Consider the following 57,671-nt stretch of genomic DNA (forward strand, 5'->3'; position numbering starts at 1 on the left):
TAACCTGCCGACAAGTTGTGAACAAGCTGCACGTAAGACGTAGTCAGAAGGTAAGCAGCGGAAACGCAAGCCCTCGACCACCGACCGGGAAGAGTGGAACCCCGATGGACATGCAAAGAACCTCGATCGAAACCCCCCGCGGCAGGCAGTTCGAGCTCATGGCGAGCGCCCGCACCGTCGAGCCCCCGTCCCTGCCCGCGGCGGGCGATCCCGGCGGCTTCGGCCCACCGGCCGCCGACGAAGCGAACGGTGTCGAGGACATCAGGGCGGTCCTCCGCGAGGAGATCTGCCTGCTCGACCACGCCCCGGGCAGCGCGCTCAGCGAGAACGCGATGGCGAAGCGGTTCGACACCAGCCGCACGGTGATCAAGCGCGTCTTCTACGGGCTCGAGTACGACGGTCTCGTCGAGAGCATCGCCGGGGTGGGAACTATCGTCACCAGCATCGACCTCGTCTATCTGCAGCAGGTCTACGCCCTGCGCTTCAAGCTGACCGAACTGGTCGCCGACTTCTCGGCCGGTCGAGTGACGGAGGAGCACCTCGAGCGCATGAGGCAACTCGCCAATGCCGCCGAAGCGCTGCGGGGCGCATACGACTACCGGGAACTGGCCCGCCTCTACATGTACTTCGCCCAGGAGTTCGGTCAGGCGATCGGCAACCGTCCCTTCCTCGAGATCATGGACCGACTCTTCTACCAGACGTCACGCGTCTACCTCCAGGTCCTCCCCGACATGGAGTGGGAGCAGGAGGTCGATATCGCCGTGCAGGAGATGCGCGACATCGCGGCTGCGATGGAGGCGAAGGACATGGCTCAGGTCGCGCGGATCCGGCGCTACCACATGGCCTGGAACCTGCGTCGCTTCAACCACTACCTGAGCAGCGCGATATTCGACGTGGACCCCACGCAGGAATTCGAGTTCGAAGCCTAGTCAGTGACGCCTGCGGCCGGTTGGACGGCCCGCAGGAGTAGGGAGAAGAGAGAGTGGCAGACGAGAAGTCCGGACAGAAGGCGCAGCTCAGCAGATCCACCCTTGCCGTCTGGGGCGGCGAGGACCGCTACCTGATGGAGAACGTCACCCAGGTGCCCCTGGTGCACAGCGTGTCGTTCGGCTATCACGATCTCGACCAGTGGCGCGAGGTGGCGATCGGCGAGCGCAAGGGTCACATCTACGGCCGCAACACCAACCCGACCGTCGAGGTGTTCGAGGAGAAGGTGCGGCTCCTCGAGGGCGGAGAGGCGGCGACGAGCTTCTCGACCGGCATGGCTGCTATCAGCAACACCCTCTTCACGCTACTGAATCCCGGAGATCGCACGGTGAGCGTGAAGGACTCGTACGGCGGGACGAACAAGATCTTCACCGAGTTCTTCCCCAGGTTCAACCTCGACGTGACCCTCTGCGAGACCGGCGACTTCGACCAGATCGAAGCCGAGATCGCCAAGGGTTGCAAGCTGCTCTACCTCGAGACGCCTACCAACCCGACCTGCAAGATTTTGGACATCGAACGGTTCGCCCGCAAGGCGCACGAGGTGGGGGCCCTGGTGGTCGTCGACAACACCTTCGCCACGCCGATCAACCAGAATCCGCTCGAGCTGGGCGCCGATCTGGTCATCCACAGCGCGACGAAGTTCCTCGGCGGCCACGCCGATGCCCTCGGCGGAGTCGTCGTCGGACCGGCGGATCTCGTCCACGCCATTTACCACTTCCGGGAGATAAACGGCGCCACCCTCCATCCCGAGGCCGCCTACCTCCTCCTCCGCGGCCTCAAGACTCTCGAGCTCCGCATCGAGCGCCAGAACGCGAACGCCATGAAAGTAGCCCGCTGGCTCGACTCGCACCCGTTCATCTCGAACGTCTTCTACCCGGGCCTGGAGAGCCACAGGTACCACGAGGTGGCGAAGCGGCAGATGCGGGGCTTCGGGGGGATGCTCAGCTTCCAGCTCGCCACCGACGACTTCGGCGCCGTGAAGGAGTTCCTGCCCCGGCTCCAGCGGGTGCACCGGGCCGCCAACCTGGGCGCGGTCGAAACGATCGTTGCCCCACCCCGCACCGGCTCCCATGTAGAGCTCACCCCCGAAGAACGGGCCGCGGCCGGCATCCCCGAAACGCTGGTGCGCTACTCGACGGGGATCGAGCACGCCGACGACCTCATCGCCGACCTCGACCAGGCCCTGACCGCGACGATGGAACGGTTCGGGGTCCCAGCCGGAGCTGCCTGATGGCCGCTGGCCCGGCAACCTGCCGGCTCGCGCTGGTCGGCTTCGGGACGGTGGGCCAGGGCGTGACCGAGATCCTCGCCCAGCGGCGTGAACGCTATGCGCGCGAGTTCGGCCTCGATATGCGGGTCGTGGCGGTGAGCGACCTGAATCGGGGCAGCATCTACGATCCGGCCGGTTTCGAACCGCAGGCCCTCCTGGACAACGCCGGTGACCTGGAACGCCTGGGCGCCCCGCACAAGGGCTGGGACGCGCTACGGACCATCCGCGAGTGCAACGCCGATGCGGTACTGGAGATGGCCTACACCGACCTCGAGACGGGCGAACCGGGCCTCAGCCATGCCCGGGCAGCATTGTCGAACGGCAAGCACATCGTCATGTCGAGCAAGGGGGCGGTCGCTCTGCACTTCCCCGAACTCCTCGCGCTGGCCAACGAGAACGGCGTAAGCATAGGCGTCGAAGGCACGGTGATGAGCGGCACGCCCACCCTTGCGCTGGCCACCGAGATGCTCAAGGGCGCAGGTGTGACACGCATCGAGGGGATCCTCAACGGCACCACCAACTACATCCTCACCAGAATGGGCGAAGGGCTCGCCTATGGGGACGCGCTTGCAGAAGCCCAACAGAAGGGCTACGCCGAGGCCGACCCGACCGGTGACGTGGAAGGGATCGACGCCGCCGGCAAGGTGGCCATCCTCGCCAACCTGGTGATGGACAGACCGCTGGCGTTGAGCGATGTCCGTCGACAGGGGATAAGCCGCCTCACGCCCGCCGATATCGAGGAAGCCAGGGCAGCTGGTCAGGTGTGGAAGCTGATCGGCTATGTCGACGGAGCGAGCGCCCGGGTAGAGCCGCGGCGCATCCCGGCCAGTCACCCGCTGGCCGCGATCAGTGGCGCCACCAACGCCGTCACCTTCACGACCGACTACCTGGGGGAAGTAACGCTGATAGGGCCAGGAGCCGGCAAGCTGGAGACGGGGTACGCGATGATCGGCGACCTGCTCAAGATCGCCCGCCAAGGTGGTTTCGCTGCTGCCTCCCGATCGAACGCAACGGGCCCCCAGGGAGCGACGACGACATGAACATGCCCGTCGACGGCACCCGGCAGACGGCAGCCGAGCTGATCGAAGTACTCAACCCCCAGGACGGGACGCTGGTGGATACGGTTCCGAGCGCGGGCGTCGAGGCGATGCAGAGGGCCATAGACTCGGCCGTTGAGGGGAGCCGGCGCTGGCGCCGCTCCACCACTCGGCAAAGGATGGACCTGCTCTTCGGGGTAGCCGATCTGGTCGAGGAGCGAAGCGAGGCTTTCGCGACCACGATCGCCCTCGAGGGGATCAAGACGATCCGCGAGGCGCGCAAGGAGGTCGCCCGCTGCGTCGAGACGCTGCGGTTGAGCGGCGAGGAGGCGAGGCGGCTGACCGGCGAGACGATCCGTTTCGACCAGGCGCCGGGGGGCGAGCGGCGCAAGGGCTTCTTCACCCGCGAGCCGATCGGGGTCGTGGGGGCGATCACGCCCTTCAACGACCCGCTGAACCTCGTCGCCCACAAGGTGGGTCCGGCGGTCGCGAGCGGCAATGCGGTCATCGTCAAGCCCGACAGTCGCACGCCCCTCTCTGCCCTCGGGCTCGCACGGGCGTTCGAGGAAGCGGGAGCGCCGTACGGGGTCGTACAGGTCGTGACCGGGCCGGGCAGCCGGGTGGGCAGGGAACTGGTCCGCGACCCGCGCGTAAGACTCATCTCCTTCACGGGAGGGCGGGAGACCGGTGAGCGGATCATCAGGGAGGGTGGTTTCAAGCGGTACGCCATGGAGCTGGGGAACAACGCCCCGGTGATCGTCATGGCCGATGCCGATGTAGAGGCCGCCGCCCCTGCGATCGTCAGCGGCGCCTTCTGGGCCGCCGGCCAGAACTGTCTGCACGCCCAACGGATCTTCGTGCACCAGGAGGTGTGGGACAGCCTCGTGCCGCTTCTGGTCGCTGGCGCCGAGCGCTACCGGGTCGGCGACAAGCTGGACGAGGCGACCGACATGGGGCCGATGATCGACGAGGATGCGGCGGTCAGAGTGCAGGAGATGGTGGCGGACGCGCTCGCGAAGGGCGCCCGGCTGCTCACCGGCGGTCGCCGTGAAGGGGCGTTCTTCATGCCCACGCTGCTCGCCGATGTGCCACCGTCGGCCATGATCCACGACGATGAGGTCTACGGCCCGGTGAGCCTGCTGGAGCGGTTCGGCGATCTGGAGGAGGCCATCGCTGCCGCGAACGCGGTCGACTTCGGTCTGCAGGCGGCGATCTTCACGAACGACCTCGAAGCCGCCTTCGAGGCTGGCGAGGCACTCGAGTACGGGGGCGTGATCGTCAACGACAGTACCGACTACCGGTTGGACGCGATGCCGTTCGGTGGGCCCAAGGGATCTGGCCTCGGACGTGAAGGCGTGCGCTTCGCGATGGAGGAGATGACCGAACCGAAGCTGCTGAGCATCAAGCTGAGCGACCGCCCCCGGAAGGCAGTCGACTGAGCGATGAGCGGCCCGGCCGCTCACGGGTTGTCGCTCATCGATGTCTACCGCGCACGTTCGCGCATACGCGGCCTGACTGTCCGCACGCCCCTGGTGCCGTCGGCGGCGCTTAGCCGGAGGGCCGGCTCGCCGGTCCACCTCAAACTCGAGAACCAGCAGTACACCGGAAGCTTCAAGCTTCGCGGCGCCCTCAATGCCCTCCTCGCGCTCTCTCCCGAGGAGCGCGAGCGAGGCGTGGTGACGGTCTCGACCGGCAACCACGGCCGGGCCGTTGCTCACGCCTGCCGGATGACCGGCAGCCGGGCAACGGTCTGCATGTCGAGACTCGTCCCCGCCAACAAGGTCGCGGCCATCGAGGAGCTCGAGGCGCGGATCGTCATCTGCGGCGACGGCCAGGACGACGCTCAGCTCGAGGCAGAGAGGCTGAGGGCAGAGGAGGGCCTTACGTTCATCCCGCCGTTCGATCACCCGGAGGTCATCGCCGGTCAGGCCACGGCGGGTCTCGAGATCGCCGAGCAGCTGGTGGAGGCTCGGCAAGGTCGTGGCGCAACCGATCAACCGTTGCAGATACTCGTTCCCCTCTCCGGCGGCGGACTCATCTCCGGTGTTGCTCTGGCGATCAAGTCCCTCGACCCGAACTCGCGGGTGGTGGGAGTGAGCATGGAGCGCGGCTGCGCCATGTACCAGTGCCAGCAGGCCGGCGGCTACCGGCCGGTCGAAGAGCAGGAGAGCCTGGCCGACTCGTTGGGCGGCGGCATCGGCGCAGACAACCGCTACACCTTCGCCATGGTGCGGGAACTGGTAGACGAGATCCAACTCGTGGGCGAGGAGCAGATCGCCGCCGCCATCGTCCACGCCTACCTGGAAGAGCGTCAGGTGGTGGAGGGGGCGGCCGCGGTAGGGATAGCGGCGCTGCTGCGCGGCCCTACCGCAGGCTCCGACCGAGAAACGGTCGTCCTGGTGAGCGGCGCGAACATCGACATGGAACTCCACCGGCGGCTGGTCGCCCGCGCATCGACGCCCGAGCGAGAGCTGGCCGCGGAAGGAGGCGACTGAGGTGACGGAAGCGATGGTGCTGAACGAGCAGCGGCTCCGCTCGCTGGTGCCCCTCGACCTCCAGGCGGTGGACGCAATCGAAGAGTGCTTCCGCAAACTCGCCATGGAAGCCGTCGTCATGCCGCCCGTCATGCGACTCGACATCGAGGAGCACAACGGCGAAGTGGACGTCAAGAGCGCCTACCTGCCGGGGATGGAGAACTTCGCCATCAAGATCAGTCCCGGCTTCTTCGACAACCCGAAGCTCGGCCTTCCGAGCCTCAACGGGCTGATGGTGTTGCTGAGCGCCCGCACCGGGCTGCTCCAGGCGATGCTGCTGGACAACGGTTACCTGACCGCAGTCCGGACCGCGGCCGCGGGCGCGGTCGCAGCCAGGTGGCTCTCGCGAGAGGACAGCCGTACGGCGGGGATCATCGGTGCAGGCGAGCAGGCTCGGCTCCAGCTCCGGGCGCTCTGCCTGGTGCGGTCCATCGAACGGGCCCTGGTCTGGGCCCGGGATGAGGAGAGGGCCAACGCTTACGCGACCGAGATGAACGACCAGTTGGGCATCCCGGTCGAGGTGGCGGGAGACCGCGAGGCCCTGGTCAGGCAGAGTGACATCGTCGTGACCACCACACCGAGCCGCGACCCGCTCGTCGACGCGGCCTGGCTGGAACCCGGGCTGCACCTGACCGCGATGGGTTCGGACTCCGAGCACAAGAACGAACTCGAACCGCAGGTAGTGACGCGGGCCGACCTCTACGTGTGCGATCGGTCCAGCCAGTGCCGTTCACTGGGCGAGCTGCACCACGCGATCGACAGCGGCCTGCTTGCCGAAGACGACGATTTCCCGGAACTCGGCGAGGTCATCGCCGGGTCCAGGAGCGGGCGCACCGACCCGCAGCAGATCACCGTGTGCGACCTGACAGGCACCGGTGCCCAGGACTCAGCCATTGCCGCCCTTGCCTACGCCAGGGCGGAGGGCATCTCCTCTACGGACGGTCGGGAAGGGGACCGCCCCCAGGGGGACGAGGACAGGGGTCACGGCAGGCGCGTGGCTACACCAGAGGCCGTTTCCAGGCCCGATAAGGAACGAGCATGAACGAGAAGCTCAACTTCAGCCAGGAAGAGTATGCTCAGCGGCTCAACAAGGTCCACCGCGCGATGGGCGAGCAGGGGATAGAGGTGCTGATCATCAGCGACCCCTCCAACATGTCGTGGCTCACCGGTTACGACGGTTGGTCGTTCTACGTCCACCAGGCGGTTCTGGTGCCCCAGGGCGAGCAGCCGATCTGGTTCGGACGGAACCACGACAGGCCGGGCGCCAAGCGCACCTGCTACATGACCGACGACCGTCTCACCGGCTACCCCGACAGCTTCGTCCAATCGTCCGTCTGCCATCCGATGGAGGTGCTCGCCGGTCTCATCCGCCAGAACGGTTGGGACAGACTCTCCGTGGGCGTCGAGATGGACAACTACTACTTCAGCGCGGCCGCTTACACTACCCTGCAGGTCGAGCTGCCCGAGGCCCACTTCAAGAACGCTACCGGCCTGGTCAACTGGCAGCGCGCCATCAAGTCGGAGCAGGAGATCGCCTACATCAGGCAGGCCGCCCGGATCGTCGAACGGGTGCACGAGCGGATCTTCGAGGTGATCGAACCGGGGATGCGGAAGAACGACCTGGTTGCCGAGATCTACGCTACCGCCATCCGCGGGACGGCCACATTCGGGGGCGACTATCCCGCTATCGTGCCGCTGCTCCCCAGTGGCGCCGACGCCGGCGCGCCGCACCTGACATGGGATGACGTGCCGCTGCAGAGCGGCTTCGGCACCTTCTTCGAGGTGGCCGGCTGCTACAAGCGCTACCACTGCCCCCTCTCCCGCACGATCTACCTGGGCACCCCTGAGAAGCGCTACCTCGACGCCGAAGGAGCGTTGGTGGAGGGGATCGAGGCGGCGCTCGAAGTGGCCAGACCGGGCAATACCTGCGAGGAAGTGGAGAGCGCCTTCGCCCGGACCGTCGCCCGCTACGGCATCCACCGGGAGAGCCGAGCCGGTTACCCGATCGGTCTCAGCTACCCGCCCGACTGGGGCGAGCGGACGATGAGCTTCCGGCCGGGGGACACGAGCGTCCTTCAGCCGGGCATGACCTTCCACCTGATGCCCGGCCTCTGGTTCGACGACTGGGGGATGGAGATCACCGAGAGCATCCTCATCACGGAGAACGGGGCGGAGTGCCTCTGCAACGTGCCGAGGCAGCTGTTCGTGAAGGCGTAGCCTGACTGTAACCGCACTCACGATGGCGGCACGCCCGCTCCCCCTAGGCTTGGCTCCTAAGGGGGAGTCGTCATGCTCGGATGGATTATCGGACTGGCAGTGGTTGCGGTGATAGCGGGCGCGCTCGGTTTCGGAGGGGTAGCGAGCGTTGCCGCCGGCATCGCTCGGTTCCTGTTCTTCGCCCTACTGGTGGTCATCGCCCTGGTCGTGATCTTCGCGTTGTTCTGAGCCTCCAACGCACCAGAAGGAAGCGCCGGCAGGTCGATACCCGACCTGCCGGCGCTGCTACTGGCTCTAGCCGTTACTGCATCTGGGACAGCTGATCGAGGAGTATGTCGTTCGACTCCTCGTTCAGGTCGGTGAGCGTCTCCTCGACGTCGTCTCCCGTGAAGATCGCGGCCATCGCTTCGTTGACCAGGTCGCGAACGAAGTCGTAGCCGGGCGTGGCCGGCTCGGCGGTGCCGTACTGGAGCAGTTCGAAGGCGGTCGCGTACTTAGGATTCGCCTCGAAGTAGTCGCCCAGGTTCTCGGCGACGCTCTCCCGAACCGGGAAGTAGTTGGTCACGCGCGCCCACTTCGCCTGCGCCTCTGGCGAGGTGTAGTGCTTGAGGAAGAGCCAGGCCGCGAGCTGGCTCTCCGGGGTCCCGGCCTGGGTGATGCTCACCGAGGGGCCGTAGACGTTCATCGCCGGATCGGGTGTGGTGTGCGGGAAGGCGGTGACGTCGAAGCCGAAGTTGGCGCCCGACTCGACCGCTCGCTCGTAGTAGGGGATGCCTACCGACGACCCGGTGGCGGTGAAGGTGGTGCCGATGCCGAAGTTCGCCTGGGCGCCGTACTGCTCGGTCTCGATCGCCGCGCAGCCGTCCTCGATCAGGCCCTGAAGGAAGTTCATCGCTTCGATGGCCTCGGGACTGTCGTAGGTGTACCGGTTGTTCTCGGCGTCGTAGATGTCTCCACCGAAGGCGAACACCCAGGAGGCGAAGGTGCTGGCGCTGACCGAGATCTCGTAACCTATCGCCGCCTCGCCCTGGGCGTCGCTGAACGGGTTCTCGGCAGCCGCGCAAGCCACTTCACGGAACTCCTCGGGAGTCTGCGGGAACTCGTCGTAACCGAGCTCCTCGAGCCAGCTCTGGTTGTAGAACATCACTTCCATCGAACGGTTCGGCGGCCAGCCCAGTTGGGCGCCGCCGAAGCTCGGGAACACGTCGGCCTTGACGAATCCTTCGAAGAAGTCGCCGAGCTCCTCTTCGGAGTAACCCCACTGCTCGCTTTCGACGAGCGGCCGCATGTCTATCAGCGCGTCGGCGAGCTGGTAGGTGGCCGCCTGGTTCTGGTAGGCGAGCAGCATCTGCGGCATGTCGTCGGTGGCGAGGACCGGCAGCATCTTCTGGAAGAGGTCGCCGTAGTTGCCCTGGTTCTCGGCGACGACGGTGATGCCGTATTCGTTGGTCTCGTTGAACTCCTGGACGATCTCTTCCAGGACCTCGCCGTTAGGGCCGTCGTGCACATGCCAGAAGGTGACTGTCTGGCCGCTCGGGTCCACCCCTTCATAAGGGTTCTCCTGAGCCAACGCCGGCGTGAGGACGAGTCCCGCCAGAAGGCCGAGGAACAAGATTGAACGCCTCATTCGTTCTCCCTTCGATCCGTGAAGTATTTCTCTTTACTTTAACCGTAGACGGGCGGCGCGAAACGCGATAGCGCGTTCACCGTTCCTACATCCGGGCCCGCGGCGCACTGCTACAGGCGGGTCCTCAGCCCTTGAGGCCCGAGGTAGCTATCCCCTCCGTGAACTGCTTCTGAGCCACGAAGTAGAGCACCAGCACCGGAAGGATGGTGATCATCGCGCCGGCCATCAACAGGTGGGTCTCCGGCCCGGCGACGCCCATGAAGTTGTAGAGGCCCACCATCAGCGGCCGCCAGGTCGGGTTGGTCGTCACCAGGATCGGCCACAGGAAAGCGTTCCAGGAGGTGATGAAGGCGAGCAGAGTTACCGTAAGCATCACCGGTTTGCTCATCGGCACGACCACCGAGACGAGGAAGCGGAGGTGGCCGGCGCCGTCCATCCGCGCGGCGTCCCAGAGATCGAACGGGATGCGCGCGAAGAACTGACGAAGGAGGAAGATGCTCACCGCGTTGGCCATGAACGGCACCGTGAGTGCCTGCAAGGTGTTGATCCACGACCCGCCGGGCAGCGGGAAGATATCTCCGCGGATTATCAGGAACTGGGGGATGAAAGTGACCGTTTCGGGGATCATCAGCGTGGCCAGAAGCATGGTGAAGATCAGGTCACGAGCCGGGAACTCGATGCGAGCGAAGGCGTAAGCGGCCAGCGTCGAGGTGACCAGGAGACCTGCGATGGTCGTGCCGGTGATGATCACGCTGTTCATGAAGTATTGGGCGAACTCGGCCTGGTTCCAGGCGCGAACGTAGTTCGACCATTGCGGCGACTGGGGGACCCAGGTGCGGGTGAGCGCCTCGCCCAGCGTCATCAGCGACGTCGAGACCATGTAGAAGAAAGGGGTGACGGCGACGACCGCACCGAACAGGAGCAGGAGGTAGACGGGCACGTACCTGAGGCGGTAGCCGACCGTCCCCCAGTCGGTCGGACGGCGGGCGCTAGCCACCTTCGCGTGCTCCTCGGGTCTTCTCTGCGAGGTTAGCCATAGAACACCTGTTTGCCCATGACGCGCTGCTGAGTGATGGTGACGAAGAGGATGACGAAGAAGAGCAGGAACGATTGCGCTGCCGCAAGGCTGAAGTTGCTCGCCTTGTAGAAGGTGTCGAAGATGAGGATGCTGGCGGTATCGACGGTATCGCGCGCGAAGGGAGTTCGCATCACGTAGAGCTGACTGAAAGCCTGCAGCGAGCCGATGAAACCGAGGAGCGTCAGGTAGTAGGTGACGGGCGACAGCAGCGGGACGGTGATGCTCCAGAACTTCTGCCGGGAGTTGGCCCCGTCGATCTCTGCCGCCTCGTAGAGCTCGCCGGGGATCCCGCCCAACCCGGCGAGGAAGATGACGACGTTGAGCCCGGTATAGGTCCACACGCCGAAGATGATGATGCTCACCAGCGCCAGGCTGGGACCCAACCAGAGGCCGTCGAGCTGCCAGGCTACGCCGAGGCTCGCGAGCCAGCCGTTGAAGGCCGTGATCTGCTCCCCGAAGAGTAGCTCGAGAAGGGGTCGCGGTTCGAAGAGCCACCTCTGCGGCTCGATCCCCAGGAAGGCAAGCACCTGGTTCGCAGGGCTGAGGCTGCCCGGCGCCAGGCTGCTCCCCCGCGGGCTGAACAGCTGCGCGAAGACCACCGCCGCGGCGACCTGCGGAGTGACGTAGGGGAGGAAGTAGATCATCCTGAACCCCTCCTTACCCCGGATCTTCTGGAACAGCAGAGTGGCGAGGACCAGTGCCAGCGCGATCTGAACCGGTATCGTCCCGAGCGCGTAGAAGAGAGTACGCACCAGCGAAGCCAGGAACTCCTCGCTGCCTTCGCGCATCATCGTGCTCCAGCCCAGAGCGATGGCTACTCCGGCTGCGGTCAGGACGAGGGCGACGATGAACCGGCCCCAGCGCCTGAGGCCCTCTCGGCTGAACGCCGAAGTCCAGAGCCAGTGAGCCACGAGCAGGGCCGCGAGGCCGACCGCGAACGCTAGCGCGGCGCCCCAGCTTCCCACCAGGTCGGAGTAGTGCTCGAAACCTATGTAGCCGCCCTTGCGGATGCGCCAACGGAAGAGGCTCATGTAGAAGGCGTAACCGATGGGGAAGAGGCCGAAAACAGCGATCAGGAAGACGGACGGCAGGATGAAGAGGTAGGCGGTCAGCTTCTCGCCGAAGCGGTGTCCGGTCCGACCGACCGCTCGAGTGGCAGGGCGGCTCGCTTTACCCTGCTGCAACTTCTCCATCAGTTCGCTGCCGGCTTGCAGGAGGCGTGGGGACGAGGAGCGGACTGCGGCGGGTCGCTCGGCATGGCTACATCCTACCGTCCCGCTTCAGGGCGCCTTTCCGGCAGGGGACACGGTGCTTCTGGGCCGGAAGCGTGACTGTGACGAGCGAGACGTTGCACGGATGGACCCGACCTAACGTGGAGTTCCAACTGTGTCCGATTTTGGGAGGTACCGATGAAGCACTGGACGCGATGGGCGTTCCTCGCGACTATGTCGCTGCTCCTGGCAGCCTGCAGTTCTACCCTCGATGCTCCGTCGACCACTACTGGGCCCGAAGCGGAGCCGAGTCCGAGCTCCGTGGACGTCGACGAGGCAGACCTAGACGAGGTAACGGCCACCTGGGCGGGGTACGACGTCGAGTTCGTCGGCACGGGCATGGGCAGCCAGTGGGACAGCGAGATCGACCGGGCAGAGCTCGAGTTCGGTCCTGCCGGCGTCGAGAAGGTGATAGCGCGGGCGACCGTGCGATACATAGATGACCCGGACTTCCCCGACTTCAACGGCTTCTCGGAACCCCAGCGGGTACTCTTCACGGCTTACGACGCAACCGGCGACGAGCTCGCGTCCGAGGTCGTGAGCAACGGCGTGCCGCCGGTCCATCCGAACCCGGAGGGCGACGAGGAGGGCGTTGGCGCCGCGCTCATCTACCAGGCCTCGTTCGACGGGGTCATCGACGGTTCAGCCGTCGCTTCGGTAGGGGCGCGGATCGTCGAGGCCGAGGGCGATTCGGATCCGGAGTACGAGAACAGGGCGCTCGAACTCTACGTCCTGCGGCGACCGGCCAACGGGGCGGTCTCGATCGGCGGCACGCCCAACCAGTTCGTCTGGTGGAAGATCGATGCCGAAGTCGGCGAGTTCGAGATCGAACTGCCGACCGGCTTCGCTGGAGGCGAGGTGCCTGTCACCTTCTCCGTCACCGACATGGAGCGCGACGAGCGTGTCGTGGTCCTGCAGGTGCTGTCGAACGGTGGGGCGCTGCTCGCCCAGCGCGTCTTCCAGACACCGGGTTTCTACGCGCCGGGGAGCGCCACGCTCGGCGGGACCTTCCTCCACTTCTGGTCCGAACGGGCCCTCGCGGATCTGGATCCTGGCTTCGACACTCGCGATGAACTGCTCCTGGCTACTCTGCTGGCCGAGGTTCCCGCAGGCACGGAGAGCCTCGTCATGCGCGTCGTCTCACCTAACCCGAACGAGGGTGAACTGTGGGGCGACTCGGTCATCTTCAGCGCCGTGTCGGCGGAGTTCGAGTTGGACTCAGGAGTCGAGCCTGAGCCGGAGCCTGAGCCGGAACCGGAACCGGAGCCGGAACCGGAGCCGGAACCGAGCGGCGGCCACGGTTGCACGCCCGGCTTCTGGAAGAACTGGACCGGGCTCGAGACCCAGCCTGACGCCTGGGCAGCCAGCGGCTTCGAGCACGACCTGCTCTTCGCTCAGGTTTTCGAGGACGCCTTCCCCGGGATGACTCTGCTGGAGGTGGTGTCGCAGGGTGGCGGAGGCCTCAAGGCCTTGGGCAGACACACGGTGGCGGCGCTCCTGAACGCCGCACACCCCGACGTTTCTTACGAGCTGAGCGTTCAGGACGTGATCGAGATGTTCGACGACGCCTACCCGGGCGGCGACTACGGAGCGCTGAAGTCCCTGTTCGAGGAGTTCAACGAACAGGGCTGTCCCCTGAACCGGAACCTCTTCTGAGGTACCGCTAGCGCCACTTCGGTCGGCGAGGGGGAACCGCCGGTGCTTCCCCCTCCCCCCTCTCTCAGACAGGTCGGGCGGAGCTCGTCACGGCCAGCGGGCTGAGAACGGGACGCGCAACTCGCGTCCCAGGCCGTCGGCCAGCAGCAGGTGAGCGTCCTCACGTTCTAACGAGGCGACCTTCGCGAATCCGGGTGGCAACGGTACGACTCCGAAGGCGTAGTCGATGATCGTGGCCGAGCCGGCAGAGAGGCGCACGGACGTCGGTACGCCCAGGCGCTCGAGGCGGTTGGGGCCGGTCGAGGCGACATGGCCATGGTGGAAGAAGCTGGTCACCTCCTCGACCCCAAGCACTCTCGAGTGACGTCCGGAGAAGGGCGGGTAGTAACGACCCGCGTTGCTCAGCCAGAGGAGGGTGCTCCGAAGTACCCGGTTCGGCCGGAGCGCGAACCAGAGCCAGCCGCTCTCGGGAGCCACCGCTGCCGACCAGGCGAACTCCAGTCTCGGATCGCTCGCCAGCAGGAGGATCTCCTCGCTTCCCTCGAGCGTCGGGTAACGCGACAGGTCCACCGTCCCGCCGGCGGCCAGCGCCACCCGTTCGAGCGACTCGAACTCCTGTGGGTACTCGAGCAACGACCTGCCGCGCTCCGGGTCGCTCTCTACGGGGTGAGGGGGTGTGCCGGCCCAGCTGAAGGGTGAGAAGGAGAGCAGCAGCTGCTCCCCCGGCGGCACCCTCAGCATCGTGTGATGTCCCATGGGCAACTCGCCGGCACCGCCTTCGAAGGTGTGCCTCTGGTAGACGACCGGCTGACCGGGCTCCAGCCGGACCTCCTTCAGCACCTTCGCGCCCGCGACCCGGCCCGCCAGCTCGAGGAGGAGGCGCTCCGAGCCGTGCTCGAGCTCGCGCCATCGGCCGTTGGCCGTGAGGCCGTGATCGCGCCCCTCCTCAACCAGCAGGTCGTTGGCTCCGAAGGGCGCGCAGAAGAAGTCGCCGCGGAGGTGCTGGAGCATGGGGATGTCGGCCGCACCCGCTTCGTTCACCCAGGGTGCCTCGTGGAGCGGCTCGAACTGCTCTTCCCCGAACCGGAACCGGGCCGGGCCGATCTGCCCGCCGATCTCGAACACGCCGATCGCGACGACTCCGTTGTCCAGGTGCCAGGTCTTCGGCTCGCTCATAGGTGGACGCCGCAGCGGAGCCGGCGTGGGCTTCGGGCGTCACGGTAGGGGCACAAGCTCCCCTCATCACGAGTCCCTTGTTCGTTCCTCCTCCGCTTCATCTGCCGGGGGCCACCGCCTGAGGGAGGGCCGCGAAGGCGTCGTAGAGGGGCAGAGCCGCCGCGCCGAGTGCCGCCGTGTCGTCGCCCGCCCGGCCTGCTTTGATCATCGCGTAACTGGGACGGTTGGGCATCCTGAGGGGAGCCGTGAGGTCGGCGACCCGCGCCACCAGGTACTCGAGCACCTCCCGGCTGTGGCGCCCCCCGAACACGATGGCGTCGAGGTCGAGCAGGTTGTCGACTCCTGCCACCGCCTCGGCCAGGTAGCCGGCGGCACGCTCGAACCAGGCGACGAGGGCCGGGTCCCGCCGGGCCAGACCGGCCGCGATCGCCTCCGGCTGCGCCTGGCCTTCGCCCAGCTCACGCCGAAGAGCCAGTATCGAGGTGCGGCTCTCGAGAGGGACCGTCCCTTCCTGCAACCGCAGCGGCAGGTGTCCGAACTCCCCGGCGTTCAGGCCGCTTCCTCGGTACACCCGGTTGTTGAAGAAGAGCCCGCCGCCCACGCCGAGGCCTATGTAGACGTAGAGGAAGTTGGAGTGGTGCCGCCCGGCTCCGTACCAGTGCTCGCCTATCGCCGCCGCGGTTGCGTTGTTCTCCAGGATCACCGGCAGCCCGAGCGCGCCGGCGAGCAGGTCGCGAAGGGGCACGTCGTGCCATCCGGGGAAGTTGGGGGGACCCCGCACCGTTCCCCGCTCCAGGTCGAGCGGCCCGACCGTCACGACCCCGGCGCCCAGGATCTTGTCCTCGGACACGTTGCTTCCCGCCAGCAACCGCCCGTAGTTCGTCCGAAGCAGTTCCAGGGCTTCCTCGGGATCGGGCGGGGCGATCTCCTGGCCCACGCTGTGGACGACGGAGCCCTTGAGATCAACGAGCACGGCCGAGATCAGGTCGCGGTCGAGGTGGAGTCCAACGGAGTAGACGGCGGAGGCGGCCAGGTCGAGTTCGACCGGTGGCTGGCCGCGTTCGAGCGGCCGGCGGCCCGTCTCCACCACCCAACCCTCAGCGATCAGCCCACCCACGATATTGCTCACGGCCGCCGGCGTGAGGCCGGTGTCGCGTGCGATCTCGGCGCGGGTGACCGGCGCTCGCAGGCGGATCCGCTCGAGCACGGCGGCGCGGTTGGCATCGCGAACGGTGGTCGCGTTGGAGGCAACGCTCATCGCCGGCATTCTACGTTGACAGGCACGGGCGTCGCCGGTAGATTAAGTCAAACGCTTTAACTTACTCGCTTCGGGGAGGCCGAAGCGGTCTCGGGAAAGCAGAACGCGAGTAGCAACGCGAGGAGGAGAACGTGCAGAAGTACCGGCTCAACCGCTTCCTGGCCGCCGACGGGCGTTGCCTCGACGTGGCCATCGACCACGGCTTCTTCGGGGAAACGAAGTTCCTCAGCGGGATCGAGCGGATGGAGCGAGCGGTGGAAGCCGTGGTCGCGGCCGGTCCCGACGCTGTTCAGCTGACCGTGGGACAGGCGCGTCTTCTGCAAGCGATACCGGGGCCCGACAAGCCGGGACTGGTGCTGCGTACCGATATCGCCAACGTCTACGGCAGCGATCTGCCCGACCGCCTCTTCAGCATCGCCATCGAGGATGCCGTCGAGCAGTCGCTGAGGCTCGACGCCGCCTGCCTCTGCGTCAACCTCTTCCAGCTGGAGGGAGCGCCGGAAGTGCACGAAGCGTGCATCCGCAACATCGTGCGGCTCAAGCCGGAAGCCGACAGGTACGGAATGCCGCTCATGATCGAACCGTTGGCGATGAAGCGAGGCGGCTCCGGATACGGCGTGAACGGCGACAAGGACGCGATCAGGACCCTGGTGAGGCAGGCGGTCGAGTTGGGGGCCGACGTCATCAAGGCCGACCCGACCGACAGGCTCGACGAGTACTTCGAAGTCATCGAGGTGGCCGCGCCGGTCCCGGTGCTGGTTCGGGGCGGTGGCAGGGTTTCCGACGAGGAGGTGCTGCGACGTACCCATGTCGTGCTCGAGCAGGGCGCCAGCGGCATCGTCTACGGCCGCAACATAATCCAGCACGAGAACCCTCCGGCCATGACGCGTGCCCTCATGGCGGTTGTCCACGATGGGGCTCAACCGGAAGAGGCGGCGGAGCTGCTTAGGCAGGGATCGTGAACCGCGGCAGCGCCAGCGAGATCCGCTTCGGCATCATCGGCCTGGGCCTCATGGGGCGGGAGTTCGCATCGGCAGCGGCACGCTGGCTCCACTTGCAGGAGATCGGGGTGCGCCCGGTCATCACCGCGGTCTGCGACCCCATCGAGTCGGCCCGCGACTGGTTCTTGCGAAACGTTCCTACGGTACGGCGCGACTACTCCGACTACCGTGATCTGCTCGAAGACCCTGAGGTGGACGCCGTCTATTGCGCGGTCCCCCACCACCTGCACGAATCGGTCTACTGCGAAATCCTGAGGTCAGGCAAGCACCTGCTGGGAGAGAAGCCGTTCGGCATCGACCTGGAAGCGAACGAGCGGATCAACGAAGAGATACGCCGCCATCCCGAGCTGCTGGTCCGCTGCTCCTCGGAGTTCCCCTTCTACCCCGGCGCCTATCGCATCGCCCGATCGATCGCAGCCGGAGAGTTCGGCCGCATCATCGGCGTCGAGGCAGGCTTCCTCCACTCCTCCGACCTCGATCCCCGCAAGCCCATCAACTGGAAGCGGAGGATCGAGACCAACGGCGCCTACGGCTGCATGGGTGACCTGGGCATGCACGTCCTCCACATCCCCCTGAGGGCCGGCTGGATGCCAGACGACGTGAGCGCCCAACTCTCCAACATCGTTCCCCAGCGGCCCGACGGCCGGGGCGGCACGGCAGCGTGCGATACCTGGGACAACGCCACCATCCTCGGGAGAGTTCCTCAGGAGGACGCCGCCTTCCCGCTGCTGCTGCACACCAAGCGGATCGCGCCCGGCGAGACGAACACCTGGTACCTGAAGGTACACGGCACCGAGCTCTCGATGGAGTACAGCACCAAGTTCCCCAAGACCCTGAGGCGCCTCCAGTACCGCTCCGGAGGCGAGCAGGCCTGGCAGCACCTCGACCTCGGCTACGAGAGCGCCTACCCCGCCATAACCGGAGGGATCTTCGAGTTCGGCTTCCCCGACGCGATCTTGCAGATGTGGGCGGCGTTCTGCGACGAGCTCGCGCACGGGCGAGAAGGGATGAAGCAGCCGTTCACCTGCGTGACGCCCGAGGAGGCAGCGCAGAGCCACATCGTCTTCACCAGGGCACTGGAGAGCGGAGCGGCCTGAGTGATAGTCGTGGCCGGTCACCTGTGCCTCGACCTGATCCCCGCCATCCCGGCCGGCGCCGCCCTCGACCCGGGCAAGCTGGTCGAGGTAGGCACCGTTTCGTTCGCGACCGGCGGAGCTGTCGCCAACGTGGGGCTCGCCCTCTCGCGACTTGGGCTCGAGCCGCAGCTGGTGTCCCGCATCGGCGACGATCCGTTCGGGGAGATACTCGGCTCACTCCTCTCAGCCGGCAGCCACGCCGGCCGCACTACCGAAGGCGTAAGGGCTCTCCCCGGCGAGAGCACCTCCTATTCGATCGTCGTGAACCGCCCTGGGGCGGACCGCACCTTCCTCCACCACCCCGGCTGCAACGACATCTTCAGCGCTGCCGACCTCGAAGGCGAAGACATCAGGAGCGCTGACCTCCTCTACTTCGGTTACCCGCCGCTGATGCAGCGGATCTACGAGGACGGCGGCGAGTCGCTGGCAGAGGTGCTGGCAGGGTTTCGGCGGGCGGGCGTGACGGTCGCGCTCGACATGGCCATGCCCGACCCCGCCGGCAGGTCCGGCCGGGTCGATTGGCGTTCCTTCCTGCGCATCGTGCTGCCCAACGTCGACCTCTTCCTCCCTTCGTACGAGGAGATCTCCTACATGCTCGAGCCCGACTCACCCTCGCCGCCGCCATCGCTCCCCCACCTGAGCGCCGTGGCGGCCCGCCTGCTGGAGCTGGGACCAGCGGTCGTGGGCCTGAAACTGGGCGACGAGGGACTCTACCTGCGTACCGCCGGCACGTCACGGCTCTTCGATGCCGGCCGCCTCTCGCCCCCGGCGTCGTGGGCTCATCGGGAGCTCCTCTCGCCCAACTTCAGAGTAGTGGTCCGGGGTACCACGGGCGCGGGAGACGCAACTATCGCCGGTTTGCTCACGGCACTTGCCAAGGGCGTGGAGATGCCGCAGGCAGCGGCAGTGGCATCGGCGGTAGGGGCCTGTTCGGTCGAGGGGATCGACGCCGTGAGCGGGGTCCTGGGCTGGCAGGAAACGCTGGCGAGGATGGATCGCGGTTGGGAGAGGGTAGCCGCACCTCCGCTCCAGGAGGAGGGCTGGAGGATGGAGCGCGGTCTTCTCCTCGGACCCTACGACAAGGGAGGTAGCTGGTGAACATCGAGGACGCACGCGCACGCGCCCACGGATACCTCGAGCGCGCGGGCATCGTACTCACTGCCGAGGAAGCGGCCCGGATCGAGGTGGCCGACTTCGGCTTGGGCGAACTGGAGAGCACCGGGCTGGAGCTGGTGACGTACGTCAACACCGATCGCGTGTGCGCCAAGGAGCTGGTGCTCTTCCCGCGTCAGACCTGCCCCGAGCACCTTCATCCACCGGTCGCCGGCGAACCCGGCAAGGAGGAGACCTTCCGTTGTCGCTGGGGCGAGGTCTACCTCTACGTGGCAGGCGACCCGGTGGAGAGGAACCTGGCCAAGGCGCGGCCCCCCACCGGCCGCGAAGAAACCTATACCGTCTGGCACGAGGTCGTGCTCAGGCCGGGCGAGCAGTACACCATCTACCCCGAGACGCTGCACTGGTTCCAGGCCGGCGACGAGGGAGCGGTGGTGAGCGAGTTCTCGACCCGCAGCCGGGACGAGGCCGATATCTTCACGGATCCCGAGATCCGTCGCATCCCCTGAGGGTAAGGAGCGCACGATGCCAGCAACCGAGCAGAACAGCGAACTGCGCAGCCACTACGAGCGCGAAGGCTACGTCCTCGTCCACGACGTACTCGACGCCGAACTGGTCGAGGAGGCGCGGCGCCACGTCGACTGGCTGCTGGAACGCAACCCCGGGCTTAGACCGGAACAGCTCCACCACGACCTGATGAAGCACGACCCGTTCTGGGTACGGCTGATCTCGGACCCGCGACTCCTCGACGTGGCCGAACAGTTCCTCGGTCCCGACATCGCCCTCTTCGCGTCCCACTACATCGCCAAGCGCCCGCACGACGGGCAGGCGGTGCTATGGCACCAGGACGGCAGCTACTGGCCGCTCGAGCCGGTGAGGGTGGTGACACTGTGGCTGGCGCTGGACCGGACCGATCCGGAGAACGGCTGTCTACGCGTGATCCCCAGGAGCCAGGACCTCGACTTGCAGGAGATGAAGGAGCGGAGCGATGTCGAGAACGTTCTCGGCTCGGGTCTCGACGACTCCCTGGTCGACGATTCCGAAGCCGTAGACATCCTCCTCGAACCCGGCGGAGTCGAGATCCACCACCCGAACCTCATCCACGGGTCTCACGCGAACACGTCGGACCGCTGGCGTCGTGGCCTCACCATCCGCTACATACCCACCTCGACGCGGATAAAGAGTGACGAGCCGTGGCCAAGCGCCTTCCTGCTGCGTGGCAAGGCGGCTGCCGGGATCAATCGCTACCAGCCCTGGCCCAGCTACGTCGAGGGCCGGCACATGCCGTTCCGCGGCAGCGACGAGTGGAACGAGGAGGCGGAGCGCGCCAACCGGCGGCCGGGGGTCATCCGTGCCGACACCAACGGAGGCGCGGCGTGAGCGAAGACCGCCTGGTCGTGCACATGATCGGCAACGCTCACATCGACCCGATCTGGCTGTGGGGCTGGCAGGCAGGAGTGGACGAGGCGCTGGCATCCTTCCGATCCGCGGCCGACCGCTGCGACGAGTTCCCCGAGTTCATCTACACCAGGGGCGAGGCCTGGCTCTACCAGCAGGTCGAACGGCTCGACCCGGAACTGTACGGCCGTATCCATAAGCTGGTCGAGAAGGGACAGTGGCACATCAGCGGAGGGCAGTACATACAGCCGGACGTGAACGGGCCCACGCTTATGGGCCTGAGGCGCCAGGTACTCCACGGCCACCGCTACTTCGAAGACCGCTTCGGCGTGAAGCCCGACATCGGCTACAACCTCGACTCCTTCGGCCACCCCGCCACCCTTCCCGACATCCTGAGCGACCTGGGCTACCGTGGCTACGTCTTCCACCGGCCCAAGCCCGACCAGGTCTCCTTGCCGGGACCAGCCTTCCGCTGGGTGGGCAGCGGCGGCTCGGAGGTCCTGGCCTTCCGGATCGTCCCCGGTTACACGACCCTGGGCGAGGACCTCACCGACCACATCAGGCAGGCGATCGACAACGCCGACCCCCGGGTAGGTCACGCCATGTGCTTCTACGGGGTGGGCAACCACGGGGGCGGACCGACCAAGTCCGACATCGACTTCATCCGCCGGAACCGCTTCTCGTTCGACGGCGCCGAACTCCGCTTCTCGACCCCGGCCGCGTTCTTCGACGCCATCGCCGAGCGGCACCAGCACCTCCCGGTCGTCGTCGACGAACTGCAGCACACGTTCCCCGGTTGCTACAGCGTCATGCACGACATCAAGCGAGCACAACGCCATGGCGAACACCTGCTCGAGCATGCCGGCCAGTCGGCCGCCGCGTTCCGCAGCGACAGTGACCACCAAGCCAGATTGAACGCGGCTTGGGAGGACCTCCTCTTCACCTCCTTCCACGACATACTCGCCGGCACATCGGTGCCCTCCTCCTGGGAATCCGTGCGGGCGATGCAGGGTCGGGCCCGGATCGCCGCCGAAGAGGTCATCGTGGAGAGTACCCGCGTCTGGGCACAGCGTAGGCTGCCCCCCGTCAATCACCAACAGCTGGTGGTGATGAACCCAGCCCCCTACGACAGGCATGAACCGGTCGAGGTAGAACCCTGGTTGGACATGGACCCGTGGGGGGACCGCTGGCTCAGCGACCTCGCAGGCAACCCCCAGGAGTACCAGCTCCTGCAACCGGAGGCCCCACAGATAACCACCCGGCTGCTGCTGAAGCCAGCGGTGCCGGCCGAAGGGGCCGTGCAACTCCTCGTCCGAGATGACCCTCGGCCCGAAGTGCCGGCGGTTGTGAGCGACCTGGAGGCGGGGATCGAGGGTCTCGCGAACGACCTGCTCTCGGTACGGGTCGAGGACAGAGGGATCGCGGCTATCGACTTCCAGGGAGAGCCACTCCTTGCCCAAGGCGGGATCGGGCTGCACCTGCGCGAGGATTCGACCGACACCTGGACGTTCCACACCGACAGGTTCGACGAGCGGGTCGTCGAGAGCTTCGTAGGCAACGGCTGGCTCGTCGAGGAGGAGGGGCCGCTGCGGGCGCGGTTGCGGACCGAGGGACGTATCGGCACCTCGCGGCTGCGTTGGTCCCTCGACCTGTACCGGGGGGAACCGAGGCTGGCGATGCGGATCGAGATCAACTTCGACGAACGACACAAGCTGCTGCAGATGCCCATCCGGCTCGCCTCCGAGCCGGCCAAATGGCTGTGCGGCCTCGCCGGCGGTCACGTGGAACGGCCAAGCGGACCGGCGGAGTGGCCGGTTCAAGGATGGTCCCGGGTCGACCTGGGCGGAGGCGATGGGGCAAGCTCCGTCTCGCTCCTCACGCAGGACGCCTACAGCCTGAGTTTGCGGGAGAGCGTGTGGCAGTTGACTCTGCTGCGCTCGCCACGGATGGCCTGGGGCGGAGGGAACCCGCTCGTCTACGGCGGCCGTGACTGGTTCACCGATCAGGGAGTGCACGTGTTCGACTTCGTCATGCGCTTCGGCGGGGGGCAGGAGCCCGAAACGTTGACGCGGCAGGCGGACGATCTCGCGCGACCGCTCATCGCCTTCGACCGTTACGATGGGATGAACCGGCCACTTGGCCGGCGCAAGAGTTCGGAGCCGGTTCAGGTCCTGTTCCGGCGGCCTGGGGACGCTAGTGGCGGAACGGGGATGGACTGACCCGCATCACGACCGCTGCCTCCGGCCAGACGCGTGCGCCGCCCGTGCAGGGCGGCGCTTGATCTACCTGATGGCCTCGTTCCGTTCCGGCAGGACCACCCGCACCGCCGGGCTACCGAACGCCTGAACCCGCTCCACGCCCTCGCCGGCGAACCTCTCCTTCACCCCGAAGAGGAGGACGGTGAGACCCCGCGGGGCAGCCGCCGAATCCAGCCGCAGGCTGCGGTCGGCTTCCGCCAGACCTACCTTCGCCCGGCGACGTGCCTTCTCCCAGCGCGCTATCCGCTCGCTGGTCCACCACTCCAGCCCCCGGCCGCGGGCGTAGTTCACGACGTCGGCCAGCGCCTCGCGCATCCCCTCCTCATGGATCCGTTGAGGATGGAAGATGAAGTGAGCTGCCCCTCCGTGGCGCGCCACGCGCTCCACGAGCAGCCGCCGGAGTTCGACGCGCCGCTGCGAAGTGTGCATGTCGTGTGTGAGGAACGGTAGTTCGAACAGGTCCATGCAACGGTTCCCGTCGCGCAGGTCCTCCATCGGTCTCCAAAGGTGGCAGGTGCCGAAGTTGAATCCCAGGTTGCCGATCTTCGATGGCCCCTTCGTCTGGTCCACCGTGATCCCGGCTCTCTCCACCCACCGGAACAGCTCGAGCAAGCCCTCCCAGCGGGTCACGTGGTTCTTCTGTGAGACCACCCGTTCCACGCCGGTCTCGCTTCGCAGCCAGTCGAGCTGATGGAGGAAGTCCTCCCACGACCAACCGCAGTGGGGCACCCCTTTCAGGTCGCTGGTGAGAGCGTCGTAGTGCAGCGCGATCTCGTCGTTCCTCTCGCGAAGCGCCTCGTACAGCGCCCGCGAGTAGCCGCCCGGGAACATCACGCACCAGGTGCCCACCACGTCCAGCTGCTCGAGCACCCTCATGAATTCCCAACCGTCGGCGTCCTCGTTCGAGTCGGTGTCGAACGAGAGGGTGGCCACGGCAGGCAGGGCGTCGGGCCAGTACCACTTGAGCGCCAGCGGGGTCGAGGTGATCTCGGCGCAGCGGACGACGGCCGCGACCAGGAGCTCTCGTAGACGGTCGGCGTAAGGGGTGGCGAATACCGGCCCCTCCGGACTCTCCTCGCGCCACCGCCAGTCGATGACCGCGCCGTCGTCGCTCTTGCGGATGCCATCCTCCAGCTTGGCACTCCCGTCGGGCGCGCTCGCAGCATCCCCGAGCACGGGGACACCCTGCTGCATCGTCACTACCGATCGGGGAACGTCGAAGGCAAGGTAGAGGGCCGCTCCCGCGCCCGAGGTGCGAACCGTCGCGCCTACTCCTGAAACTGCTGCCGCTGCCGCCGCGACCCCTTCTCCAGCTCGCCCGGAACCGCTTTCCGTTCCGCCGAGGTAACCGTCCGCGGCGAGGGAGGGGGTCGCCGCGCTCCGCACCTCGCCGATCGCCTGGACGCCCCCCGCCGGCACCGCCAGCTGAGCGCCCCACACCGGCATCTCACCGCGCTCCAGACCGAACCCGTTCTCGGGCCAGGCGAGCACGGCCTCGTCGAGATAGCGCCTGCTCGCGACGATGCCGAAGAGCTCGTCGGCGCCCTCCACCCCGCCGCAGGCTATGACCGCTCCACCGCCCTTCACGTGCCGCTCGAGCGACTCCGCTTCCTGGCGGGCCAAGCGCACCGGGTAGGGGAGCAGCACGATCGGCGGTAGCGTCCCCAGGAGCGAGTGTCGGCTAAGCCTCCGGAAGTCCAGGCCGGCGTGCTGCAACAGTTCGGCCGCGTAGCCGCCGAAGTGATCGCGGGAGAGCTGGCGGTCCCTCTCGGCGTCGTGCGGGTCGAGCAGTACGCCCAGCGGTGTTCTGGGGTCGTTCATCGCGCTTCCTCTTCCTGTGCCAGCAGTTCCCTCTGTCTGTGGATCCGCAGCAGCGCTCGGGCAACGGTCTCGATCTGCTCCGGTTGGGCGAGAGCCATGCGGAAGCTCAGCCACAGCACGGACTCGTCGGCCGCCCGCTCGCTCACCGGGCAGGGCAGGCAGCGGCCCGCTTCACGGAAGAGCGCTATCCGGTGGAGCGGCAGGTAGCCGCTTTCGAGGGGTACGCCTTCGGCCGCCAACGCCCGCAGCAGCAGCGACTTGGGCACTCCGAACAGCGCCGCATCGTAGTTCAGGACCACCTGGTAGTAGGGATGTCGGGTGACGCGGGGATCTTCCTCGGCAACGCCTACCCCGGGCACCTGCTCGAGCGACTCGCGCAGCAGCGCCACGTTCTCCTGCCTCCTCGCGATCTGCTCGTCGAGGCGCCCCAGCTGGCAGCGGAGCACGGCAGCCTGGAACTCGGTCATCCGGTAGTTGCCGCCGGCGCGCTCCGGTTCACCGCTCCGGCCCCTGCCGAAGTTGCGCAGCGAACGGAGCCGGTAGGCGGTCTCGTCGTGGCCGGTAACGAGGCAGCCCCCATCCCCCGAGGTCATGCTCTTGCCTGTCTGGAAGGAGAAGGAGGCGCAGAACCCGGCCGAGCCGATCCGCGCACCGCGCCACTCCGAGCCGTGACCGTGCGCGGCGTCCTCGACTACCGCCAGGCCGTTCCTGTGGGCGACCTCGAGGAGTTGGTCCATGTCCACCGGTCGGCCGCCCACGTGAACCGGCATCACCGCTCTGGTGTGCTCGCCCACGGCCGACTCCACCGCCAGAGGATCGATGCCTAACGAATCGGGTTCGATGTCCACCAGTACCGGCTTAGCCCCGACCGTCATCACCGCCAGGGCGCTGGCCGCGAAGGTGTAGCTGGGGACGATAACCTCGTCGCCGGGCCCAACTTCGGCCGCACGCAGCGCCATCTCCAGGGAGGTAGTGCCGTTGGTGACGCAGATCGCGTGCTTCGCGCCCTGATACTCCGCGAACTCCCGTTCGAACGCCTCCACCTGCGGCCCCGCCTGCCAGCGACCACTGGCGAGCACCTCGCGCAGGGCACGCTCCTCGCACGAGTTCCACTGCGGCCATGCGGGCCAGCTGTCGGCGGACGTCACCGGCGTGCCGCCCAGCAGGGCGGGCCTATCCACGCCCTACCTCCAGGCAGTCACGCACCTTCTGCGCCAGCTCGTTTGCCTCGAGCGCCTCGACCAGGCCCGGCGGCCGCTCGCCCTCGCCCGCCAGCCAGCGGACGAAAGCGCGTATCTCTGCCCGCACCATCTGCTCCCCCGCGGGTCGCTCGACGCGCGCGCCCTCGCCTTCGATCCTGAGCGTGTCCTCCTCGACCGACACCCGCGCGCGGTCGCCTACGACCTCGAAGCGGCTCTCTGCCAGCGGCAGCGTCCACCAGGCGCTGTCGAGATGGAAGAGGGTCCCTCCGGGGAAACGCATCAACAGCTGATAGGCATCCTCGACCGGGGCCTGCCGGTAGAGCGCGCCACCGAACGCGCACAGCTCGGCCGGTTGCTCTCCCAGCAGCCAGGGGATGAGGTCGTAGTAGTGGATGTCCTTGACGAATACCGCCCCCCCGCCGGGCTCGAGCCGCCACGAAGTGCGAGTACCCCAGCATTTGCGGGCATGGATCGAGACGATGCGGCCTAGCTCGCCCGAGCGGATGAGCTCACGGAGCCGGAGGTAGGCGGCGTTGTAGCGGAAGGAGAAGCCCACCATCACCTTGGCCTCTCCCAGCTCCTCCCGGAGGGCCCTCGCTTCGGCCGCGCCGGGAGCGATCGGTTTCTCGCAGAACACCGGGATCCTGCGGCGAACCGCCGCGCGCACCACCTGGGGATGGAGGACGGGCGGAAGGCTTACGCTCACCGCGTCGAGGTCGTCGCGCGCCAGAAGTTCCTGGTAGTCGCGGTACGGTCGAGCCCCGAAGCGCTCCGCCGTTTCCTCCAGCTTCTCGCTGCGGTCAGCCCCGGCGACAACGTTCCAGCCGAGCGCCTCGAACGCTTCGGCGTGGAAGCGTGCGAATCCGCAGATCCCTACGATGCCTACGTTCATACCGCACTCCTGTCTGCTGAGAGCGACCAGCGGAGCCCTTCGGGCTCGATGGAGTCGACGACCGCGCCATCCGGGCCCAGCCGCAGGCAGAAGAGGCCCCGGCAGGGGCCGAAGTCCAGCGCGAACCCCTCTGCGCGCAGCCGCCCCTCGAACGGTCTGCCGAACTCGGCGGGACAGAGTCGCAGGAGCAGCCCGCCGTCGGGGAGCGCCGTGCGGGTAGCGAGCGAGCCCTCGGGGACGCTCCAGGAAGGCTCGATCCCGGCGGCGTTCAGGATGTCGGGCGTTGTTCGTCCAGGCAGCTGCTCGAGCACGTCGGGCCACTTCCCCTCGGTCAGTTCGATACCGGCCAGCGAGCGCCACTCGTTGGCCCCCGCATAGCCAGCGCCGGCGACAGGAGGCAGGCCGGCGACGATCACCTCGGCTCCTGCGGCAGAACGGCGTGCGAGCCCGGCCACGTCCTGCGCTGCCGCTCCGAACGGGTGGAGCCAGATCACCGCCCGGTAGGCTGCCTCGCTCATCTCCCCCAGCCCTGCCGGCGAGACGATGTCCAGCTCGTAGCCGCGCCTCAGGAGCGCGTCGATGAGCAGGTGGGCGTCGTCGGTCAGCCAGTTGCCGTAATCGGAAGCCAGCCGGTAGAGGGCGCCCAGCGGGTAGACGAGCGCGACGTCGGCGCGGGGCAGGCTGCCCTCGGCCAGTTCGAGCGCGGCGGCGAGGCGGCCGGTAGCCCTTCTCATCCGTTCCCAGGTCGGGTGATCGGGATAACCGGGGCCCCAAACCGAAGGTCGCTCGAAGTAGCCGGTAGGACCGTAGGTGTGGGCCAGCCAGTTGCACCCGAGCGTCGCCTGGAGGTCCACCCACCAGTCGACTATCTCGCCGCTCGGCCGTCCGGGGCCGTCGCCGTACTCCACGCCCCACAGGTTGCAGTAGGCCTCTCTGCTACCGGTCCGGCGCGCCAGGCTCACGGCCAATGTCGCCATGCTCCGCACCTCGGCCATCTGCCGCGGGTCGTCCACCTCCTCGGCGCTGCCGACGTCGCTGTAGCCCGCGTCCAGGAGGCGAGCGCCCCGCCACCAGTCCATGCAGCCGTTGATCACGTCGTCGGCGTTCTGGTGCCAGGTCTGGTGGACGCCCATCCGCACCCTCTCGCCCAGCAGCCGCCTGGCGGCCCGGTGGAGCTCCTCCTGAGCGCCCATCACCGCCTCCTGTAGGGTCCGGTAGTACTCCTCGCGAAGCCGCCCCCAGTTGTCGCCGTCGGTCTCGGTCAGGAGGAAGAGGAGGTCGTCGGCGGCATCTCGGCCGGTGAGCCGGCGATGCAGGTCCCGCAACCCCTCGCCCCAGGGCAGCCGGCCACGGTCGGCGCGGAAGGCCCGATCGAAACCGGTGCAGTACCCCGGCTCGTCCCACCAGATCCCGTCGAGCCTGGCGCCCGCCTCGGCGTAGCGCTCGAGGACGTGCTCGAGATAGCGGCGGGTCGAGCGCGAAGCGAAGTCGGGATAGTTGCTGGCGAAGGCGACCAGAGCCAACACCTCCCACTCGCCCCGTGCAGGTGGCAGCCAACGGCCGAAGACATCCACGTAACCGGAGAGTTCACTGCTGAACAGGGTCGCCTGAGCGGTGATGTCGTGCACCGAAGCGCACTCGACCGATCCCGCCCCGTTCCGGCGGTAGGCGAGACAGCGCTCCAGGCGGAGCGGCCGGAACGAGATGGCGCCTTCGGAGTGCACGTGATATGCGCGGGACCGCGGGTAGTCGAGCCTTATCTCGAAGCGGCCGTCAGGAGCGAGGGGCACCTGGACGTCGAGGGGCCGGGAGCGCCGGTCGCTCCTCGCGTGGGCATCACCGGTTCCGGCGACGATCAGGTACTCGGCCGCCTGGCCGGTCGCCTCCACGAGGGTCCGGGCCATCGAGCGAGGATCCAGATGCAGCCACAACCGGGCGCCGTGCCGGTGAGCCTGGTCGCAAGCGGCCTTCACCGCGTCCGGGAACGCATCGTGGTCGACCGTGTAGCGGCAACCGCGCGGCTGCACCAGCAGGTCGCCGAAGCCGTGCGCGGCCATGTCGGCGACCTGTTCGGCCACCAACTCCCTGTCCTCGACCTGCCTGTCCTGCCAGGTCCAGAAGATCCCCGGCCTGGTCATCCGCCCGCCACTATCAACCAGCCGAACTCACGGGGATCGTGGTAGGAACCGCGGATGTAGCAGCGGCGGCCGCGAGCGCCGCTCCACAGCAACTGGGTGTTGCGGTACCAGGTGCCGTCGTTGTCGGAGAGCGCCAGGTCGAAGCCGATGACGTCGCCGGGGCGCAGCGGGCTCGTGCCCAGGCTGGCGAAGGGGAAGAAGGCACGTACCAGGTACCCCTCGTCGGTCGGTTCGCAGGTGGCCTCGACGCCATCGGTCGAGAACCAGGCGGCCCGAGCGCCGCGGTTCGAGATCTCCCGGTTGCCGGCGATAGGCAGAACCCGGACCTCCCGCCGGTCGGACGCCGGCGCGAGGACGTAGGCCGCCACGCCGGGGCCGAAGTTGCGGTCGCCGTGGTGGTCCTCGCGGAAGTCGAAGTAGACCTGCAGCGAGTCGTTCTCGTAGGCGTCGTCGACGTTGCCGTCGGTCACGTGCAAGTCGTCGCGCACGAGGCACTCGAGGCGGAGGCCCTCGGCGCTCCAGCGAAGGGAGGCCCGGGCCGACGCGTCATCCGGTCCCCGCCAGCGCCGGTCCGACCAGAGGGCCTGATCGTCGTGGCCGAGGCACAGAAGCGCCTGTTCTCCCGCGCCTGGGCTCGCGCCCTCAGCTATCGGCTCACTTCCACCGAGCCTCACGCCCTCAGCGGTCCGCTCGCTCCAGTAGAGAGGCAGGTTGGCGCGGGTGATGCCCACGAAAGCGGGAGCTCCTCCGGGCTGGTGAAGGGCACTCTCCCCGGCAGCGCCAGGGGAGGACTCGGGCGGCCAGTCGACGTCCCCGGGGTCGGTCCGCGGCTCATCGGCCACGGAGTACAGGGTCAGCTCTGCGTCAGCGGAGTAGGCGCCGGAGCGATCCTCCAGACCCGGGAGTCGCCAGGCGCTACCGCTCACGAGGGGTGTTCCGTCCGTCGACGCGTCACCCTCGACGGGCTCGGGCGCCCAAACGGGCAGCGGCAGAGGCAGGCGAACCATCCCATCGGCGGGTAGCTCGAGTTCGAACCTCTCGTTCGACCAGGGCGTCCGCAGGCCCGCAGCGAGCCTGTGCGAACGCCCCGAGAGGTCACGGACCTCCAGTACCAGCTGCGGCTCCCCGCCGGCCGACACGACCAGCCAACAGGTGGAGATCGGCGCCTGGACGGTGTACGGGAGGGAAAGCGCCTCAGCGCCCGCTCGCACTACCAGCTCGCCCCCGGTTTCACCGGTGACCAACGGCGCCCGCACACTCCACTGCCAGCGTCCCGACCCCAAGTCCCGGGGACCGCTCGCCTGCCAGCCGTCAGGCAGCTCCAGGACCGGCCGGTCGGGCTCCCCGTCGTACGACTTGAGGTTGACCGTCAGTCCGTTCCCGACACCCGCGAAGAGGTGTAAGGGACGCTCGCCTTCGCGCCAGATCAGGGTTCCGCTCTTCTGCGTCAGACGGAGTTCTCCGCCGCTCCTGGAGGACACCGTTCCCAGTTTGGGCGTGAGGCAGAGCTCGGCCACCGCCCCGGCCTCCAGTCCGCGCACGGTCACCTGCCCGAACGACTCCGGCAGTTCGACGCCCCAGCCGCTGGCACCCGCGCGGACAAGCGCCGCAGCTTCCAGTGCCAGGTCCGACTCGATCGATACTCCCGAGAGGCGGAAGCTACGGGAGCCGAACCAGGCGAGGCAGTGGAGTGAGTGGTGGCGCGTACACGAGACCGCAACCCCGTCGTTGCCCCGCGAAACCAGTAGACGGTGCGTCAGGTCGTCGCTTTCCAGGAGCAGCTCATCCTCCTCGACCCGCAGACCGTACTCGTGGCGAGCCGGCCCCCACAGGTAGGCGCTGGCGAAGCGGATCCGCTTCCCCTTGGCCCTGCTGATCAGCGAGGTGAGCGGCTCCTCTTCACGTAGGGGGATCCCGGGCGCCTTCGAGAGGTAGTGGAGGGCGTCGGCGTCCTGCACCAGCCGCAAGCTGGAGTCGCCGGCCAGGAGATCGATGTCGAGCGGCCGTGACATCTGGTGGGCCTCGCCGAGGAACTCGTAACCGTCACGCGCGCCCAGTCTCTGGGCGGAACCGCGGGGCCGAACCTCCCCAGGCACGGCTGGGGTGTGCAGCGACAGGTCGAACAGCCGTTCGTCTTCGGCCCAAGCGTCGACGACGTCGAGCAGGAACCCCTCACCGAGGCAGAGAGTGCGGCGGGCCTGGACGCCATCGGCGATCCCGGCTACCCTGGTCTGCGCTACCTGATAGCCGCCGGCGTCTCCGAAAGCGACCAGCTCCCCCTCCCTCGGTACCTGTAGTCTTCCATCCACCGACAGCGTGTTGTGCGCGACGGTGGAGCGGTACCAGCCCAGCTCGGGCACGTGGTACCAGCCGGTGCCGGGGTCGAGCAGCCAGTGTGCTCCGTCCGCGAAGAGTGTCAGGTGGAGCCTGTCCGGGTGGCCGTGGCCGCCACCGTAATGTCCGTACTCGAGGCTGGCGTATGTGCCCCCATCGTCGCGCCGCAAGATGGCGACGCCGGTGCCGGGCATCGGTTCGCACCCCTTCGGTCGGAGGTCGCGGAGGCGCACCTCCGGCAACTCCGGTTCGAGGTGGAGGAAGGTTCGCCAGCTCATGTCGGCCCGGTCGACCCGGCCGGAGGAGTAGGCCTGAGCCAGCAACCCGCCGTAACGTTCGTCCCCGTAGCGGGCGTAGCCGAGCTCGTAGATCTCCTTGTGGTAGCCGATACCCCGGCCGAACCAGGAGTCCTTCCGCGACGGGAAGGTGAGGTCGGGAAGCATCACCTGGAGCGGGCCGTCGAACATCGGCCGCAACGAACCGAGTCCGGTTCCGCCGGAGTAGAGATCGATGCCGCGATGCCGGGCCATCTCCGCAAGATCGAGCGTGTGGTCGAGGGTGGCGAAATGGTAGGTCTCACCCTCGTACCAGATGCCGTCCTCCAGCAGCGATTCGCGCATGTGGAAGGCGAAGCCGTGCGGGCCGCGAAGCACATGGGTCAGGAGCTCGTCATCCTCGTAGAGCAGGGCCACCGCACCCATCCCGGCGTTGTTGAACGCCTGCCGGTTGCTGACGCCCTCGTCGTAGCTGCGCACGATCGAGGCCGACTCATAGAACAGCTCGCGGATGCCGGAGTGGTCGGCTTGCGAGTAGACCCCGGACGAGCGGGTGAGATCGTAGGCGGCCACCGCGTCCACCAGCCAGAAAGCCTCCAGGTAGGTGCTCTGGAAGAGCCGGGTGGGGCCCAGGAGGTTGTTCGCCAGCGGGTAGTGACGGTAGTTCGCGATGAAGTGCGCCAACGAGTCGCGCACGAGCAGCGCGTAGCGTTCCTCGCCCACGAGCCGGTACACGATCCCCGCTTCGACCAGGCGCTTGCCCAACCACTCCTGGAACTGGCGCACCCAGGAGAGGTCGAACGCCTCGCCGGTCCAGTTGCGACCGCACTTGGGGCACAGGTGCGAATGGGGCGCGTACGGATCGAAGAGCAGCCGGGCGTTGTCGTCGGGGCAAGACTCGTAGAAGGCGCGGCCCTTGGCGATCGGGATCCGCGGTGAGCGTTCGATCAGCTCGTCGACCCGCGACCGGAAACGCTCGAACGCCTGCCGGTACCAGGCGTGCCTGCCCAGTTGCTCCAGCAGCCGCGCTTCCTCTGCCGCAGAGAGAACGATACTCGTCGTCACGGCTGCGCTACCGGGTTCGCCATGCGAGCCGCGCGCCGGCAACCCGGTCCTCTCCCGCCGGCGTCAATGAACGGTCACCTCTTCCGGCTGCAGGTCGATGCGTTCCTCGGACTCCAGGTCGAAGATGTGTAGCTTGCGACCATCCCAGATCGTTTCGATCTCGTCTCCGGCCCGCACGGGGTGGTCCGGCGCGAGGGTCGCCACGGCCAGCACGCTTCCGACGTGGAAGTAGACGAGCTTCTGGGGGCCCAGCATCTCGACCGCTCCGGCCGTGATCGTGACGTCGAGGTTCGAGGCGTGGGGTTCCGGAGCCTCCTGGTCGCCCTTGGCCGCGCCTATGTTCTCGGGCCTGATGCCCAGGAAGATCTCGCGCCCTGCGTAGGGCCGCAGGGGGCGCTCCCAGGCAGCCGGCAGATCGATCTTCAGATCGCTCTCGCTGCTTTCGAAGCTCGGCCCGCCGGGTCCGTCCCGGACGGTGCCGGGGAAGAGGTTCATGGGCGGGGAGCCGATGAAGCGGGCCACGAAGGCGTTGGCGGGCCGGTTGTAGATGGTTTCCGGGGTGTCCATCTGCTGGATCACGCCTTCGCGCATCACCACGATCCGGTGGCCCAGCGTCATCGCCTCTTCCTGATCGTGGGTGACGTAGACCATGGTCGTGCCCAGGCGACATTGCAGCTCGGCCAGTTCGACCCGCATCTGGACTCTCAGCTTGGCGTCGAGGTTGGAAAGGGGCTCGTCGAGGAGGAATACCTCGGGCTCCCGAACTATGGCACGGCCCAGGGCCACGCGCTGGCGCTGACCCCCGGAGAGCTCGCGGGGCCGGCGATCGAGCAGCGCTTCGATGCCCAGGATCCGCGCGGCCTCGTCCACCCTCGGCAGCCACTCGCTCCGTTTGAAGCCGAGGTTGCGGAGGCCGAAGGAGAGGTTCTCCTTGACCGTCATGTGGGGGTAGAGGGCGTAGTCCTGGAAGACCATGGCGATGTTGCGGGCCCTCGGATGCAGCCGGGTAACCTCCCGGTCGCCGATGTAGATCTCGCCGCTGGTGGGCCTCTCGAGCCCGGCGATCATCCGCAGCGAGGTGCTCTTGCCGCAGCCGGAGGGACCGACGAGCACGGTGAACTCGCCGTCCCGTATCTCCAGGTTCGAATTGTCGACGGCGGTGATCCTCGCTTTGTCGCCGAAACTCTTGGTGACGTTCTCGAATCGGACGCTACCCACGCTGGCCGTCCCTCCTTGCCTTGTCGTCGATCTGTTCGCTTGCCGATGCCTCGGCGTCGGATCCTCGGCGCGCCTCCCGCTGCTGGTCGATGTACGCGGCCACCAGTGGCGGCACGATCACCACCAGCAGGAAGATGGCGGCCAGGAGTATGAACGGGTAGGAGGGCATCGGACTAACCTTTCACTCCGCCCACGGTTATCCCCTGGACGATGTACTTCTGGAAGAGGAAGAAGACGATGATCATGGGGATCGCCGCGATGCTGGCGCCGGCCAGCACCATGCCGAGGTCGTTGCTCGAGGGGGGCAGCCCCGTGGCGCCGGCGCCCATCATCGAGGAGAGGCCGGCCTGCAGCACCAGCATGTCGCGCGACTGGGCGACCAGGTAGGGCCAGAAGTAGGCGTTCCAGCCGGCCATGAACGAGGTGATGCCGACGATCGCCAGCACCGGTTTGGAGAGGGGCAGGATGATCTTCCAGAAGATCCCCCACTCGCTGCAGGCGTCGATGCGGGCGGCGTCCATGAGAGAGGAGGGCAGGCTCTGGATGCTCTGCTTCATGAGGAAGATGCCGGCAACGCCGGCGAAGCCAGGGAAGAGCAGGGCCCAGTAGGTGTTGATCCACTCGAAGTCGAACATCATCCGGTAGAGGGGGATGAAGGTGATGAACTCGGGGATGGTCATCGTCGCGACGACCATGCCGAAGATGAGCGAGCGACCGGGGAAGCGCATCTTGGCCAGCGCGTATCCGGCCATCGAATCGAAGATCAGGTTGGAGACGGTCGGCACGAGGGCGATGAGGGCGCTGTTGAAGAGCCAGCGGATCACCGGACGCCTCTCGATCCAGAAGGGAGCGTCCAGCTGGAAGAGGCTCACGTAGTTCTCCCAGGAGGGGTTGCTGGGCCAGAACTTGATGTCTCTGACGGTCAGGCTGACCCCCAGGTCCTCGAAGGAGAGCATGAACAGGAAGTAGATGGGGATGAGCGACAGCACCGCCCAGAAGGCGAGAGTGGCGTAGGCGATCACCAACCCGGCGCGACGTGCACGCTCGGTGCGCTCGAAGGTGTCGGCCTGCTGCCTCTCGCGATTTCGTCTGGCGACGGTTGCCATGCTAGTACTCCACGTCCGTTCCCAGCATCCGGAACGAGGCGATCGAGATGATCATGATGAAGATCATCAGGATCACCGCCATGGCCGAGGCCATGCCGAAGTTCCCCTCGGTGTAGAAGGTCTCGTAGATCCGCCAGTTGAGGAACTCGGTCGAGCGCAGCGGACCGCCCTTGGTTATGAAGAAGGCGCCGGCGAACGTCTGGAACGAGGCGATCAGCTGGATGATGGTCACGTACAGGGTGGTCGGTTTGATGAGCGGCCAGGTGATGTTCCAGAACTTCTTCCAGGCCGGCGTCGAGTCGATGTCGGCGGCCTCGTAGAGGCTGTTGGGGATGCGCTTGAGGGCCGCGGTATAGAGCAGCACGCCGAAGCCGTGCCCGGTGAGCCAGGCCATCAGCATCAGGGTGAACAGTGCCATCTCGGGCGAGGCGTACCAGCGCTGTGGCGGGAGCCCGATCGAGGTGAGGATCATGTTCGCGAGTCCGCTGCGCGGGGAGAAGATCCAGACCATGATCACCGAGAGGACGACCTGGCTCACCACGGCCGGCAGGTAGAAGGCGCCCTTGAAGAAGTTGGCGGGGCCATCGGGTAGCCGGGCGATGAGCAGCGACAGGCCCATGGCGATCGCGACGTTCACCGGCACGGTGAAGAACGTCCAGATGGCTGTGATCTTCACCGAATGCCACCAACCGCGAACGTCGGTGAGGATCTCGATGTAGTTGTCGAAGCCGATGAAGCGAACATCGCCAATATTGGCCAGGCTGAATTCCTGGAAACTGAAGATAAGCGCCAACGCCAGCGGGAAGAAGAGGAACAACCCGGCCCAGGCCAGGTCGACCCCCAAGAAGATATAGGCCCAGCGCCACTCGCTGTAGCGGCTGTCCTCGAAGTAGCGTCGGAGGAAAGGTTTCTTGGCCATCGTCACCTCTGCATGTAGGGCCGGTACGGCGGCGCCCCTCGGCGCCGCCGTACCGGTTCACGGGCCTACTCGGGCTGACCGATCTCCCGAGCGAAAGCCGCCATGTCCTCGGCGATCGCCGGAGCTTCCTCGGTGAGGCGCTCACCCTGGGGGACTTCCTGCGCGACACGTTCGAGGCCCGTCTGGATCTGCGATACGGCCTCGTCGCAGCTGATCCGGCCCAGGAAGACCTCTTCCTTCGTGGGCGTGTAGACCTCGGTGTTGAAGTCGCGGATGGCGGCCTGCCACTCGGGCGTGGTGGCCATCGAGATGTAGATCTTCATGCTGGGCTGCCACACCTCGCGCAGTGACTGCACGTACTGGGCGTTGGGGCCGCTGCCCAGGATCCCCGGGAACCAGCTCTGCTCGCCCAGATAGACCCGCGGGTCGGGCGGGATGTTGTTGTCCGCCGCCTGCCGGACCTGGAAGACCGGGTCGGTGAGGAAGCGGGCGAAATCGAAGACGTTGCGGGTGTGGGCGTCGCCCTTGTACGGCTCCTGCTTGAACGAGTAGTACCCGTAGGAGAGGGCGGTGATGGGCACCGGCTGCCACTCGTCGCCGCCGCCGAAGTGGGGGCGCGGCACGACGAACGCCTCGACCGGATCGCCCTGGACCTCACCGTTCTCGATCTGGCGGTTGCGCTCCTCGACCAGGTTGATCAGGTCGGGTCCGTCGAACGAGAAGGCGGTCTGGCCGGTGATGAAGGCGTCACGCGACTCTTCGAAGGCGATGCCAACGGTGTTCTCAGGTACCCAGCCCTCGTCGATGAAGGTGCGGATGGCTTCGCAGCCACGGGTGAAGCCTTCGGCATCGAAGTGGGTCTCGCCCGTCTCGATGTCGATGAACGTGGGCTGGCCGCCGCCGTGAGCCTGCAGGCGGTAGGGGATGCGGTGCGAGAGGAGGCCGGTGAGGAAGATGCGCTCGCCGTTGTGTCCGCCCATCGGGCCGAAGAAAGCCGCTACCGAGTCGTCGTCGCTCACCTGAGCGGCTACGTCCATGAACTGTTCCATGGTCCAGCCGTTCCGCTGGATCTCGAGCGGGTCCATTCCGGCTTCGCGGATCATGTCGCCGTTGACGACCATCGTGCCGTCGATGTAGACGGTCCAGGGCCACACCATGTAGCCATCGCGGCCAGGGAAGCGGGATGCTTCGCGGAGCGTGGCTCCCAACGCCTCGAGTGCCATGGGGCGGAGGAACTGGTCCTCGGGAACGGTGACGATGTCCTCCCACTGACCGCCGCCGCGGCCCGTGGCCATCAGGTAGTCGCGGGGACCGACGACGAGGTCGGGTCCCTGCCGGTTGCCCAGCATGACGCCGACCTTGTTCCACAGGTCGCCCCACGAGCCGTAGTTGAGCTGCACGTCGATGTTCGGGTGCATCTGCTCGTACACCCGGGCGACTTCCTGCAGGTAGGCGCCTGCGGGCGTGGAGGGGTCGAAGTCGTCCGACCCCATCACCACGATCACGTCGTTGGGGATGACGGCGTTCGGCTGATCGTCGTAGGGGAAGCCGTCGAACTCCTCCGGCTGGTAGCTGTCCTGGGCCAGCGCGCTGAATGCCAGGGCGATAGCCAGCATAAGGGCGAGGCTTCTCGAGGCGAGTTTCATCAGGTGTCCTCCCGGTACATCGGTTGAATGGGAACGGGTCGGGCTTGTGGTCGTAAGCTGCGGTTCGCCGGGCGTGGCAGGTAGCGGCGCGCTACTCGATCTTCGCTGATTCCAATCACACCTCCATGTTGCGCTCCCCTTTCTCAAGGGTCCTTCGAGCAGTGGAAATCGCCTGAGCGAGGTCGGAAACGAGGTCACCGGGGTCTTCGAGCCCCACGAACAGCCGCACGAGCGTGCGGGGAACGCCGAAAGCGGCGGTCGCCGAGTAGGGTCCGCCCGTGAGGTGGCTCATGAGGGCCGGGTAGACGAGACTCTCGAAGCCGCCCCAACTGACCCCCAGTCGGAAGACACGCAAGGCGTCGACGAACGGCTCGACCAGCCGCTCGTCGGTGAGTTCGAAGCTGAGCAGGCCGCCCGCGCCGTCGAAATACTTGTCGAACAGTTCCGAGTGCGGGTTATCCCGGTCGCCGGGGTAGTTGACGCTCTCGACCGCCGGGTGGTCGCGAAGGAACTCGGCGACCCGCTCGGCCGAGGAGTGGTGTCGCTTCATTCGGATGGGCAGCGTGCGAAGGCCGCGAAGCAGGAGCCAGGCGTCGAAGGGCGAGAGTTTGCCGCCTATCACCATCAGCTCGAGGTCGCGAATCGCCGCGACCCGTTCGCCGCTGCCCGCAACCACGCCGGCAACGACGTCAGAGTGGCCGGAAAGGTACTTGGAGGCGGAGTGTAGGACCAGGTCGGCTCCATGATCGAGCGGACGCTGCAGCAGCGGCGTGGCCCACGAGTTGTCGACGATGGTGATGGCGCCGTGCTCGCGTGCGAGCGAGGTGAGCGCTTCCAGGTCCTGGAGTTCGAAGAGGAGGGTCGTAGGGTTCTCCAGGTAGAGGAGGCTGGCGCCGTCGAGCTTCGCGGCCACCGCGTCGGTGTCGCTGCCGTCGACGAAGACGGTTTCGACCCCGTATCGCGGCAGGAACCGGGTCATCAGCTTGTGGGCATCGGGGTAGACGTTGCGCACGCACACGATCTTCGAGCCCGACTCGACGTTGGAGAGAACGGCCGCGGCGATGGCAGCCATGCCGCTGGCGAAGGCGACCGCGTCCTCGGCTCCCTCCAGCAGCGCCACCTTCTCCTCGAAGGCGCGAACGGTGGGGTTCCTTCCGCGTGTGTAGAGGGTGCCTCGCTTCGACTCGATGGCCGCCCGCATCTCGCTGAACGAAGCGAAGGTGAAGAGCGAGGTCTGGTGCAGGGCCGGTGCGGCGCCGTGCGCCGGCGGCAGAGGGGCGTCCTGGAGGAGCAGCGTCTCGATGTCGAAACTATCCTCGTCACGCTCGAGCTCTCCGTTCCTGCCCGGCCTGCCGGTGGTCCGACCCTTCCGTTCCTCACTCACGGAGGTCCTCCTCCACGATCGCGAACATCTCGTGTATGGCCGCGCGGGCGCCCTCCGGATCGCGGTCCCTTATGCGTTCGAAGGTCTTCCGGTGAAGCGGGAGGGTTCGCTTGGCGAAGTCCTGCTTGCCCAGCGGGTACTTCCAGAACTTCTCGATCTGGTCCCACACCGACTTCATGACTTCTCCGAAGAGCCGGTTGTCGGAGAGGCGGTAGAGCGCGATGTGGAACGCCCGGTCCGCTTCGGGGTTGTCGCCCTTGGTGGCGAAGTCCTCTTCGAGAACGTCCACCAGGCGCTCGAGCTCCCGTATCCCCTCGTCGCTCGCGTGCACCGCCGCCATCGCAGCGGCCTCGCTTTCGATCGCGCGACGCAACTCCAGGACCTTCATCAGCGACTCGCGCTCTAGTTCGAGGCGCATGACCAGGTGGAGGTCGTTGGGCGAGAGGGGTGAGCGGAGGTAGGTTCCGCTACCCGGCCTCGGCTCGACGACTCCGAGCGCCTCTAGATGCTTCAGGGCCTCTCGCAGGACCGGCCGGCTCACGCCCAGCGCCAGGGCGAGGTCGCGTTCGGAGGGGAGTCGGTCGTCCACCTGGAGGTCCGATGCGCTCACGTAGTGCGCGAGTGACTCGATCACGGCTTCGGTCTTGGTTTGGGTAACGACCCGCGGAATCGCTGTCACTGGTTGATCTCCGTTGCTCGCCTGCCGGGCCGGATACGGGCGGAGGCGCTGTTGTCGGTTTTCGCTGTCCTGGTGCCGAAGCAGCCGATGCGGACAGATGGTATTACCAATTTCTCGTAAGTGCCACCTTACAGTTTTTCGCCGGCCGGGTTGATGAGAGCCTCTACGAAGAGGGGCTGGCGCTCGCGGATTCGGTCACCGGAACGTTGGGGCGGGGGCTGCTGGACCGATGATGAGCGGCTCGCGAAGGCCGGGCCCGACTCTCTCGGAGGGCTGACGATCTTCCAGCCGACCGAGGGCCGGTCGAGCGGAGCAGAAGCCGTCAGAGCATCCGCAACAGGTAGAAGGTCGCCAATCCTCCCAGCAGCCCCAGGGCCAGGCTGCGCCTTCGCCACATCAGGAGGCCGGCGACCGCGGCGGCGGCTGCGCGAGCCCCCAAGCCGCCTGCGCCCGGAAGTGCGGGAACGATGAGGACGGCGAACACCGAGATCGGGACGAAGCGCAGGAAGCGCAACCAGAACGGTGGGACCCGGGAGCCTGCGAGCATGAAGCCTGCCAGGCGCGGAAGATAGGTGACCAGGGCCATGAGCAGGATGGTGAAGGTGGAGGTCACGAGTCTCGCTCCGCCCGGGGCAACGTCGCGGTTCCGCTGGCCTTGGATGCCCGCTCGTTGCTGGTGAGCCAGGCGCCGAGGAGGGCGCCGAGTATCCCCACGACCAGGATCGCGATGCCGCTCGGCATGAGGCGGACCGCGAGGAGCCCGGCCAGCCCCGAGAAGACGGCGATGCCGGCGTCGACGGGCCTGCGCAGGAGCGGGACCAGGAGCGCCAGGAAGGCCAGCGGGAAGATCACGTCCAGGCCGATCGCCTCCGGGTCGGGCAGGAAACCGCCGAGCAGCGATCCGGCCAGGGTGGAAGCGTTCCAGACGAGGTAGAGGCTCAGCTCGGCACCCAGCAGGAAGCCGATGCCGATGGGTCCGCCCGCAGGCGCAGCGGCGATGACCACGCCGAACGCTTCGTCGGTCAGGAACTGAGCGGCAGCGAAACGCTGCGGCCAGCTGAGCCGTTCCCTCTGGCCCAGAGTCAGGCTGTAGAGGAGGTGGCGGACGTTGATGATGAAGGTAGTGAGGATCAGCGCCAGAGGCGAAGCGCCCCCTGCGAACAACCCCGCAGCGGTGAACTGAGCGGCCCCGGCGAAGACCGTGAGGCTCATCAGCTGGGTGTCGAGGAGGCTAAGGCCCGCCGCTCGAGCGCTCACCGCGTAAGCGAGTCCGAAGGGGGCGACTCCGACCCAGAGCGGGAGGATAGCGCGGAAGCCGGCTGCGAACGACGGAGTGAGGATGCGGGCGCTCACCGCGCAATGGTAACGGTGACCGACGAAGGCTCAGAGCCGCGAGACGACGCGGCGCCAACAGGAGACCCTGCGCGATCGCTCCTACTCCGCTCAGATCACGCTCACTCTGGTCGCCAACTTCAACTCCTCGACCGAGTACTCGATGGTAGCCTCGCCGCTCTCCGTCGCCGTGACGTTGTTGCCGTCGATCTGCAGGCCCCAGCAGAGGTACTGCTGGTTCAGCCCCTCGATCTGTTCCCTGTTGAGTACGGCCGTGCCGGCGAGCCTCGTGTCGGCGTGGTTCAGGTTCACCGTAACCCGCGGTCCGACCCGGTTGCTGGGAAGCCACAGCCTCTCCGGATCGCGCGACAGGTAGAGCTGCGCGGCGACCGTACCGGTCAGTCGGGGCCCGTCGTATTCGACCGTCGTGTTGAAGTGGAGTCGGGCGCTTTCTACCGTCACGGGGATATCCACCTCGGAGAAATCGATGCACTCGCCGTCGCCGTCCGGGTGCCTGAAGTCCAGGTCTCCCGCCTCGCCGGCTTCGATCTCGTGGGAAGCGCTTCCCGTGGCGTTCGACCCGAGTTGGGCGCGCAGATCGATGGTATAGGGGATCGGCAACCAACTGCAGGCTGATAAGCCCACCAGGAGCAGAACGGCCATACTCGATCTCATCATGGATCTGTTCATCACGCCCCCCAAAGGTCGTGCCCAGGAACACCCAGCCGCTTCGAGCCAATGGTGCTGCATCGAGGGGTCGTTGCAATGTAACGGGGGAAGATTTCATGGGCCGGACATACCAACAGATGTACGGTAGCCGTCATGCCGTTCGTACCAGAGACAGAGCCTGGACCATCACAGAACATGCCTACCCGGAGATGGGTTCTGTATTCGAGTAAGCTCCTGCTCGTCTTCCTGGTCGTCTCGATCGGGCTCGCTCAGAACGAGGGAAGCACCTCGGAGCCGGAGGTGCTGGGACTGGCCGCTGTCGGTGTATCGGCCGGTTTCCCAGCTTTCCAGGCGTACGCCCTCAACGCGTCTGTGCAGTACCGCTTCGTCGGGCTGGCAACTCGGGCTACCTGGACCGCCGATGCGGGGGTCTACGGCTCGCTGGCTCTTCGTGGCTACCCGCCCATCCCGGGCTCGCCGGTTCCCGTGTTCCTCGAGGCCGGCCTCGGCTCGCACTCCGGTGGTGCGGTGCCGTTCCTGGCCGCCGGTGGTCACATCCCGCTGGGCAGGCGACTCCGTCTCGACATCGAAGCGGGGGCGGCGAGCGTCCCGCTGCTGGACCAGCGCCAGGTCGTACCGTTCCTCTCGGCCGGCGTGAGTTATGCGTTCGCTTTCGACCCGTCTCATGCGTTGTCGACCAGGAGGGCGGATCGCGAGGCCGAAGCGAGAGAGCGCGTGATGGCGAGGGGCGGCGACTGCGGACTGGAGCCCGATGGGGCGAAGGTGGGGCGAGCGGTGGCGGCCACCGTTTCGGGCTTTCTGCGCGACGCACGCGCCACCTACGGCAGCCTCTACACGAACCTCAGCTACTCCTACGACATCGAGGAGATCGAGGTGAACGGCGACAGGGCGTCGGCCAGCATCAGCTACCAGGGCACCGTGACGGAGATAGCCACGGGCAAGACGATCTCGGCCTCGGGGAGTGCCTCGGCCAGGTTCAGGTGGAACGGCTGCTCGTGGAGCCGGACCGGCGTGAGCTACTGAGTCGGCCGGAAAACCGGTCGCTGCGAGCCCAGCGCCAACGATTGCTGCTAGACTGCCGGGAGTCGAGGAAGAACCGTTATGACGACCATACGTACACGCAACTGACGTAAGTCGGCCCGAAGCAAAGGTGCCCGGTCGAACGCCGCTCCAGGCGTCCGGCCACCGTTACGTTCAGCGCGAGGTGTACGTGTCCAGTTCCAGATCGAATCGTCGTACCGGGAGAAGCCCGTCCATCAGCACAAGCTGGGATCCCGTCGCCAAGTGGTCTAGCGGCTGGGTCGGCAAGCGTGGAAGCATCTATCATCGTCGGGCAGCCATCCCGACCGTACTCGAGTTCGGGCGTTTCGAGCGCGGGGAAAGTGTTCTGGATGTGGGGTGTGGCCAAGGGGTACTGGCTCCTCACGTACTCTCGCTCGGCGCCTCGTACGTAGGCGTAGATGCGAGCCGAAGGCTGCTGGCCACAGCCAGGAGGTTCCACGGAGAGAGGGCCCGATTCCGTCTGGCCGATTCGAGGAGGCTGCACGAGGAGCACGCGTTGGCGAACGGGTGCTTCGACGCTGCCGTGTTCATGCTCAGCCTCCAGGACATGGACCCGTTGGAAGAGGTAGTGGAGTCGGTCGCGAAGGTGTTGAAGCCGACCGGGCGGATCGTCATCTTCATGACGCACCCATGCTTCCGCGTCCCGCGCGGCAGTGGCTGGGGCCACGACCGGAGTCGGAAGCTGAGTTACCGGCGGGTAGAGCGCTATCTGCGCGAAGCTCGGGTGCCCATGAAGGTCTTCTCCGAGGTGAGTCGCAACTCCCGCGGCGCCACGATCAGTTTCCACCGGCCGCTTGCTGCCTACATCAACACGCTGGCCCGGTACGGTTTCTCCACCGATCGACTCGCGGAGATCGCGGATCCGCTTGCGGGGGAGGTTGGACGTTCTCCGCAGGACGACATCCCGCTGTTAGTGGCGTTGAGGGCCAGGAGGAGCCCGCCGCCCGAGGGAGCGACCGGCTAGCCCTCCCTCTCCTCGTCCTCCTCGGACGACCGGTTCTGGTCCGGCGGCGTGAACTCTCGCGAGCCGAACTCAGAGTCGAGGTAACCCTCCTCCTGGGTACTGCTGCGATCCCTCTGCGTGCCGAACGCCTCCCCGTACTTCAGGTCGCGCTCACCGAGCTCGCCTTCGTCGCTGTCAGGCTTCTCGTCCGGTTCGTCCTTCATCACGCCTCCGTTCCGAGGCCACTCTGGGGCGAGGCTGACGTCCATACCGTGAGCCGGGCCCAATGCGAGCGCTGAGGAGAGTCCGAACCTTCCAGTTCGATATTGGAGTGGCAGTACAGAAAGTAAGCGCGGGCCCCATTACCCTCGTTCATGCAGGACAGCAGTGGATAGAGAGGGGGAGTCATGAGGAGACGGTCGTGGGCAGGACTACTGGTCGCCGCGTTCCTGATGCTGGGCGCCGCCGCCCAGGCGCAGTTGACGATTTCGGTCGCCGAGCACCCGGAGTACGGCACCTACCTCACCGACGGGCAGGGGATGACCCTCTACCTGTTCGTCCAGGACGCCGCCGCTCTGGCAACGCCGGGCGCGAGCGAGGAACGCTTCACCGAGGGCGTGCGGGAGCAGGCCGCCGAATGTACCGGAGGTTGTCTCGACAACTGGCCGCCACTACTCGCCGAAGGCGGCGAATTCACCATCTCGGCCGAGGCCGAAGGCCAGCTCGATCCTGAACTGCTGTACGTCGCGGACGTGGACGGCAGATCGCAGATCGTCTACAACGGTTGGCCACTCTACTACTTCGCCAGGGACACTCAGGCCGGTGACGTCAACGGGCAGGGCGTGGGGAACCGCTGGTTCGTGATCTCGCCTGAGGGCCAGGCGGAGCTGGAGGTAGCCGGCGGCGGCGAAGCCGCTCCGGCAGAGGAAGGCGCAGGAGGCGGGGCCGCCGAAGAGGGTGCCGGAGCGCCAGCCGGCGAGGAAGCGCCGATGGACGACGACGCCGGCGAAGCCCCGATGGATGAAGGCGCCGAAGAAGCGCCAGCAGATGACGGCGCGGGCGCCCCGGCAGACGAGCAGGACGGCGCCGGTGCCGGCGATGCCGGTGATGCGGCTGGTGGCGGCGCTGGAGACGCGGGCGGCGCCAACGACTACTGATCGCTGAGTCAGCCTCCCGGGGGAGCAGGTATCCGGCCACTTACCTGCTCCCCCGTCACCTGTCCAGACCCGAAACGCCCCAGACTCATCGTCGCGGCCGCAACAGCTCGTTCTAGAATCGCGATAGCATGCCGCTGACGACGGACTACCCCTACCTACAGGCACGCCCGGCCCTGGCTGGGCTACCGGCCGGGCCGGCTCACCGGTCGCAGCCAGAGACAGCCATGGCCGTGCCAGCGGCGAGGCCCGCCGTGGCGCTTTGAACGTCCTGCTACTCGGCTTCCGGCCTGGAGAGCTGAGCGAGACCCGACTCGAAGCGGTGCAGCGGGCGGCGCCCGATCTGCGCCTGGTGGTGAGCCGCGAGCGTGAAGAGGTCGAACGGCGGCTCGATGAGATCGAGGTGGCGGCCGGGAGCTTCCCGCGCGACCTCCTCGCCAGCGCCACGAAGTTGAGGTGGTACCAGCAGTGGGGCGCCGGCTCCGACTGGCTGCTCAGCCACCCGGAGGCGATCGAGGCCGACTTCGTGCTCACCAACGCCTCCGGCATCCACGCGATCCCGATCAGCGAGCACGTCCTGGCGTTGATGCTGGCGTTCGCGCGCTCCCTGCCTCTCGCTTACCGGAGGCAGCGCGACCGGGAGTGGAAGCGCGACATCGAGAAGAAGGTCTTCGAACTGGCCGGCAAGACGGTGTTGTTGCTAGGGGTCGGGCGGATAGGCGCAAGGATCGCCGGACTGGCCGAAGGGCTGCGGATGCGGGTGCTCGGCGTCCGCAACGATCCCACCAAGGGGGCGGCAGGCGTCAGCCGGATGCACGGGTTGGCCGAACTAGAGGAGCTGTTGCCGGAGGCCGATTTCCTCGTCAACACCCTGCCCCTCACGCGTGAGACCGAAGGGCTCATAGCCGAAGCGGAACTGCGGCTGATGAAGGAGTCGGCCTACCTGATCAACATCGGCCGCGGCGGAACGGTGCGCGAGCGAGACCTCATAAGGGCGCTCCGGGAGGGCTGGATCGCCGGCGCCGGGCTCGACGTCTTCGAGGAGGAGCCCCTTCCGGAAGAGTCTCCGCTTTGGGCGATGGAGAACCTGATCGTCACCAGCCACTATTCGGGCTCCACGCCTCACTACGATGATAGAGCCCTCGAAATCTTCGTCGACAACCTGCGGCGCTACCGGAACGGAGAGCCGCTTCGCAACGTCGTCGACAAGCGACGCGGGTACTGAGGTGCGGGGCGCGACGGCACGGTAGAATCGAGCCTCTCATGAACTGGCTCATCACCGGCGGCTGCGGCTTCATCGGCACCAGCCTGATCAAGAACCTGCTGGAGCAGGGGAACGAGGGCATCAGGGTAGTAGACGATCTCTCCGTAGGGAGCCGCAGCGCCCTCTCAGCGGTGGCCCCTCATTACTACGAGGGGAGCGGACGCCTTGCGCCCGGAGATGTCCAGCTGCTCGTCGCGGACATCCTCGACGAAGAGATGGCGCTGGCGGCCGCGGAGGGGATCGACGTCATCGTCCACCTCGCCGCCAATACTGGCGTGCAACCCTCGATCGCGGACCCGCGCAACGATTGCCTCACCAACGTGATCGGGACGCTCAATTACCTCGAGGCGGCGCGCCTTGGCAAGCTGCCACGATTCGTGTTCGCCTCGAGCGGCGGCACCGTCATCGGCGACTGCGCGCCACCCGTCCACGAGGAGCTCGTTCCTCACCCGAAGTCTCCTTACGGCGCCAGCAAGTCGGCGGGGGAGGGGTACCTCTCGGCTTACCACGGCTCATTCGGGCTGGAGGGCGTAGCCCTGCGGTTCGGCAACGTCTACGGCCCCGGCTCGAGCCACAAGAACAGCGTCGTCGCCAGGTTCGTCCGGCGTGCGATGGCAGGCGAGCCGCTCGAGATCTACGGCGATGGCCGGCAAACCCGTGATTACATCTTCATACGAGACCTCGTCGCCGCGATTCGGCTGGCAGCGACCACCCCCGGTGTCGGGGGCAAGGTCTTCCAGATCGCGACCGGTTGCGAGACGACCGTGAACGAGTTAGCGGAGATGCTGATCCCGATCCTGGCGAGCCGCGGGTTCGACGCCCAGGTACGTCACGCCGCGCCACTACCCGGAGAGATCCGTCGCAACTTCGCCGACACCTCTCGAGCCCGTGAGCTCCTGGGATGGTCACCCCGAACCGCGCTGGCGAAGGGGCTCGAGGAGACGGTCGACTGGTTCCTGAACGATGCCCGCCAATAGGAGCGGCCCGGAAGGTTCCGGGGCGTCTGCCAGTGCCGGCCCGCCTCCGGTTGCTGGCCGGCGGGGTGAACGCCATCGTGATGAGGGCGAGCCGGGGAATAGCTTCGCCGGCGAGCTATGGGCGCTGGGCGCCATCGTCGGCTACACCGGCGCCAACATCTTCGGTCGAGCCGGGGTAACCGATACCGATCCGGTCGCTGCTCCACTGCTGCGCGACCTGCCGTCGTTCGTCATGGGATTGCTGCTTCTGGTCAGGGGCCGGCACTACCGGCAACTCCTGCCCAACCGTCGTGAGTTCGCCGGCCGGTTGCTGCTACCCTTCCTGGTGAGCGGCGTCGCCTCGGTGATCGGGACCTTCGCCTTCTTCTTCGCCCTTGACCTGGGCGGGGTGAACATCGCCGTGCCGGTGCTGCAGACGCAGATCATCTGGGGCGCGTTATTCGGTTGGCTGCTGCTGCAAGAACGGGTCACCTCTCGGGGCGCCTTCGGCATCGCCGTGACGCTTGGCGGCCTGGCCGTCCTGACCCTGGGCCAGAGTCGGGGAGTTCCCGCCTCCGACGATTGGTTATGGGGTTTGCTGCTGGCGGCCATCCCGGCCCTCGCGTGGGGCTTCTCGGGGGTGGTATGGCGGCGGGGTCAGCGGCTCGGTGTGGAGCGCTCTACGGGGATAACCGTGCACTACGGGATCTCGGTGCTGGTGAGCAGCGGCTTCCTGCTGCTGAGTGGCCGCATGGACGTCTACGCGGGCATCGACACGGGCGACCTGACGGCCCTCGCACTCTCCGGCGTTTTCGGTGGCGTGATCGCCGTCTACTCGATGTTCAGCGCCATGAAGCACCTGCCCGCCGCGAACGTGTTCGTGCTCAACGGGGCAATCCCCATGACGTCGGCTCTGGGTGGCGCCCTCTTCCTGGGCGAGTACGTCAATGCCGTCATGTGGTTGGGGATCTTCCTGGCCAGCATCGGCGTCGTGCTGTTCCAGCTGACCGGCACGGCCCGCGCTAGGCAACCGGAGACCTCGGGCAGCGGGGGGTTGCCCTGACCTCAGAAGTAGGCTCGCAGCGACAGATCGAGCGAACCCGCCGTGACCCCCTCGCTCAGGTGGAACGCCGGCGTCACCGAGAGGAACGCGTTCCCCTGGTCGTGGGCCAGCGTTACGAGCGCATCGAGCTGGTTCGCCCGCTGCTCCGGTTCCAGCAGGGAGCGCGGCCAGGAGGCGAGCAGGGTCACCTCTACAGAGCCGCTCAGGCCCAGCGGCCGGGAAAGGTTGGCGGCGACGGCCGGCCGGGCCGGCGAGCGCAGGCGGCCGATAGCAGGAGCCCAGCCGGCCTCGGCCGTCCAAAGCCAATCTCCCACGTAGCCGCTGGCTCCGAGACCGCCGCGGAAGCTCCAGGGGCGGGCCAGCAGCCAGCCTTCGCCGTAGAGGACGAGCGCGTCCACCGAGGCGGAGGCGGTAAGGCCCGCGGCCGGCCGGACGGTCCACAGAGCATGGCCCTCGACGGTGACGAGTGCCGACTCGAAACGAACCGAGGCGAGTCCGCCGAACTCCCGGGGCACGAGATCGTCGCCCCTGACGCCGATGACGGCCCCTCGGACCCGCCAAGAGCCGGCGTAGCCGAGAGCGGTGACTGCCAACGGGCCACGAGGCTCGCCGGAACGTAGGCGAGGTTCGATCGTCACCGGCTCCAGGAGACGCAACTGGGTCAACGGCAGTCGCTGGAAGCCGGCGACGATGTCGACGCCGTCCGAGCGGAAATCGACGTGTGCCTCCTGGAGGCCGAGGCTGGCGAAGGGTTCGTTGGGTTGCTGCCCGCTCCCGAAAGCCGGCAGGAGCACGGTTCGGAAGGTGACGCCGGTAGCCAGTTCGGCCTCCAGTTCGACGCGGGCTCGCACCACCACGGGCACACGCGTGGACGTTTTTCCGCCCGCTCCGACCTGCTCGATGCCGGTGTCGAAACCCACCTCACCCCGTACGGAGACTCCTGCGCATACGCGACCCCCGTGATGAGCAACAGTGCGAGAAAGGTCCTCATGCGGCTGCCGGGACCTCCTCGCCGACTACCTTGCCGTCCTCGAGGCGGACGATGCGTCGTACGTGGGAGAGCAGTCGCGGGTCGTGGGTACTGAAGACGAAGGTCACCCCTCGCTCCTCGTTGAGGGCGCGCATCAGGTCGATCAGCTGCTGTCCCGTCGCCGTATCGAGGTTGGCCGTCGGTTCGTCGGCGAGGATTATGTCCGGGTCTCCCGCGAGAGCCCGGGCGACGGCCACTCTCTGCTGCTGTCCGCCGGAGAGCTGGTTGGGCCTCCGGTCCGCGAAATCCGCCATGCCGAGGGCCGCGAGCGCCTCCCTGGCGCGCTTCTCGCGCTCGACCCTGGCTACCCCTCGCAGCTCGAGTACGAAGGCCGCGTTCTCCAGCGCCGAGAGGACCGGGATGAGGTTGTACGCCTGGAAGACGAAGCCCAACCGGCGAAGCCGCAGGCGGGCCGAGCTGCGCTTGTCGAGATCATCGATCCGCTCGCCTGCGAGCAGAACCTCTCCGGCATCGGGCTGGTCCAGGGCGCCCATCAGGTGCAGCAGGGTCGATTTGCCGCTTCCGGAGGGACCGGCGATCGCCGTGAACTCGCCGCGCTCGACTTGGAAGTCGACCCCGCGCAACGCCTTCGTCTCGATCGTGCCGATCCGGTAGATCTTCTCCAGCCCGGTGACGTCGTACAACATGGAATCGGTAGGCATATCTGCTCCTTCAGGCCTGGAAGCGCATGGCGTCCACCGGCTCGAGCCGAGCAGCCAGCACGGCCGGCCAGAGGGCTGCGAGCAGCGCGGTGATGACCGCGAAGAGTATGGCGAAGACGACCTGAGCCGGGGTGACGGTTACGTAGAGTACGGGGTCGAGGCCGAAGGAAGCCCAATACTCGGCGAGGGACGGCACGGTGAAGCCGTCGGCCATCGACGAGACGGCCGCGAGACCCAGCCCGGCTCCGACGAGGGCGCCCACGCTGCAGAGGAGGACGCTCTCGGTGGCGATGAGGGCGACGATCCTGCTGCCCCCGGCTCCGAGCGCCTGGATTACGCCCAGCTCGCGTACCCGCTCCATGACGCTCAGGTACACCGTATTGAGCACCAGCAGGCCGGCCAGCACGAAGAAGAGGGCAGAGACCGAGTAGAGCATCGGATCGATCGTCTCGAGCAGTTGCACGGTCGCGGGCTCCAACTCGCGCCAGTCGAGCGCCTCCAAGGCCGGCAACTCGGCACCGATCTCATCGGCGAGGGCGACCGCGAGGGCGTCGTCATCGATGGTCACCAGAGACGGGGCGTGGATCTCGAAGTGGGTAACCGCGTCGGGTGCCGCCAGCAGCTGAGCCTCCTCGAGCGTCGTCCAGGCCGTCACGATCTCCTGGTTCGGATCCGCCACGTCGACGAGACCCACCACCGAATAGGCGGCCGCTCCGAACCCTTCGCTCTCCGGCGAGTAGGCGAAGACCTCATCGCCGAGGGCTACGTCGAGCGCCCGCGCGAGCGACGCCCCCAGCACGATCTCCCCGGGACCCTCGAGGAAGCGGCCCTCCAGGGAGGCTCCCTCCAGCCGCCGGTCGCGGATCGCCTGCGGCCAATCCTGCCCATGGATGAGCACTGCCCGGGAGCGCACCGCGCCCGAGAGCAGCGCCGGCACATCGAGTACCCCTACGACGATAGGTTGCTCGAGCCGCGACTCGGCCAGAGCAGCCAGCTTCCTGCTCACGGTCGAGGCGTCACGGATGAGCGAGTCCCGCAGTCCACGCGCGTCCCGCCAGCCGGGCTGTCTTATCTGCACGTGCCCCGAGTTCTCCGTTATCCGTTGATAGAAGCTATTGCGGGAAGCGCCACCCATGCCGAAGAAGGTGAGGCTCAGCAGCACCACCAGGCTAACCGCTCCGGCCGTTACCAGGCTGCGCCAGCGGTGGCGCCAGATGTTGCGCCAGGCGAGGGAGAGCGTCACAGGCACCCCCGCTCGAGCGCCCTCTGGGTGAAGCAGCTCTCGGGAACAGCGAAGTCGTAGTCGCCATCCGTGTATCTGGCGACGGTCCGTCCGCCGTCGGCGGTCAGGTCCTCCACCACCAGTCGCATCGGGAAGAGCTTCCCGTTCTCGAGCGTGACGATCTCCTCGAAGAGGACCCTCTTCACTTCGGTGCCACGCTGATCGAAGAAGGTCAGCTTCAGGGGTGCGAGTCCCGGCAGGGTCGCAGCGAAGCGCAACTCGCCGTACGGTGTCGGCGCGCCGGCGGTGGGATGGAGCGAGAGTACGATCTCCTCTCCGCTGCGAGACGCGACGCTAGCGTCGTAGTTCTCGCGGATGTCATCCCCGGCCAGATCGTTGTAGGAGAGATCGCTGCCCAGGAACGAGTCGTTTGCGCCCGAGGGGGGCAGGCGGAGGACCCGGCCCAGCCTGGGAGTGTAGATGAAGAGCTGGTCGCCCAACGACAGGAACGCCTGACCGGCGTCCCGTGGTGGAGCGGTCACACGGATGAGTGACCGCTCGGCTCCGTCGGAAATCGTCTCCAACGAGTACTCGATGGTGCGGTCCGAGCGCTCTACCTCGAGCTCGAGCGTGGCGTGCATCCCGCCGCCGCGCAGGTTGTCGACTATCTCCTCGACGATGGCGTCCGGGTCATCGGGCACGGGCTGGGCGACCAGTGGAAGGCACGCCAGAGTCGCGAGGAGAGACAGCGATATCTTTGCGAACGTCCTGTTCATGCTGCCTCCATCAGGCGGCGGTGCGCATCGCCTCGCTGGGGGCGAGGTTGCGCACACGCCGGGCCGGGGTGAGCACGGCGAAGAGAGCTGCGAACGCCACGGTGACGCCGGCGTAGAGCAGGTACTCGATACGTATGTCGGTGCGGATGTCGTTTCCGATCGTCAGTCCCGAGAAGATGTCTCCCCAGGCGCTAGCGAACACGGAACCGAGGACGTTGACGTAGGCCATCCAGGTGATCAACCCGTAGCCGAGCACCAGCCCGACGGCGTATCCGATGAGGGTGGCCAGAATCGCTTCGAGCGTGACCATCCATGAGAGTCTCGCCTGATCCAGGCCCAGGGCGATCATCACCCCGAACTCCCGTGTTCGCTCCATCACCGACACGACCACGCTCGAGGTGACGGCGATCGCGGCGAAGATGGAGAACAGCAGGCCGAGAGGGATCATCGATCTCCGCTCGGTTGCGAGACCGGCGGCGAGTTCCCCCATCATCTCCTTCACCCCGTACGCCTCGATCCCTTCGGGGAGGAGGGGGTCGAGGCGATCGGCTACCTCGTCTTCACGCCCCAGTGGCGCTGCCACGGCTATCTCGGTGGCGGTGTCGATCCCACTCAGTGCCCTGGCATCCTCGATGTGAGTGAGTACGGTGGTCTCGTCGACCAGCGTCACTCCGCTGTCGATGAGCCCCACTACCTCGAGACCGCTGGCCTGCGGCCCTGCGGCACTGGAAACGTCGACAGCGAGCCGCTCCCCTATCCGCACGTCCAAGCGCTCCGCGAGGTCGGCGCCCAGTACCACTTCGCCCTGCGACTCGAGCATCCGGCCGTCTTCCACCTGCGCCGGAAGCGCGCTCACCCGCCCTTCCAGCCCAGGGTCGACGCCGCGGATCAGCGCCCCTTCGCTGGAGTAGGGGCTCCTCAGGAGTGCGGCGACCTCGAGGCGTGGCGCCGCCCGGTAGGCGAACTCTCCCAGGGCCGAGACGATGGGGTCGAGCCCCGGCAGGGCGTTGACCGGGTCACGGTCTGCGAAGTACTCTTCCGTGCTTATGACCACAGGCGCCCTGAGCAGGCGGGCCTGGCCGGCGAAGACCGACGACAGGAAGCCGTCCGTGAACGCCCAGAAGAAGACGATCGCCGTGGTCGCGTAGGCTACGACCACGATCAGCAGGAGGGTACGCCTGCGCTGGCGCCAGAGCGATCGCCAGGCGAGGCGCAGTAGAGCGGTCACGGACGAACCTCGACCGGATGCAGGGCGCTCGTGTCGTGAGGATCGCCTGCGGATTGGTGCTTCACTTCCGTTTCTCCTCTTCTCGGCTGGCGAGCCACCGGTCGAGAACCGCGTCCATCTCACGCTCCCAGAATCTGAAGAACTCAACGCTCTCCTCGATCCCACGTCGAGCCGCGGCGCTCTCGCCCTCCATGAGTGCGAGTCCCTTCTCGGCGAGCGCGCGGAGGGTGGACATCGAGGCCGCCTCGCGCTCCATCGCCCGGTGCCAGCCGTCGGGCGTGTTCCGGTAGTAGGTGCGTCTGTCGCCTGGCTTCCGAACGCGCTCGATTATGCCGGGGGCCTCCAGCAGACGCGTCATCGTGCTGATCGATCCTCTGCTGGCCTGGAGCGTCTCGGCCAGCTGCTCGGCCGACTGCTCGGCGGGCGTGGCCACCAGGAGCGCCGCCAGGATCCGGCCCGCCATATGGGGAATGCCGAACGACGCCAGGAGCTGCCCCATCTCCTCGATGAACTGAGCCTTCTTTTCGCTCCTGGGTGGGCTCGGCGAACTACTCGACTCGTCAGGCATGGGTCACCTCCATGGCGCGACGAAATTCTAATCGATTCAGAACATTCAGGCAATACTGAAAAGTCTGAATCGAGGGGCCCGCCGTGAGTGCCCCTCCATTACGGCAGTCGTCTTATTGCGGCCTGGCCCTGGGTCAATCGCCCTCGCCCAGCCGCTCGGTTTTCTCCTTCGACTTGCCGCTGGCATCGTCGACGCGCGACATGGCGAACGAAGCGGTTGCTCCGTGCACGACGATCGACATCACGATCGCCAGGCTCACCGTCTTCCAGAGGATGTCGGTCTGGCTGAATTCCTGTCGATTGAACGCGTACGAGAGGTAGTAGAGCGAGCCGACGCCGCGGATGCCGAAGAACGAGATCGCTGCCCTCTCGACGCCAGGGAGGCGCATGCCGGTGAGGGAGACGAGTGCTGTGACCGGACGTATCAGGAAGACGATCGCGGCCGCGACGAGCACCATGGGCCAGGAGATGCCGGAGAGGAGGCCGATGGCGATGAGGCCGCCGAAGAGGATGAGCATCAACGACATCAGCAGCACCTCGAGGCCGCCGGCGAAGTCGTGAAGCTGCTGGTGGTAGGGGTGGTCTCGTTCTTGCTGGCGAAGCGTTAGGGCCGCGAGGAACACCGCCAGGAATCCGTAGCCGTGCAGCAGTTCGGTAATTCCGTAAGCCAGCAGCGTGATCGCGACGACCACGAACGCCTCTCCGGAGATGCTTCCCCGCGTAGACGGCAACCTGAAGACGAGCTTGGAGAGCAGGAGGCCCAGCGCCACCCCGGTGAACGTTCCGATCCCGATCTTCAGCAGCAGGTCGTTTATGGCCCAGTCGACGATCCAGCCGCTGCCGGTCGCCCCGGCCGATGCTGCCGCCGCGGCCGCGATGGCCAGGTAGGTGAACGGGAACGCCAGGCCGTCGTTGAGGCCGGCTTCCGACGTCAGCGCGAAGCGCGTCTCCCCTTCGGTCTCGTCGCCGGGTGGACCGACCTGAACGTCGGAGGCGAGCACCGGGTCGGTTGGCGCGAGTACGGCGCCAAGTAGCAGAGCGGCTGCGGGGGTCAAGCCAAGGAGCCACCAGCCCAGCAGCGCCGCCGCTCCGATGGCCAGTGGCATCGCAACGACCAGGAGTCGGAGGGTGCTGCCCCAGTTCCGCAGGGTCGGTGGACGCGCCAGTTTGAGCCCGGCACCGCTCAGGGAGATGATCACCAGCAGCTCCGTGAAGCGTTCGATGAAGAAGCTGCTCTCGAGTGGATTGGGTAGATAGAGGCCGATCGGCAACGAGAAGAGCAGGAAGCCCAGGGCCACGTAGAGGAAGGGGAAGGAGAGTGGCGCGCTGAATACCAGGCGCGGAACCCAGGCCGCCCCCAGGAACGCGAGCCCGACGATGGTGAGAACCAGCATGTAGATGTCCATGCAACCCTCGGAGGTCCGAACGTAGCGGGTGCGCTCCGGCCGGTAGGTTCAGCTGGGGCTAGTAGTTGGCGACGTACTCCTGGTGCGCGGCCACACGCTCTCTGATCTCACGCATCGTATCCGCTCCGAACTTCTCGAGCAGTGCGTCTGCCAGTACTAGTGCGGTCATCGCCAGCAGGACTATCGAGGCCGCGGGCACCGCGGTGGTGTCGCTACGCTCGCGGGCGGCATCGACCGCCTCGCGGGTCTCCACGTCAACCGAGGGCAGGGGCTTCATGAGGGTCGCTATGGGCTTGGCCGCTCCGCGGATGATCAGCTCCTCGCCGTTGGTGATTCCACCTTCCAGCCCACCGGCTCGGTTCGTCCTGCGGTAGTAGCGGTCGCCCTCCCGGTAGATGGCGTCATGCACCTCGGACCCGCGCTTGCCCGCCCCGAGCCAGCCGTCACCGACCTCTGCCCCCTTGAACGACTGGATGCTCATGGCCGCCTGAGCAAGCCGGCCGTCGAGCTTGCGGTCCCACTGCGTGTGCGAACCCAGGCCGGCGGGCACGCCCCGGAACCTGGCCTCGACGATGCCGCCCAGCGTGTCGCCATCCTTCTTCGCCTGGTCGATGGCGGCGATGATCCGCTCCTCTGCCGACTCCTCGAAGCAGCGGATGGGGCTCTCGTCGAGCCGCTCCAGGGCGTCCCAATCCATGCCTCCGTCGCATTCGATCCCGCCGAGGGCCACGACCCTGGCGCAGGCCTGGATGCCTACCTCTTCGAGGATCCGCAGGGCGACGGCGCCAGCCGCGACCCGGCTCGCGGTTTCCCGGGCGGAGGCCCTCTCAAGCACGTCGCGAAGGTCCTTATGGCCGTACTTGATCCCGCCGGCCAGGTCCGCATGGCCCGGCCGGGCGCCCGTCAGGCGCCGCTTGCGCGGCTCGTTGCCCGCGTCCGGGGACATGATCTCGTGCCAGTTCCGCCAGTCCTTGTTCTCGAGGTGGATGGCTACCGGAGCTCCCGTAGTCCGCCCGGCCCGCAGGCCCCCGACCACTCGCGCCAGGTCGGTTTCGATCACCTGGCGCCGGCCACGACCGTAGCCACCCTGGCGCCGCTTGAGCCAGGGGTCGATGTGCTCACGAGGATCGAGCTCGAGCCCGGCCGGAACGCCGTCGAGCAGGGCGGTCAGAACCGGCCCGTGCGACTCGCCCGCGGATAGGTATCTCAACATTCGAGAAGCCTATCACTCCTGCCGTTTGAGACGGGACGTCTTCCGTTCGGCCGAGCCGCTCGCCGCACTGACCAACGACAGCCGGCTGACGCGCACGACGACAGGGCCGCAGGCGAGCCGGTTATCCTCGAGATAGAGGGCAGCACTGCCCGAGGAGGTGGAGAGATGGCCGATACTTCGTCGACGATGATGCCGCTGGGCACGCCAGCCCCCGACTTCACGCTGAGCGACGTGACCAGCGGGAAGCAGGTGAGGCGCGCCGACTTCGAGAGTGCGAGTGGCCTCCTCGTCATCTTCCTGTCGCGTCACTGCCCGTTCGTGAAACATGTGCAGGAGAAGTTGGCCGAGGTATGCAACTCGTACCTGCAAGAGGGGCTGGGCGTGGTCGCGATCTGCTCGAACGACACGGAGAAGTACCCGGGCGACGGGCCCGACAACATGCGTGAGCAGGCGCGCGAGGTAGGCTTCCGCTTCCCCTACCTCTTCGACGAGTCGCAGGAGGTCGCCAGGGCGTACGGGGCGGCCTGCACTCCCGACTTCTTCCTCTTCGACGACGAGCTGAAGCTCGCCTACCGCGGACAGTTCGACAGCAGCAGGCCCAGCAACGACATCCCGGTGACGGGAGCCGACCTGGTCAGGGCGATAGAAGCGGTGCTGGCTGGCGACCCGGTCCCCGCCGAACAGGTTCCCAGCATGGGATGCAACATCAAGTGGAAGCCGGGCAACGAGCCCGCTTACGCCATCAGCTGAGGCCAAGCAGGGGCGCGCCCCGGCAACGCCTGCGTGCTGCACTGGCCGCTCCGGCGCCTGTGTCGCTCACCGGGCGGTGCTAGTCTGGCCCGGTGGAACTGGACCTTTTGGAGCTGGCGGGTGACCCGTATCGACTCGGCTACGCTCACGGCGAGCGCTACCGTAACGCGATCGTCCGTTACGCCGAGGAGCGGATCCGGCTGGCAGGAAGCGAGGAGTGGACGGGTAGCGACCTGAGCCGTCAGGAAGTCCTCGCTCTCGCCCAGGAGTGCCTTCCGGCCCATGAGGAGTTCACTCCCGACGGCGTCGAGGAACTCCAGGGGATGGCCGATGCCACGGGCCTGACCAAGGCGGAACTGCTGATAGTCGGTGGTTTCACCGATTTCGTCGACACCGTATACGCGCGCCGCACCGAGCTCGGAGCGACCCGGGCAACTGCGGACGACTGCACCGCGGTACTGGTTCCGGGCTCCAGAGCAGAGGGTGGCGGAGCTCTCTTCGGACAGACCTGGGACATGCATGCGTCATCAGCCGAGCATGTGCTGTTGCTGAGGGGCCGACCCCACGGGTTGCCGGAGTTCCTCACCTTCACCTCGGTCGGTTGCGTCGGCATGATCGGCATGAACGAAGCCGGCCTGGTGGTGGGCATCAACAACC

General features: G+C 67.0%; 52 protein-coding genes (1 of these 52 running past the window's edge). 23 read left to right on the forward strand and 29 right to left on the reverse strand.

The window, feature by feature from the left end:
* The first annotated feature begins 104 nt into the window (after window positions 1-104).
* The 8 genes from VF168_05930 to VF168_05965 all read left to right on the forward strand — a co-directional run bounded on the left by VF168_05930 (window position 105) and on the right by VF168_05965 (window position 8,273).
* Window positions 105-929 (forward strand): GntR family transcriptional regulator, encoded by an 825-nt coding sequence (locus VF168_05930; GenBank protein HEX7003705.1) that lies wholly within the window; start codon window positions 105-107, stop codon window positions 927-929.
* Between the two features lie 53 nt (window positions 930-982).
* On the forward strand, window positions 983-2,218 hold the full coding sequence (locus VF168_05935) for a cystathionine gamma-synthase family protein (protein HEX7003706.1): 1,236 nt from the start codon (window positions 983-985) through the stop codon (window positions 2,216-2,218).
* Window positions 2,218-3,297, forward strand: coding sequence for a homoserine dehydrogenase (locus VF168_05940; protein HEX7003707.1), 1,080 nt, complete (start codon window positions 2,218-2,220; stop codon window positions 3,295-3,297). Before VF168_05935 ends, VF168_05940 begins: the two co-directional genes overlap by 1 nt.
* Window positions 3,294-4,733 carry an aldehyde dehydrogenase family protein gene (locus VF168_05945; GenBank protein ID HEX7003708.1) on the forward strand — a complete coding sequence of 480 codons (1,440 nt, stop codon included), beginning with the start codon at window positions 3,294-3,296 and terminating at the stop codon, window positions 4,731-4,733. Before VF168_05940 ends, VF168_05945 begins: the two co-directional genes overlap by 4 nt.
* A 3-nt stretch (window positions 4,734-4,736) precedes the next feature.
* The gene (eutB, locus tag VF168_05950; protein HEX7003709.1) at window positions 4,737-5,789 is read left to right on the forward strand and encodes a hydroxyectoine utilization dehydratase EutB; all 1,053 of its coding nucleotides are present in this window, start codon (window positions 4,737-4,739) and stop codon (window positions 5,787-5,789) included.
* A gap of 1 nt (window position 5,790) precedes the next feature.
* Window positions 5,791-6,870 (forward strand): cyclodeaminase, encoded by a 1,080-nt coding sequence (locus VF168_05955; GenBank protein HEX7003710.1) that lies wholly within the window; start codon window positions 5,791-5,793, stop codon window positions 6,868-6,870.
* Complete coding sequence (gene doeA / locus VF168_05960; GenBank protein ID HEX7003711.1) at window positions 6,867-8,045, forward strand: ectoine hydrolase DoeA; 1,179 nt, start codon at window positions 6,867-6,869, stop codon at window positions 8,043-8,045. The genes VF168_05955 and doeA overlap by 4 nt, the downstream gene beginning before the upstream one ends.
* Window positions 8,046-8,117: 72 nt before the next feature.
* Window positions 8,118-8,273, forward strand: a complete 156-nt coding sequence (locus tag VF168_05965; protein ID HEX7003712.1) for a DUF1328 family protein — start codon at window positions 8,118-8,120, stop codon at window positions 8,271-8,273.
* A gap of 73 nt (window positions 8,274-8,346) precedes the next feature.
* Here the strand turns inward: VF168_05965 and VF168_05970 are convergent, their stop codons facing one another.
* The 3 genes from VF168_05970 to VF168_05980 form a co-directional block, all read right to left on the reverse strand.
* A complete protein-coding gene (locus VF168_05970; GenBank protein ID HEX7003713.1) occupies window positions 8,347-9,672 on the reverse strand; it encodes an ABC transporter substrate-binding protein in 1,326 nt (441 codons plus the stop codon).
* 124 nt (window positions 9,673-9,796) lie between these two features.
* Window positions 9,797-10,669 carry a carbohydrate ABC transporter permease gene (locus VF168_05975; protein ID HEX7003714.1) on the reverse strand — a complete coding sequence of 291 codons (873 nt, stop codon included), beginning with the start codon at window positions 10,667-10,669 and terminating at the stop codon, window positions 9,797-9,799.
* Window positions 10,670-10,701: 32 nt separating this feature from the next.
* Entirely contained in the window at window positions 10,702-11,943 is a 1,242-nt protein-coding gene (locus VF168_05980; GenBank protein ID HEX7003715.1) for a sugar ABC transporter permease, read from the reverse strand.
* Window positions 11,944-12,159: 216 nt separating this feature from the next.
* On the opposite strand from VF168_05980, the gene VF168_05985 reads away from it, so the two are divergent.
* Window positions 12,160-13,677, forward strand: a complete 1,518-nt coding sequence (locus VF168_05985) for a hypothetical protein (protein HEX7003716.1) — start codon at window positions 12,160-12,162, stop codon at window positions 13,675-13,677.
* Window positions 13,678-13,764: 87 nt separating this feature from the next.
* Here the strand turns inward: VF168_05985 and VF168_05990 are convergent, their stop codons facing one another.
* Window positions 13,765-14,853, reverse strand: a complete 1,089-nt coding sequence (locus VF168_05990) for a hypothetical protein (GenBank protein HEX7003717.1) — start codon at window positions 14,851-14,853, stop codon at window positions 13,765-13,767.
* A gap of 97 nt (window positions 14,854-14,950) precedes the next feature.
* Window positions 14,951-16,111, reverse strand: coding sequence for an ROK family transcriptional regulator (locus VF168_05995; protein ID HEX7003718.1), 1,161 nt, complete (start codon window positions 16,109-16,111; stop codon window positions 14,951-14,953).
* Window positions 16,112-16,242: 131 nt separating this feature from the next.
* Here VF168_05995 and VF168_06000 point away from each other — a divergent pair, with 131 nt between their 5' ends.
* The 6 genes from VF168_06000 to VF168_06025 are packed head-to-tail and all read left to right on the forward strand — an operon-like array spanning window position 16,243 to window position 22,978.
* Window positions 16,243-17,073 carry an aldolase gene (locus VF168_06000; protein ID HEX7003719.1) on the forward strand — a complete coding sequence of 277 codons (831 nt, stop codon included), beginning with the start codon at window positions 16,243-16,245 and terminating at the stop codon, window positions 17,071-17,073.
* Entirely contained in the window at window positions 17,070-18,209 is a 1,140-nt protein-coding gene (locus VF168_06005) for a Gfo/Idh/MocA family oxidoreductase (GenBank protein ID HEX7003720.1), read from the forward strand. The genes VF168_06000 and VF168_06005 overlap by 4 nt, the downstream gene beginning before the upstream one ends.
* Window positions 18,210-19,346 carry a carbohydrate kinase family protein gene (locus tag VF168_06010; GenBank protein ID HEX7003721.1) on the forward strand — a complete coding sequence of 379 codons (1,137 nt, stop codon included), beginning with the start codon at window positions 18,210-18,212 and terminating at the stop codon, window positions 19,344-19,346.
* Entirely contained in the window at window positions 19,343-19,870 is a 528-nt protein-coding gene (locus VF168_06015) for a D-lyxose/D-mannose family sugar isomerase (GenBank protein HEX7003722.1), read from the forward strand. The genes VF168_06010 and VF168_06015 overlap by 4 nt, the downstream gene beginning before the upstream one ends.
* Window positions 19,871-19,886: 16 nt before the next feature.
* Window positions 19,887-20,741 (forward strand): phytanoyl-CoA dioxygenase family protein, encoded by an 855-nt coding sequence (locus VF168_06020; protein ID HEX7003723.1) that lies wholly within the window; start codon window positions 19,887-19,889, stop codon window positions 20,739-20,741.
* Window positions 20,738-22,978: a glycoside hydrolase family 38 C-terminal domain-containing protein gene (locus tag VF168_06025; GenBank protein HEX7003724.1), complete on the forward strand. Its 2,241-nt coding sequence runs from the start codon at window positions 20,738-20,740 to the stop codon at window positions 22,976-22,978. The genes VF168_06020 and VF168_06025 overlap by 4 nt, the downstream gene beginning before the upstream one ends.
* A 63-nt stretch (window positions 22,979-23,041) precedes the next feature.
* Here the strand turns inward: VF168_06025 and VF168_06030 are convergent, their stop codons facing one another.
* From VF168_06030 to VF168_06100, 15 genes are all read right to left on the reverse strand, one after another.
* Complete coding sequence (locus tag VF168_06030; protein HEX7003725.1) at window positions 23,042-24,838, reverse strand: hypothetical protein; 1,797 nt, start codon at window positions 24,836-24,838, stop codon at window positions 23,042-23,044.
* Window positions 24,835-26,019, reverse strand: coding sequence for a DegT/DnrJ/EryC1/StrS family aminotransferase (locus VF168_06035; protein HEX7003726.1), 1,185 nt, complete (start codon window positions 26,017-26,019; stop codon window positions 24,835-24,837). The genes VF168_06030 and VF168_06035 overlap by 4 nt, the downstream gene beginning before the upstream one ends.
* Entirely contained in the window at window positions 26,012-26,932 is a 921-nt protein-coding gene (locus tag VF168_06040) for a Gfo/Idh/MocA family oxidoreductase (protein ID HEX7003727.1), read from the reverse strand. Before VF168_06040 ends, VF168_06035 begins: the two co-directional genes overlap by 8 nt.
* On the reverse strand, window positions 26,929-29,070 hold the full coding sequence (locus VF168_06045; protein ID HEX7003728.1) for a hypothetical protein: 2,142 nt from the start codon (window positions 29,068-29,070) through the stop codon (window positions 26,929-26,931). Before VF168_06045 ends, VF168_06040 begins: the two co-directional genes overlap by 4 nt.
* Window positions 29,067-32,744: a heparinase II/III family protein gene (locus VF168_06050; GenBank protein HEX7003729.1), complete on the reverse strand. Its 3,678-nt coding sequence runs from the start codon at window positions 32,742-32,744 to the stop codon at window positions 29,067-29,069. Before VF168_06050 ends, VF168_06045 begins: the two co-directional genes overlap by 4 nt.
* Before the next feature lie 63 nt (window positions 32,745-32,807).
* Complete coding sequence (gene ugpC / locus VF168_06055) at window positions 32,808-33,962, reverse strand: sn-glycerol-3-phosphate ABC transporter ATP-binding protein UgpC (protein HEX7003730.1); 1,155 nt, start codon at window positions 33,960-33,962, stop codon at window positions 32,808-32,810.
* On the reverse strand, window positions 33,955-34,131 hold the full coding sequence (locus VF168_06060; protein HEX7003731.1) for a hypothetical protein: 177 nt from the start codon (window positions 34,129-34,131) through the stop codon (window positions 33,955-33,957). Before VF168_06060 ends, ugpC begins: the two co-directional genes overlap by 8 nt.
* A gap of 4 nt (window positions 34,132-34,135) precedes the next feature.
* Entirely contained in the window at window positions 34,136-35,068 is a 933-nt protein-coding gene (locus VF168_06065) for a carbohydrate ABC transporter permease (protein ID HEX7003732.1), read from the reverse strand.
* Between the two features lies 1 nt (window position 35,069).
* The gene (locus VF168_06070) at window positions 35,070-35,987 is read right to left on the reverse strand and encodes a sugar ABC transporter permease (GenBank protein HEX7003733.1); all 918 of its coding nucleotides are present in this window, start codon (window positions 35,985-35,987) and stop codon (window positions 35,070-35,072) included.
* Window positions 35,988-36,052: 65 nt separating this feature from the next.
* Window positions 36,053-37,633 (reverse strand): ABC transporter substrate-binding protein, encoded by a 1,581-nt coding sequence (locus VF168_06075; GenBank protein ID HEX7003734.1) that lies wholly within the window; start codon window positions 37,631-37,633, stop codon window positions 36,053-36,055.
* Between the two features lie 115 nt (window positions 37,634-37,748).
* The gene (locus VF168_06080) at window positions 37,749-39,017 is read right to left on the reverse strand and encodes an aminotransferase class I/II-fold pyridoxal phosphate-dependent enzyme (protein ID HEX7003735.1); all 1,269 of its coding nucleotides are present in this window, start codon (window positions 39,015-39,017) and stop codon (window positions 37,749-37,751) included.
* Window positions 39,010-39,696: a FadR/GntR family transcriptional regulator gene (locus VF168_06085; protein ID HEX7003736.1), complete on the reverse strand. Its 687-nt coding sequence runs from the start codon at window positions 39,694-39,696 to the stop codon at window positions 39,010-39,012. The genes VF168_06080 and VF168_06085 overlap by 8 nt, the downstream gene beginning before the upstream one ends.
* A 322-nt stretch (window positions 39,697-40,018) precedes the next feature.
* Window positions 40,019-40,309 (reverse strand): AzlD domain-containing protein, encoded by a 291-nt coding sequence (locus VF168_06090; protein ID HEX7003737.1) that lies wholly within the window; start codon window positions 40,307-40,309, stop codon window positions 40,019-40,021.
* The gene (locus VF168_06095; GenBank protein HEX7003738.1) at window positions 40,306-41,049 is read right to left on the reverse strand and encodes an AzlC family ABC transporter permease; all 744 of its coding nucleotides are present in this window, start codon (window positions 41,047-41,049) and stop codon (window positions 40,306-40,308) included. The genes VF168_06090 and VF168_06095 overlap by 4 nt, the downstream gene beginning before the upstream one ends.
* Window positions 41,050-41,139: 90 nt before the next feature.
* Window positions 41,140-41,691, reverse strand: a complete 552-nt coding sequence (locus tag VF168_06100; GenBank protein ID HEX7003739.1) for a hypothetical protein — start codon at window positions 41,689-41,691, stop codon at window positions 41,140-41,142.
* Window positions 41,692-41,892: 201 nt separating this feature from the next.
* Between VF168_06100 and VF168_06105 the strand changes: the two genes are divergently transcribed.
* Complete coding sequence (locus VF168_06105; GenBank protein ID HEX7003740.1) at window positions 41,893-42,741, forward strand: hypothetical protein; 849 nt, start codon at window positions 41,893-41,895, stop codon at window positions 42,739-42,741.
* Window positions 42,742-42,928: 187 nt separating this feature from the next.
* Window positions 42,929-43,744, forward strand: a complete 816-nt coding sequence (locus VF168_06110; protein HEX7003741.1) for a class I SAM-dependent methyltransferase — start codon at window positions 42,929-42,931, stop codon at window positions 43,742-43,744.
* Here the strand turns inward: VF168_06110 and VF168_06115 are convergent.
* Complete coding sequence (locus VF168_06115) at window positions 43,741-43,947, reverse strand: hypothetical protein (protein HEX7003742.1); 207 nt, start codon at window positions 43,945-43,947, stop codon at window positions 43,741-43,743. The two genes, VF168_06110 and VF168_06115, sit on opposite strands and share 4 nt — an antisense overlap.
* 183 nt (window positions 43,948-44,130) lie before the next feature.
* Here VF168_06115 and VF168_06120 point away from each other — a divergent pair, with 183 nt between their 5' ends.
* The 4 genes from VF168_06120 (at window position 44,131) to VF168_06135 (ending at window position 48,160) form a co-directional block, all read left to right on the forward strand.
* Window positions 44,131-44,880 carry a hypothetical protein gene (locus VF168_06120; GenBank protein ID HEX7003743.1) on the forward strand — a complete coding sequence of 250 codons (750 nt, stop codon included), beginning with the start codon at window positions 44,131-44,133 and terminating at the stop codon, window positions 44,878-44,880.
* A 259-nt stretch (window positions 44,881-45,139) separates the two neighbouring features.
* Window positions 45,140-46,102, forward strand: coding sequence for a D-2-hydroxyacid dehydrogenase (locus tag VF168_06125; protein ID HEX7003744.1), 963 nt, complete (start codon window positions 45,140-45,142; stop codon window positions 46,100-46,102).
* A 38-nt stretch (window positions 46,103-46,140) separates the two neighbouring features.
* Window positions 46,141-47,118 carry an NAD-dependent epimerase/dehydratase family protein gene (locus VF168_06130; protein ID HEX7003745.1) on the forward strand — a complete coding sequence of 326 codons (978 nt, stop codon included), beginning with the start codon at window positions 46,141-46,143 and terminating at the stop codon, window positions 47,116-47,118.
* Entirely contained in the window at window positions 47,105-48,160 is a 1,056-nt protein-coding gene (locus VF168_06135; GenBank protein HEX7003746.1) for a DMT family transporter, read from the forward strand. The genes VF168_06130 and VF168_06135 overlap by 14 nt, the downstream gene beginning before the upstream one ends.
* Window positions 48,161-48,162: 2 nt before the next feature.
* On the opposite strand, the gene VF168_06140 is transcribed toward VF168_06135, so the two are convergent.
* The 8 genes from VF168_06140 to aroC all read right to left on the reverse strand — a co-directional run bounded on the left by VF168_06140 (window position 48,163) and on the right by aroC (window position 56,264).
* Window positions 48,163-49,080, reverse strand: a complete 918-nt coding sequence (locus VF168_06140) for a hypothetical protein (protein HEX7003747.1) — start codon at window positions 49,078-49,080, stop codon at window positions 48,163-48,165.
* Window positions 49,081-49,147: 67 nt separating this feature from the next.
* Window positions 49,148-49,852 carry an ABC transporter ATP-binding protein gene (locus tag VF168_06145; GenBank protein HEX7003748.1) on the reverse strand — a complete coding sequence of 235 codons (705 nt, stop codon included), beginning with the start codon at window positions 49,850-49,852 and terminating at the stop codon, window positions 49,148-49,150.
* Between the two features lie 10 nt (window positions 49,853-49,862).
* A complete protein-coding gene (locus VF168_06150; protein ID HEX7003749.1) occupies window positions 49,863-51,095 on the reverse strand; it encodes an FtsX-like permease family protein in 1,233 nt (410 codons plus the stop codon).
* Window positions 51,092-51,850 carry an outer membrane lipoprotein-sorting protein gene (locus VF168_06155; protein ID HEX7003750.1) on the reverse strand — a complete coding sequence of 253 codons (759 nt, stop codon included), beginning with the start codon at window positions 51,848-51,850 and terminating at the stop codon, window positions 51,092-51,094. The genes VF168_06150 and VF168_06155 overlap by 4 nt, the downstream gene beginning before the upstream one ends.
* 10 nt (window positions 51,851-51,860) lie before the next feature.
* The gene (locus tag VF168_06160; protein ID HEX7003751.1) at window positions 51,861-53,078 is read right to left on the reverse strand and encodes an FtsX-like permease family protein; all 1,218 of its coding nucleotides are present in this window, start codon (window positions 53,076-53,078) and stop codon (window positions 51,861-51,863) included.
* Window positions 53,079-53,139: 61 nt separating this feature from the next.
* A complete protein-coding gene (locus VF168_06165) occupies window positions 53,140-53,646 on the reverse strand; it encodes a MarR family transcriptional regulator (protein ID HEX7003752.1) in 507 nt (168 codons plus the stop codon).
* 133 nt (window positions 53,647-53,779) lie between these two features.
* Entirely contained in the window at window positions 53,780-55,051 is a 1,272-nt protein-coding gene (locus VF168_06170) for a cation:proton antiporter (protein ID HEX7003753.1), read from the reverse strand.
* A 58-nt stretch (window positions 55,052-55,109) separates the two neighbouring features.
* Entirely contained in the window at window positions 55,110-56,264 is a 1,155-nt protein-coding gene (gene aroC / locus VF168_06175) for a chorismate synthase (protein ID HEX7003754.1), read from the reverse strand.
* 165 nt (window positions 56,265-56,429) lie between these two features.
* On the opposite strand from aroC, the gene VF168_06180 reads away from it, so the two are divergent.
* Entirely contained in the window at window positions 56,430-57,014 is a 585-nt protein-coding gene (locus VF168_06180) for a thioredoxin family protein (protein ID HEX7003755.1), read from the forward strand.
* Window positions 57,015-57,106: 92 nt separating this feature from the next.
* A protein-coding gene (locus VF168_06185; GenBank protein ID HEX7003756.1) for a C45 family peptidase crosses the window boundary here: on the forward strand, window positions 57,107-57,671 show its 5' portion. 521 nt of this gene lie beyond the right edge of the window; 565 of the gene's 1,086 nt are visible here — the first part of the coding sequence; its start codon is at window positions 57,107-57,109; the stop codon falls past the right edge of the window.

This window comes from Trueperaceae bacterium, assembly GCA_036381595.1.
Lineage (GTDB): Bacteria > Deinococcota > Deinococci > Deinococcales > Trueperaceae > DASVCN01.

Bases quoted from the DNA above. Each gene is read 5' to 3' on its own strand.
- VF168_05930 (HEX7003705.1), top strand. From the start codon at position 105: ATGGACATGCAAAGAACCTCGATCGAAACCCCCCGCGGCAGGCAGTTC.
- VF168_05940 (HEX7003707.1), top strand. From the start codon at position 2,218: ATGGCCGCTGGCCCGGCAACCTGCCGGCTCGCGCTGGTCGGCTTCGGG.
- VF168_05945 (HEX7003708.1), top strand. From the start codon at position 3,294: ATGAACATGCCCGTCGACGGCACCCGGCAGACGGCAGCCGAGCTGATC.
- eutB (HEX7003709.1), top strand. From the start codon at position 4,737: ATGAGCGGCCCGGCCGCTCACGGGTTGTCGCTCATCGATGTCTACCGC.
- doeA (HEX7003711.1), top strand. From the start codon at position 6,867: ATGAACGAGAAGCTCAACTTCAGCCAGGAAGAGTATGCTCAGCGGCTC.
- VF168_05965 (HEX7003712.1), top strand. From the start codon at position 8,118: ATGCTCGGATGGATTATCGGACTGGCAGTGGTTGCGGTGATAGCGGGC.
- VF168_05970 (HEX7003713.1), bottom strand. From the start codon at position 9,672: ATGAGGCGTTCAATCTTGTTCCTCGGCCTTCTGGCGGGACTCGTCCTC.
- VF168_05980 (HEX7003715.1), bottom strand. From the start codon at position 11,943: ATGGAGAAGTTGCAGCAGGGTAAAGCGAGCCGCCCTGCCACTCGAGCG.
- VF168_05985 (HEX7003716.1), top strand. From the start codon at position 12,160: ATGAAGCACTGGACGCGATGGGCGTTCCTCGCGACTATGTCGCTGCTC.
- VF168_05990 (HEX7003717.1), bottom strand. From the start codon at position 14,853: ATGAGCGAGCCGAAGACCTGGCACCTGGACAACGGAGTCGTCGCGATC.
- VF168_05995 (HEX7003718.1), bottom strand. From the start codon at position 16,111: ATGAGCGTTGCCTCCAACGCGACCACCGTTCGCGATGCCAACCGCGCC.
- VF168_06020 (HEX7003723.1), top strand. From the start codon at position 19,887: ATGCCAGCAACCGAGCAGAACAGCGAACTGCGCAGCCACTACGAGCGC.
- VF168_06030 (HEX7003725.1), bottom strand. From the start codon at position 24,838: ATGAACGACCCCAGAACACCGCTGGGCGTACTGCTCGACCCGCACGAC.
- VF168_06040 (HEX7003727.1), bottom strand. From the start codon at position 26,932: ATGAACGTAGGCATCGTAGGGATCTGCGGATTCGCACGCTTCCACGCC.
- VF168_06045 (HEX7003728.1), bottom strand. From the start codon at position 29,070: ATGACCAGGCCGGGGATCTTCTGGACCTGGCAGGACAGGCAGGTCGAG.
- VF168_06060 (HEX7003731.1), bottom strand. From the start codon at position 34,131: ATGCCCTCCTACCCGTTCATACTCCTGGCCGCCATCTTCCTGCTGGTG.
- VF168_06065 (HEX7003732.1), bottom strand. From the start codon at position 35,068: ATGGCAACCGTCGCCAGACGAAATCGCGAGAGGCAGCAGGCCGACACC.
- VF168_06070 (HEX7003733.1), bottom strand. From the start codon at position 35,987: ATGGCCAAGAAACCTTTCCTCCGACGCTACTTCGAGGACAGCCGCTAC.
- VF168_06075 (HEX7003734.1), bottom strand. From the start codon at position 37,633: ATGAAACTCGCCTCGAGAAGCCTCGCCCTTATGCTGGCTATCGCCCTG.
- VF168_06100 (HEX7003739.1), bottom strand. From the start codon at position 41,691: ATGGCCGTTCTGCTCCTGGTGGGCTTATCAGCCTGCAGTTGGTTGCCG.
- VF168_06105 (HEX7003740.1), top strand. From the start codon at position 41,893: ATGCCTACCCGGAGATGGGTTCTGTATTCGAGTAAGCTCCTGCTCGTC.
- VF168_06115 (HEX7003742.1), bottom strand. From the start codon at position 43,947: ATGAAGGACGAACCGGACGAGAAGCCTGACAGCGACGAAGGCGAGCTC.
- VF168_06120 (HEX7003743.1), top strand. From the start codon at position 44,131: ATGAGGAGACGGTCGTGGGCAGGACTACTGGTCGCCGCGTTCCTGATG.
- VF168_06130 (HEX7003745.1), top strand. From the start codon at position 46,141: ATGAACTGGCTCATCACCGGCGGCTGCGGCTTCATCGGCACCAGCCTG.
- VF168_06135 (HEX7003746.1), top strand. From the start codon at position 47,105: ATGCCCGCCAATAGGAGCGGCCCGGAAGGTTCCGGGGCGTCTGCCAGT.
- VF168_06145 (HEX7003748.1), bottom strand. From the start codon at position 49,852: ATGCCTACCGATTCCATGTTGTACGACGTCACCGGGCTGGAGAAGATC.
- VF168_06155 (HEX7003750.1), bottom strand. From the start codon at position 51,850: ATGAACAGGACGTTCGCAAAGATATCGCTGTCTCTCCTCGCGACTCTG.
- VF168_06165 (HEX7003752.1), bottom strand. From the start codon at position 53,646: ATGCCTGACGAGTCGAGTAGTTCGCCGAGCCCACCCAGGAGCGAAAAG.
- VF168_06170 (HEX7003753.1), bottom strand. From the start codon at position 55,051: ATGGACATCTACATGCTGGTTCTCACCATCGTCGGGCTCGCGTTCCTG.
- aroC (HEX7003754.1), bottom strand. From the start codon at position 56,264: ATGTTGAGATACCTATCCGCGGGCGAGTCGCACGGGCCGGTTCTGACC.
- VF168_06180 (HEX7003755.1), top strand. From the start codon at position 56,430: ATGGCCGATACTTCGTCGACGATGATGCCGCTGGGCACGCCAGCCCCC.